43 protein-coding genes, 3 tRNA genes and 2 pseudogenes (2 of these 48 only partly in view) are annotated in these 57671 nt (G+C 40.0%); 27 read left to right on the top strand and 21 right to left on the bottom strand.

The genetic code is table 11. The features are described from left to right. The 3 genes in view from Bovatus_RS03815 to Bovatus_RS03805 are tightly spaced (at most 28 nt apart) and all read left to right on the top strand, a layout consistent with a single transcriptional unit that may run on beyond the window. Positions 1 to 2350, top strand: the 3' portion of a protein-coding gene (locus Bovatus_RS03815) for an ABC transporter permease (RefSeq protein WP_004295923.1). It extends 47 nt beyond the left edge of the window; only the last 2350 of its 2397 coding nucleotides appear in the window; its start codon lies off the left edge, out of view; its stop codon occupies positions 2348 to 2350. Positions 2351 to 2378: 28 nt separating this feature from the next. After that, complete coding sequence (locus Bovatus_RS03810) at positions 2379 to 3053, top strand: ABC transporter ATP-binding protein (RefSeq protein WP_004295924.1); 675 nt, start codon at positions 2379 to 2381, stop codon at positions 3051 to 3053. 27 nt (positions 3054 to 3080) lie between these two features. Then, entirely contained in the window at positions 3081 to 5402 is a 2322-nt protein-coding gene (locus Bovatus_RS03805) for an ABC transporter permease (protein ID WP_004295925.1), read from the top strand. 81 nt (positions 5403 to 5483) lie between these two features. Here Bovatus_RS03805 and spt read toward each other — a convergent pair whose 3' ends face one another. Beyond that, a complete protein-coding gene (spt, locus tag Bovatus_RS03800) occupies positions 5484 to 6668 on the bottom strand; it encodes a serine palmitoyltransferase (protein ID WP_004295926.1) in 1185 nt (394 codons plus the stop codon). Positions 6669 to 6888: 220 nt separating this feature from the next. On the opposite strand from spt, the gene Bovatus_RS03795 reads away from it, so the two are divergent. The 3 genes from Bovatus_RS03795 to Bovatus_RS03785 all read left to right on the top strand — a co-directional run bounded on the left by Bovatus_RS03795 (position 6889) and on the right by Bovatus_RS03785 (position 10172). Beyond that, positions 6889 to 7914, top strand: a complete 1026-nt coding sequence (locus Bovatus_RS03795) for a diacylglycerol/lipid kinase family protein (RefSeq protein WP_004295927.1) — start codon at positions 6889 to 6891, stop codon at positions 7912 to 7914. A 108-nt stretch (positions 7915 to 8022) separates the two neighbouring features. Then, positions 8023 to 9786, top strand: coding sequence for an aspartate--tRNA ligase (aspS, locus tag Bovatus_RS03790; RefSeq protein ID WP_004318227.1), 1764 nt, complete (start codon positions 8023 to 8025; stop codon positions 9784 to 9786). Continuing rightward, on the top strand, positions 9783 to 10172 hold the full coding sequence (locus Bovatus_RS03785; RefSeq protein WP_004295929.1) for a GtrA family protein: 390 nt from the start codon (positions 9783 to 9785) through the stop codon (positions 10170 to 10172). Before aspS ends, Bovatus_RS03785 begins: the two co-directional genes overlap by 4 nt. Before the next feature lie 121 nt (positions 10173 to 10293). Here the strand turns inward: Bovatus_RS03785 and Bovatus_RS03780 are convergent, their stop codons facing one another. The 3 genes from Bovatus_RS03780 to Bovatus_RS03770 form a co-directional block, all read right to left on the bottom strand. Continuing rightward, positions 10294 to 11178, bottom strand: coding sequence for a carbon-nitrogen hydrolase (locus Bovatus_RS03780; RefSeq protein ID WP_004295930.1), 885 nt, complete (start codon positions 11176 to 11178; stop codon positions 10294 to 10296). A gap of 67 nt (positions 11179 to 11245) precedes the next feature. Next, positions 11246 to 12367 carry an agmatine deiminase family protein gene (locus tag Bovatus_RS03775; protein WP_004295931.1) on the bottom strand — a complete coding sequence of 374 codons (1122 nt, stop codon included), beginning with the start codon at positions 12365 to 12367 and terminating at the stop codon, positions 11246 to 11248. 83 nt (positions 12368 to 12450) lie between these two features. After that, entirely contained in the window at positions 12451 to 12993 is a 543-nt protein-coding gene (locus Bovatus_RS03770) for a ferredoxin domain-containing protein (RefSeq protein ID WP_004295932.1), read from the bottom strand. Positions 12994 to 13173: 180 nt separating this feature from the next. Between Bovatus_RS03770 and Bovatus_RS03765 the strand changes: the two genes are divergently transcribed. Genes Bovatus_RS03765 through Bovatus_RS03750 form a run of 4 tightly spaced genes read left to right on the top strand, consistent with a single transcriptional unit; the run spans position 13174 to position 16522 of the window. Next, positions 13174 to 14730, top strand: a complete 1557-nt coding sequence (locus tag Bovatus_RS03765) for an ATP-binding protein (protein WP_004295933.1) — start codon at positions 13174 to 13176, stop codon at positions 14728 to 14730. 36 nt (positions 14731 to 14766) lie between these two features. Beyond that, on the top strand, positions 14767 to 15387 hold the full coding sequence (locus Bovatus_RS03760; protein ID WP_004308918.1) for an ABC transporter ATP-binding protein: 621 nt from the start codon (positions 14767 to 14769) through the stop codon (positions 15385 to 15387). A gap of 47 nt (positions 15388 to 15434) precedes the next feature. Beyond that, complete coding sequence (locus Bovatus_RS03755) at positions 15435 to 16229, top strand: ABC transporter permease (RefSeq protein WP_004295936.1); 795 nt, start codon at positions 15435 to 15437, stop codon at positions 16227 to 16229. After that, entirely contained in the window at positions 16226 to 16522 is a 297-nt protein-coding gene (locus Bovatus_RS03750) for a hypothetical protein (RefSeq protein WP_004295937.1), read from the top strand. The genes Bovatus_RS03755 and Bovatus_RS03750 overlap by 4 nt, the downstream gene beginning before the upstream one ends. 19 nt (positions 16523 to 16541) lie before the next feature. On the opposite strand, the gene Bovatus_RS03745 is transcribed toward Bovatus_RS03750, so the two are convergent. Beyond that, on the bottom strand, positions 16542 to 16955 hold the full coding sequence (locus tag Bovatus_RS03745) for a DUF4891 domain-containing protein (RefSeq protein ID WP_004295938.1): 414 nt from the start codon (positions 16953 to 16955) through the stop codon (positions 16542 to 16544). A 231-nt stretch (positions 16956 to 17186) separates the two neighbouring features. Beyond that, a pseudogene (locus Bovatus_RS03740) lies at positions 17187 to 17691 on the bottom strand (RNA polymerase sigma factor). Between the two features lie 278 nt (positions 17692 to 17969). On the opposite strand from Bovatus_RS03740, the gene Bovatus_RS03735 reads away from it, so the two are divergent. The 5 genes from Bovatus_RS03735 to Bovatus_RS03715 all read left to right on the top strand — a co-directional run bounded on the left by Bovatus_RS03735 (position 17970) and on the right by Bovatus_RS03715 (position 25916). Then, complete coding sequence (locus Bovatus_RS03735; RefSeq protein WP_004295941.1) at positions 17970 to 19064, top strand: Nif3-like dinuclear metal center hexameric protein; 1095 nt, start codon at positions 17970 to 17972, stop codon at positions 19062 to 19064. A gap of 5 nt (positions 19065 to 19069) precedes the next feature. Next, positions 19070 to 19900 (top strand): zinc ribbon domain-containing protein, encoded by an 831-nt coding sequence (locus tag Bovatus_RS03730; protein WP_004295942.1) that lies wholly within the window; start codon positions 19070 to 19072, stop codon positions 19898 to 19900. A 161-nt stretch (positions 19901 to 20061) separates the two neighbouring features. After that, complete coding sequence (locus Bovatus_RS03725; protein ID WP_004295943.1) at positions 20062 to 21459, top strand: efflux transporter outer membrane subunit; 1398 nt, start codon at positions 20062 to 20064, stop codon at positions 21457 to 21459. 33 nt (positions 21460 to 21492) lie between these two features. After that, positions 21493 to 22626, top strand: coding sequence for an efflux RND transporter periplasmic adaptor subunit (locus Bovatus_RS03720; protein WP_004295944.1), 1134 nt, complete (start codon positions 21493 to 21495; stop codon positions 22624 to 22626). A gap of 140 nt (positions 22627 to 22766) precedes the next feature. Then, complete coding sequence (locus Bovatus_RS03715; RefSeq protein ID WP_004295945.1) at positions 22767 to 25916, top strand: efflux RND transporter permease subunit; 3150 nt, start codon at positions 22767 to 22769, stop codon at positions 25914 to 25916. Between the two features lie 172 nt (positions 25917 to 26088). Here the strand turns inward: Bovatus_RS03715 and Bovatus_RS03710 are convergent, their stop codons facing one another. After that, positions 26089 to 26538 (bottom strand): type I restriction enzyme HsdR N-terminal domain-containing protein, encoded by a 450-nt coding sequence (locus Bovatus_RS03710; protein WP_004295946.1) that lies wholly within the window; start codon positions 26536 to 26538, stop codon positions 26089 to 26091. 63 nt (positions 26539 to 26601) lie between these two features. Here Bovatus_RS03710 and Bovatus_RS03705 point away from each other — a divergent pair, with 63 nt between their 5' ends. The 5 genes from Bovatus_RS03705 to Bovatus_RS03685 all read left to right on the top strand — a co-directional run bounded on the left by Bovatus_RS03705 (position 26602) and on the right by Bovatus_RS03685 (position 31853). Next, positions 26602 to 27378, top strand: coding sequence for an AMP nucleosidase (locus tag Bovatus_RS03705; protein WP_004295947.1), 777 nt, complete (start codon positions 26602 to 26604; stop codon positions 27376 to 27378). 23 nt (positions 27379 to 27401) lie between these two features. Continuing rightward, on the top strand, positions 27402 to 28421 hold the full coding sequence (gene holA, locus Bovatus_RS03700; RefSeq protein WP_004295948.1) for a DNA polymerase III subunit delta: 1020 nt from the start codon (positions 27402 to 27404) through the stop codon (positions 28419 to 28421). 1209 nt (positions 28422 to 29630) lie between these two features. Next, a complete protein-coding gene (locus Bovatus_RS03695) occupies positions 29631 to 30101 on the top strand; it encodes a helix-turn-helix domain-containing protein (protein ID WP_004295950.1) in 471 nt (156 codons plus the stop codon). 76 nt (positions 30102 to 30177) lie between these two features. Then, entirely contained in the window at positions 30178 to 30954 is a 777-nt protein-coding gene (locus tag Bovatus_RS03690; RefSeq protein WP_004295951.1) for a dihydroorotate dehydrogenase electron transfer subunit, read from the top strand. Further along, a complete protein-coding gene (locus Bovatus_RS03685; RefSeq protein ID WP_004295952.1) occupies positions 30942 to 31853 on the top strand; it encodes a dihydroorotate dehydrogenase in 912 nt (303 codons plus the stop codon). Before Bovatus_RS03690 ends, Bovatus_RS03685 begins: the two co-directional genes overlap by 13 nt. A gap of 216 nt (positions 31854 to 32069) precedes the next feature. Here Bovatus_RS03685 and trmD read toward each other — a convergent pair whose 3' ends face one another. Continuing rightward, positions 32070 to 32747, bottom strand: a complete 678-nt coding sequence (gene trmD, locus Bovatus_RS03680; RefSeq protein ID WP_004295953.1) for a tRNA (guanosine(37)-N1)-methyltransferase TrmD — start codon at positions 32745 to 32747, stop codon at positions 32070 to 32072. A gap of 75 nt (positions 32748 to 32822) precedes the next feature. Here trmD and ligA point away from each other — a divergent pair, with 75 nt between their 5' ends. From ligA to tnpC, 5 genes and pseudogenes are all read left to right on the top strand, one after another. Then, a complete protein-coding gene (gene ligA, locus Bovatus_RS03675; RefSeq protein WP_004295954.1) occupies positions 32823 to 34823 on the top strand; it encodes an NAD-dependent DNA ligase LigA in 2001 nt (666 codons plus the stop codon). A 59-nt stretch (positions 34824 to 34882) separates the two neighbouring features. Beyond that, complete coding sequence (dapA, locus tag Bovatus_RS03670; RefSeq protein WP_004295955.1) at positions 34883 to 35776, top strand: 4-hydroxy-tetrahydrodipicolinate synthase; 894 nt, start codon at positions 34883 to 34885, stop codon at positions 35774 to 35776. Positions 35777 to 36162: 386 nt separating this feature from the next. Continuing rightward, the gene (locus Bovatus_RS03665; RefSeq protein ID WP_004295957.1) at positions 36163 to 36567 is read left to right on the top strand and encodes a hypothetical protein; all 405 of its coding nucleotides are present in this window, start codon (positions 36163 to 36165) and stop codon (positions 36565 to 36567) included. Next, positions 36555 to 36905 carry an IS66 family insertion sequence element accessory protein TnpB gene (tnpB, locus tag Bovatus_RS03660; protein ID WP_004295958.1) on the top strand — a complete coding sequence of 117 codons (351 nt, stop codon included), beginning with the start codon at positions 36555 to 36557 and terminating at the stop codon, positions 36903 to 36905. The genes Bovatus_RS03665 and tnpB overlap by 13 nt, the downstream gene beginning before the upstream one ends. An 86-nt stretch (positions 36906 to 36991) precedes the next feature. Beyond that, a pseudogene (gene tnpC, locus Bovatus_RS03655) lies at positions 36992 to 38556 on the top strand (IS66 family transposase). Between the two features lie 296 nt (positions 38557 to 38852). Here the strand turns inward: tnpC and Bovatus_RS03650 are convergent. The 6 genes from Bovatus_RS03650 to Bovatus_RS03625 form a co-directional block, all read right to left on the bottom strand. Continuing rightward, a tRNA-Arg gene (locus tag Bovatus_RS03650) sits at positions 38853 to 38926 on the bottom strand. A gap of 29 nt (positions 38927 to 38955) precedes the next feature. Then, a tRNA-Arg gene (locus Bovatus_RS03645) sits at positions 38956 to 39029 on the bottom strand. Between the two features lie 20 nt (positions 39030 to 39049). Further along, positions 39050 to 39123: transfer RNA gene (locus tag Bovatus_RS03640), tRNA-Arg, on the bottom strand. A gap of 79 nt (positions 39124 to 39202) precedes the next feature. Beyond that, a complete protein-coding gene (locus tag Bovatus_RS03635; RefSeq protein ID WP_004295962.1) occupies positions 39203 to 41500 on the bottom strand; it encodes a patatin-like phospholipase family protein in 2298 nt (765 codons plus the stop codon). 171 nt (positions 41501 to 41671) lie between these two features. Next, positions 41672 to 43717, bottom strand: coding sequence for a molecular chaperone HtpG (gene htpG / locus Bovatus_RS03630; protein ID WP_004295963.1), 2046 nt, complete (start codon positions 43715 to 43717; stop codon positions 41672 to 41674). A 134-nt stretch (positions 43718 to 43851) separates the two neighbouring features. Next, entirely contained in the window at positions 43852 to 46380 is a 2529-nt protein-coding gene (locus Bovatus_RS03625; protein ID WP_004295964.1) for an ATP-dependent Clp protease ATP-binding subunit, read from the bottom strand. A 357-nt stretch (positions 46381 to 46737) separates the two neighbouring features. Between Bovatus_RS03625 and gyrA the strand changes: the two genes are divergently transcribed. Beyond that, positions 46738 to 49314, top strand: a complete 2577-nt coding sequence (gene gyrA / locus Bovatus_RS03620) for a DNA gyrase subunit A (RefSeq protein ID WP_004295965.1) — start codon at positions 46738 to 46740, stop codon at positions 49312 to 49314. Between the two features lie 32 nt (positions 49315 to 49346). Beyond that, the gene (locus tag Bovatus_RS03615) at positions 49347 to 50561 is read left to right on the top strand and encodes a tetratricopeptide repeat protein (protein ID WP_004295966.1); all 1215 of its coding nucleotides are present in this window, start codon (positions 49347 to 49349) and stop codon (positions 50559 to 50561) included. Between the two features lie 241 nt (positions 50562 to 50802). Here Bovatus_RS03615 and Bovatus_RS03610 read toward each other — a convergent pair whose 3' ends face one another. The 7 genes from Bovatus_RS03610 to Bovatus_RS03580 all read right to left on the bottom strand — a co-directional run. Next, a complete protein-coding gene (locus Bovatus_RS03610) occupies positions 50803 to 51924 on the bottom strand; it encodes a universal stress protein (RefSeq protein WP_004295968.1) in 1122 nt (373 codons plus the stop codon). Between the two features lie 77 nt (positions 51925 to 52001). Next, positions 52002 to 52292 carry a hypothetical protein gene (locus Bovatus_RS03605; RefSeq protein WP_004295969.1) on the bottom strand — a complete coding sequence of 97 codons (291 nt, stop codon included), beginning with the start codon at positions 52290 to 52292 and terminating at the stop codon, positions 52002 to 52004. A 128-nt stretch (positions 52293 to 52420) separates the two neighbouring features. Continuing rightward, a complete protein-coding gene (locus tag Bovatus_RS03600; protein ID WP_004295970.1) occupies positions 52421 to 53254 on the bottom strand; it encodes a tetratricopeptide repeat protein in 834 nt (277 codons plus the stop codon). An 18-nt stretch (positions 53255 to 53272) separates the two neighbouring features. Further along, complete coding sequence (locus tag Bovatus_RS03595) at positions 53273 to 55102, bottom strand: BatD family protein (RefSeq protein ID WP_004295971.1); 1830 nt, start codon at positions 55100 to 55102, stop codon at positions 53273 to 53275. 31 nt (positions 55103 to 55133) lie between these two features. Further along, on the bottom strand, positions 55134 to 55856 hold the full coding sequence (locus tag Bovatus_RS03590) for a tetratricopeptide repeat protein (protein ID WP_004295972.1): 723 nt from the start codon (positions 55854 to 55856) through the stop codon (positions 55134 to 55136). A gap of 8 nt (positions 55857 to 55864) precedes the next feature. Then, the gene (locus Bovatus_RS03585; RefSeq protein ID WP_004295973.1) at positions 55865 to 56893 is read right to left on the bottom strand and encodes a VWA domain-containing protein; all 1029 of its coding nucleotides are present in this window, start codon (positions 56891 to 56893) and stop codon (positions 55865 to 55867) included. A 45-nt stretch (positions 56894 to 56938) separates the two neighbouring features. Further along, positions 56939 to 57671, bottom strand: the 3' portion of a protein-coding gene (locus Bovatus_RS03580; protein ID WP_004295974.1) for a vWA domain-containing protein. 251 nt of this gene lie beyond the right edge of the window; 733 of the gene's 984 nt are visible here — the last part of the coding sequence; its start codon lies beyond the right edge, outside the window; the stop codon is at positions 56939 to 56941.

Genomic DNA, 57671 nt, shown 5'->3' with positions numbered 1-57671 from the left:
CAAGGCACAGAATATAATTTCCACCATCGGATTGGCAGTAGGACTACTGTGTTTTAGTATATGTATGTATTGCAGTCGTTTTGTAGAATCTACCAATCATTGCTTTGACAATTATTCCCGCATAGCCGAGTTAAATCTCTATAATGAACAGACTGGTGACTATTTTTCCGGCACACAAGTAGCATTATCCGAAGAACTCCGTACTTGGGCTATGGGTGAAGTGGAAGCGATCTCTTGTATGGCATATCCCCGTGAACGCTCTTTTCAGGTTGAACTGTCTCCGGATAAATCATTGCCATACGATCTTGAAATTATAGAAGTCGATACCCTATACAATAAAGTCTTTACTCCGCAAATGGTAGTTGGTAACTGGCGGACAGCAAGCCGGATGCCCAACGCGGTTATTATAAGCCGGTCCACTGCCATAAAGATATTTGGTCAGGTGGAGACTGCCATTGGCAAACACCTGACTCTTACAAGACGGCTTTATACTTCTCCGGACAGTACACCAAAGACAGGAGGTATTGTGTACACAATCCAAGCAGTGATGGAAGATCTTCCACTGAACAATGATTTTAATTTTATGTGTCATACCGATGCATTGGTTATCAACGACAGTGAGGGACTTTTTCAGAGTCCGAAACGTCGCGATATAACGGGAGCCCGGACATACGTTTTGTTATCTCCGCAGGTTGGCATTACTGGTTTGGAAAAACAATTTTCCAAGCGCGACTATACTTATAGCCTATATAACGAGACTTATACCGTTGTTGCCCGTTATATAGGAGACCGGTCGCAGGAGAAAGGTATTTATATTCTGGGATGGGTCACCGGAATTGTCGGCATATTGATATTGTTGGTTGGATTGATTAATTTCTTTCATTTTCTCATCGGCTCTTTCCTGAATCGCACTAAGGAATACGCCATAATGAAAATGCTTGGTTCTGATTGGAAACGGCTGTTCTGCCTGTTATTAACACAGTCACTGATGATTGTATTTGCATCCTCATTTTTGGTGATATGGGGTATCGAACTAATTGGAGATAGAATGGATTTCTCTTTGCCAGGCCTCACAATGACTTTCCCTCCTGAAACACTATTAAAGCATATTCTGCAATACATTGTTTTTCTTGCATTGCTTTGCATGGCAGTCTGTCTGCTGGTATCCGTCCGTATTCGCAGGTCTTCCATACAGACAGGTATCTATGGAGGTCAAAAACGTCGCGGGAAACAGTGGGGACGTAACTTTATGCTCGGCGTCCAGTTCTTTATTTGCTGGATATTCGTAACGCTGACTGTCAGCCTGTTTTTGCAATCAGGAAAGGTGACTGAAACCTTATTTCATACGTTAAGTCAGGAAGATAAAGAAGCGATTCTTAGTATTCCGCTGGACTATCCATTTCTGGAGAATAAAGAAAAACAGGAAATGGTGGAACGTTTCAGGCAGCATGCCGGTGTGAAAGATATTTTGTTATCTGATATATCTTATACTCATGGAATATCCGGAAACTTGTTAATGACGGAGAAAGGAAATGATAACTCTTGGATTGATATTAATGTAATGTGTGTACCATTGAATTTCTTCACCTTTATGAATATTCCGATAACGGAGGGCAGGACGATCCGGACAAAAAAGGATCTCGTAATGGATGAAGTCTGGCAGAAAAGACAAAAGAAAGATATCATCGGAATGAACTTTTACGACCAGACCAGTGATTTCACCGTTTGTGGAGTATGTGCCCCCTTTCAAACAGATGTACATAACCATAATGGCGGATATGCTTTCACACTTTATGATTCTTCTGAATACATAGGTCACTGCTATGTGAAATGTTACCCTGAACAGCAAAAAGAAGTCATGAAATGGATGGAAACCATCCGTCGTGAAGTGCTGCCGGAGAATATTTCTTCCCAAGTACGTACATTTCAGGATGATTTGTACGAAGTGCAGGCAGTGGAATATATTCTGAAAGATATCATCTCGTTTTTTGCAATTGTAAGCATCATCATTACCCTGTTGGGAGTGTATTCCAGCATTACGCTCGATACAGAACGCCGCCAGAAAGAGGTTGCCATTCGCAAAGTGAACGGAGCCGGAATACGTTCCATCATCTGGCTGTTTGCACGTTTGTACCTGATTTTGCTGATGGTGACTGCCGCCATCACCTTTCCGCTCATTTACGTGGTATTGCAACTGTGGAAACAAATGTACACCGTATTTTTTAATGATGGAATATTATATTGGGGAAGCATATTTTGGGGAGTAACCTTATTGACAGTAATTACCATTATCTTTAAAATACTGCGGATTGCACGTCTCAATCCCGCAGAAGTAATCAAAAACGAATAAAATTAATAATTCTAAAAACAATACAGTTATGATTAAGACCATTGACTTACAGAAGATTTTCAAAACGGAAGAAGTAGAAACTTGGGCGTTGAATAACGTCAGTATCGAAGTGAAACAAGGTGAATTTGTAGCCATCATGGGTCCCTCCGGCTGTGGCAAGTCAACATTGCTCAACATTTTGGGGCTACTTGATAACCCGACAGGAGGAGAGTATTATCTGAACGGAACGGAAGTCTCCCGGTATACCGAGTCGCAACGTACCAGTCTTCGCAAAGGCGTGATAGGCTTCGTATTTCAGAGCTTTAACCTGATAGACGAGTTGAACGTATACGAAAATATCGAACTTCCTTTGCTTTATATGGGTATTTCCGCTGCCGAACGGAAAAAGAGGGTAGAGTCAGCTATGGAGAGAATGGCCATTACTCATCGTAGTAAACACTTTCCGCAACAACTTTCCGGTGGTCAGCAGCAACGTGTTGCCATTGCCCGTGCCGTCGTGGCCAACCCTAAACTGATTTTGGCCGATGAGCCAACCGGTAACCTGGACTCCAAAAACGGTAAAGAAGTGATGGGGCTATTGAGCGAACTGAATAAAGAGGGAACCACCATTGTCATGGTGACCCACTCACAACACGATGCCGGTTATGCCGACCGTATCATAAACCTGTTTGATGGACAGGTGGTGACCGAAGTTAGTATGTAAGCACAAGCTATCAATAAAAAGTATATCATGATAAAACATTATCTGAAAGTAGCCTTTCGTAATCTGATAAAGTATAAAACACAAAGTCTTGTTAGTATTATCGGATTAGCAGTCGGCTTTACCTGTTTTGCGCTGTCGGTATTATGGATACGTTATGAAATGACGTATGATAATTTTCATGAGGGAGCCGATCGCATTTATCTGGCAGGCAGTAGCTTTCGTCTTTATGGAGACGGATTTACCTATAATTCATCTAGTTTTCTAGCTGATTATTTGGCAAAGAATTGTCCGGAGATAGAGAAAGTATGTCGTATATTTTATGACTGGAATGAAAAAAAGATTAAGAATGAGGATGTTGAGTTTGTGGTACGACGTATAGAGGTAGATTCAAATTTCATTTCAATGTTTAATATTAAAGTATTGGATGGAGATAACCATCTACAGCTAAAAAAGGATGAAATTGCTATAACAGAAAATACGGCAAAGCGAATATTTGGGAAAGAATCTCCGATAGGTAAACACTTGATTTTAGAGGAAAGTAACGAAGAAAAAATAATCGTTGCAGTTGTAAAGTCATGGGAAGGACACTCTTTGTTTTCATTTGATATATTATTGCCATTTCATGATACAAACCCCAATTGGGGGAACCAACGATGCCAAACGCTTTTTCGTATTTATCCCAACTGTGATATAGAAGCATTGAAACAGAGGTTGTCAGAATATGAAGTACAACAAGATGGTCATAAATATCCAAATTCTACGCTTATTGCTCCATTATCCACATTGCGGAGTAGTCATCCGAGGGAAGATGTGAATGTGAAGTTGAATCATATTCGTCTTTTTGCATGTATTAGCGGTTTGGTTATAATTTGTGGAATATGTAATTATTTAACAATGTTGATAACTCGTATCCGGATGCGTAAACGTGAGTTAGCGTTGAGGAAAGTCAATGGTTCATCAAATGGTGGGTTACTCACTTTACTTCTTACAGAACTTGTCTTGTTACTAATTTTATCTTCAGGAATAGGGTTGGTATTGATAGAACTCATCCTGCCGACTTTTAAACGTTTGTCACAAATCTATGAGGGTGCTTCATTTTTTTATATCGAAGTATTTGTTTATATACTATCATTGATTGCCGTGACAGTTGGTTTTGCATCTCTGCTTATACGATACATTAGCAAGCGAACTCTACTTAGTAATATAAACAAAAAATCTAATCTTCATCTCTCCGGTTGGTTTTATAAGAGTAGCATTTTATTTCAGTTGTTTATTGGTATAGCCTTTGTTTTTTGTACTTTGGTGATGATGAAGCAACTTAACTTCTTGTTGAATACCAAAGAACTTGGAATAGAACGGCATAATGTGGGAGCTGTTGTTTATTGCTCTGAAAATGTTCCTTTTAAAGAAATATTAGAACAGATGCCCGATGTTACAAAGTATTTGAGTGGCTTTCAGACACCTATTCCCAAAATGTATTTTTCAACATTCAGGATAAAGGAGTGGGAAGGAAAGACAACTGATAGTGAGCAATATATAGATCTAGAAGATGAGACGATCAATCAAGAATATGCCGATTTCTTTGGAGTTGAGGTGCTGGAGGGAAGCATGCTGGATGAAAAGGATGGAAAAAATATGGTTGTTATAAATGAAGCTGCTGTGAAAGCTTTCGGATGGACACAACCGGTTGGAAAGAAAATTGATAAATTAGGAAGGCATTATATAGTGAAAGGGGTTATTAAAAATATTTCATATAATGCCCCAATACACCCGGTAGCCCCTGCTATGTTTTTTTTGCCGGATAATACAGGCAGAGGAGGTATTATATTCAAAGTGAAAGAAGGGACTTGGAACGTTGTTTCTGAAAAGATAAAAGCGGAAGTGAATAAAGTTAATCCAAATGCAGAATTGATGTTGTCTAATATGGAAGAGGTTTATGACACTTATATGAAATCAGAGAGAACTTTGTGTCAATTGTTGAGCATAGTTTCTTTTATATGTATAGCGATTGCCGTATTCGGCATATTTTCATTGGTGACTTTATCCTGCCAGCAACGGCGTAAAGAAATAGCTATACGCAAGGTAAATGGAGCCAATATAGGAATAATCCTGAATCTATTCTTTAGAGAATATTTACTTTTACTTGTGTTTTCATCGTTCTTTGCTTTTCCGTTGGGATATGTCATGATGAAACATTGGCTAGAAAATTATATAAAGCAAACACCGATAGAATGGTGGCTCTATGCAGTCATATTCATAGGAATGGGATTTGTCATTTTCCTAAGCATCATCTGGCGTGTATGGAAAGCCGCCCAGCAAAATCCGGCGGAAGTACTTAAGGGTGAATAAGATAAAATAAAAGTCCGGCACATTGATTTGTGTCAGACTTTTCTTTTATTCACCCGATAAGAGTGATATATTTCTCGTAGATTATAAAAGATCCAATGCTTTAAATGCCTTAACTAGCTTTTCTACAGCACGGTCAATTTGATCTTTTGTATGAGTAGCCATCAATGCCACACGTACCAAAGTGTCTTGCGGTGCACATGCCGGAGGAATAACCGGATTGATAAATACCCCCTCGTCGAAAGCCAATTTAGTGACCATGAATGTTTTTTCCGTGTCACGTACATAAAGAGGAATGATAGGTGATTCTGTTGCACCGATTTCAAATCCTGCTTCACGGAAACGCTTCAATGCATAGTTGGTAGCTTCCCACAGCGCTTCAAGTCTTTCCGGTTCATCCTGGATGATGTGGAGAGCTTCAAGAGCAGATGCAGTAGCAGCCGGAGTGTTGGACGCACTAAATATATAAGTACGTGCGTTGTGGCGTAACCAGTTGATGATAGAAGAATCAGCAGCAATGAATCCACCGATAGAAGCCAATGATTTGCTGAAAGTACCCATAATCAAGTCAACTTCGTGAGTCAGACCGAAATGGTCGCAAACACCACGTCCTTGTTTTCCAAATACACCCAAGCCATGAGCTTCGTCTACCATGATAGTAGCGTTGTATTTATGTTTCAAGCGTACGATTTCGGGCAAGTTTGCCAGGTCGCCTTCCATAGAGAACACACCGTCTACTATGATGAGCTTCACTGAATCCGGGTTGCACTTTTGAAGTTGCTTTTCCAGATCCGCCATATCGTTATGCTTATATTTTAATTGTTGAGAGAAGGAGAGACGACGGCCATCTACGATAGATGCGTGGTCGCGGTCATCGCAAATGATATAATCATTGCGGTCTGTCAAAGCAGGGATAACTCCGGAATTCACCGTAAAACCGGTTGAGAAGCAGAGCGCTTCATCTTTGCCTACAAAGGCAGCCAGTTCTTTCTCCAACTGAACGTGCAGGTCAAGCGTACCATTCAAGAAGCGCGAGCCTGCGCAACCGGAACCATATTTATGCATGGCTTTGATACCTGCTTCAATCACTCTTTCATCTCCCGTAAGGCCAGTGTATGCATTGGAACCGAACATCAACACTTCGTGTCCGCCCATTTCTACCTCTGTACCCTGCTTTCCTTCTATCTCACGGAAATATGGGTAAACGCCCTGTGCCATAAACTTTTGTGGCAGGTCGTACTTAGCTAACTTCTCTTGTAATAATCCCATGAATTATAATTTATTATACTCATACTCAGATCGTTCGCTGACGATCTTACATCCTTTTATCTTAACAAGTGTTTAAAAACAGGGGGCAAAGATAACAAAATTTGCTTTTATCTGTTCTTTTTAAGAGAAAAAAGTTGCTCTCGTATGATTAGAAACCTCTAATAGATTAAAATTTAAGATATTTATATTACTTTTGTCGTCTACAATCGACAAGAATAGCATGAACGAAAGAATGAAAAAAATAAAATTCGTCGTCAATCCTATTTCGGGAACACAAAGTAAAGAATTGATTCTTAACTTGCTGGACGAAAAAATAGACAAGGCGAGATACTCTTGGGAAGTAGTGTATACGGAAAGAGCCGGTCATGCAGTAGAAATAGCTGCCAAAGCTGCCGAAGAGAAAACAGATATAGTAGTGGCTATTGGTGGGGATGGAACAATCAATGAAATAGCTCGTTCGTTGGTGCATACTGATACCGCGCTGGGAATTATTCCCTGCGGATCGGGCAATGGACTGGCGAGGCATCTGCATATACCGATGGAACCGAAGAGAGCATTGGAAGTGCTGAACGAAGGTTGCATGGATGTGATAGATTATGGTAAGATTAACGGTACGGATTTTTTCTGCACTTGCGGAGTGGGATTCGACGCGTTTGTCAGTCTGAAGTTTGCGCATGCCGGTAAACGGGGGCTATTGACTTATCTGGAGAAAACCCTGCAGGAAAGTCTTAAATATGAGCCGGAAACGTACGAACTGGAAACGGAAAACGGAGTTTCCAAGTATAAAGCCTTCCTGATTGCCTGCGGAAACGCGTCGCAATATGGAAACAATGCTTATATCGCACCGCAAGCCACTCTGACAGATGGTTTGCTGGATGTGACTATTCTCGAACCGTTCACCGTATTGGACGTTCCTTCATTGGCCTTTCAATTATTCAATAAAACAATCGATCAGAATAGCCGTATCAAGACTTTCCGCTGCAAGCAGTTGTGCATCCGCCGGACTACTCCGGGTGTCGTGCATTTTGATGGTGACCCCATGGAAACGGATGCCAATGTAAATATTCAGCTGATTCAAAGAGGATTGCGCGTGGTAGTGCCACGAGCACCGGAAAAGGATGCAGCCAATGTGCTCCAAAGAGCGCAGGAATATATGAATGGCATCAAATTGATGAATGAAGCCATCGTTGACAATATAACAGATAGAAACAAGAAAATATTGAAAAAGCTGACAAAGAAAGTCTGATAAAATAACGGATTACTGACACCGAATTACAAATTATTGCGTACTTTTGCGCAGTTTTGGTTCGATCAAAATAAAAACGCGAGTGATAATCGTTTAAATAAAAAATATATGTTTAGAACGCACACATGTGGAGAGCTTAGAATCTCTGATGTAAACAAGCAAGTCACGCTGTCCGGATGGGTACAGCGCAGCCGTAAGATGGGAGGGATGACTTTCATTGACCTTCGCGACCGTTACGGAATTACCCAATTGGTTTTTAATGAAGAAATTAATGCTGAACTCTGTGAACGTGCTAATAAATTGGGACGTGAGTTCGTCATTCAAGTGACAGGAACGGTTAATGAACGTTTCAGCAAGAATGCAAACATTCCTACCGGAGACATTGAAATCATTGTTTCCGAACTGAACGTACTAAATACTGCCATGATTCCTCCGTTCACTATCGAAGATAACACGGATGGGGGTGATGATATCCGCATGAAATACCGTTATCTGGATTTACGCCGTAACGCTGTACGTTCCAATTTGGAACTGCGTCATAAAATGACAATTGAAGTTCGCAAATATCTGGATAGTCTGGGTTTCATCGAAGTGGAAACGCCCGTTTTGATCGGTTCTACTCCTGAAGGCGCACGCGACTTCGTGGTGCCGTCACGTATGAATCCGGGACAGTTCTATGCACTTCCGCAGTCTCCGCAGACCTTGAAACAGTTGTTGATGGTTTCCGGTTTCGACCGTTATTTCCAGATTGCGAAATGTTTCCGCGACGAGGACTTACGTGCCGACCGTCAACCGGAATTTACACAGATCGACTGTGAAATGAGCTTCGTTGAGCAAGAAGATATTATCTCTACTTTCGAAGGAATGGCTAAACATTTGTTTAAGACTCTTCGTGGTGTGGAACTGAATGAACCATTCCAACGTATGTCTTGGGCGGACGCCATGAAATATTATGGTAGCGATAAACCGGATTTGCGTTTCGGCATGAAATTCGTGGAACTGATGGATATCATGAAAGGTCACGGATTCTCTGTATTCGATAATGCGGCTTATGTGGGCGGTATCTGCGCCGAAGGTGCTGCGACTTATACCCGCAAGCAACTGGATGCATTGACCGAATTTGTAAAGAAACCGCAGATTGGTGCGAAAGGAATGGTTTATGCCCGTGTGGAAGCCGACGGAACGGTGAAATCGAGTGTAGATAAATTCTATACGCAGGAGGTGCTCCAGCAAATGAAAGAAGCATTCGGAGCTAAACCGGGTGATTTGATTCTGATTCTGTCTGGCGACGATGTAATGAAAACACGTAAACAACTTTGCGAGCTTCGTCTGGAAATGGGTGCTCAACTGGGATTGCGTGATAAGAATAAGTTTGTTTGCCTTTGGGTGATTGACTTCCCGATGTTCGAATGGAGCGAAGAGGAAGGCCGTCTGATGGCTATGCATCATCCGTTTACTCATCCGAAAGAGGAAGACATTCCGATGTTGGACACTGATCCGGCAGCTGTACGTGCAGATGCATACGATATGGTAATCAACGGTGTGGAAGTTGGCGGCGGATCTATCCGTATCCACGATGCGAAATTGCAGGCGAAGATGTTCGAGATTCTTGGATTCACTCCGGAGAAGGCAGAGGCACAGTTTGGCTTCCTGATGAATGCCTTTAAGTATGGTGCGCCTCCTCACGGTGGTTTGGCATACGGACTCGACCGTTGGGTGTCTTTGTTTGCAGGATTGGATTCTATACGTGACTGTATTGCGTTCCCGAAAAATAATTCCGGACGTGATGTGATGTTGGACGCACCCTCTGCAATCGACCAGAGCCAGCTTGATGAACTGAATTTGATCGTAGATTTGAAAGAGGGCGAGTGAAAGAATCTGTACGCATATTCCGTTTTATAGTCATCGGTACAATGAACGCTTTGATTATGGCGTTGGTTGTATGGTTAATGATGAAAGAAATGTCATTTGACGGCGACTATATGGTGGCTAATATAACAGCGTATCTGATAGCTCAAATCCATAACTTTATCTGGTGCAAATACTGGATATTCCCCGTAGAAAATAAAAAGAATAGTATCTGGAAACAGATACTACTCTTTTGCTCTGCTTTTGCCGTGGCTTACACCGCACAGTTTTTATTTCTTGTGTTATTGGTAGAAGGATTGGACGTGAATGAATATCTGGCTCAATTCTTGGGATTGTTTATTTATGGAGGGGCTAATTTCCTAGCCAACAAAAAAATAACGTTTCAATGAGATAGTTATTTATGATGATATATTGAAAGGGTACAGAGTTCTAAATTTAGATTTGAACTCTGTGCCCTTCTTTTTTCTTTATTAGATAAACCTCCTGCAATGAAGGTATGTGGGTAAGCCTTTAATCCAGAAAGCGTTTGGTAAGTCCATCATATTCGTCAATCCGACGATCACGAAGGAAAGGCCACCAACGGCGAACGTTTTCCGAACGTTCCATATCTATTTCCACTACTATGTTTTCCGGGTGATCGTTTCCGGCTTGTGTCAGAAATTCCCCTTGTGGTCCTGCTACAAAACTGTTTCCCCAGAATAAGATACCGTTTGTCTGTCCGGAAGGATCAGGTTCGTGTCCTACACGGTTGACGGAGATAACAGGAAGTCCATTGGCAACGGCATGAGCGCGTTGTGAAATAATCCAGGCATTGAGTTGGCGGGCTTTTTCATCGTCCGTGTCGCTGCTTTCCCAGCCAATGGCGGTAGGATAAATTAAAAGTTCCGCACCTTTTAGTGCCATCAGGCGGGCAGCTTCCGGATACCATTGATCCCAGCATACTAATACGCCCAGTTTTCCTAAAGATGTTTGAATCGGTTCAAAACCAATGTCTCCCGGAGTGAAATAGAACTTTTCGTAGTAAGCCGGATCATCGGGAATATGCATTTTTCGGTATTTTCCTGCAATGCTTCCGTCGCGGTCGAATACGACAGCGGTATTATGATAAAGTCCGGGAGCACGTTTCTCAAAAAGAGAGGTGACAAGGACTACTTTATTAGCTGCTGCCAACTCGGAATAAAAGCCTGTGGAAGGCCCGGGAATTGGTTCGGCAAGATCAAACAGGTTAGTGTTTTCTGTCTGGCAGAAATAAAGTGAATTGTGCAACTCCTGGAGCACAATCAGTTGTGCGCCGTGAGCGGCACAAGCCTCGATACTCTTTGCGAGGTTCATCAGATTGGCTTTTATATCTGCGGTATTGGATTGTTGGATGATTCCGACTTTTATCTTTCTCATGATGAATAATTAGTGGGTTGATTCATTCATTATTTTATAATTCCTTTATAGCTCCTTTGTAATTCTTTTATGACTCCTTTATAACACCCAGCGGATATTGCATGGTGACACAGTGTAGGGAACCGTGCTGTTTAATCAGGGCACGGCAGTCTATTCCAATTATTTGATGGTTTGGAAAGGCTTGCTGCAATACTTCTCCTGCTTTTTTGTCATTCACCGGCTGATTGTATGTCGGGTAGAGAATAACGTCGTTCATAATCAGGAAATTGGCGTAAGTTGCAGGCAGGCGTTCGCCGTCTTCTTCTATCTTGTCTGCCATGGGTAAGGCCAATAGGCGATAGGGCTCTCCTGCTAAGGTGCGGAATGTTTTCAGCTGTTCTTCCATTGCGAGCAGTGCTTCGTAATGTTCGTCTTCTTTGTTTTCGCATTTCACGTAAGCGATGGTGTCGGTAGAACAGAAGCGTGCCAAAGTGTCGATGTGGCTGTCAGTATCATCACCGGCCAGATAACCGTGGTCTAACCAAAGCACCTTTTGCAGGTGGAAGGTTGATTTCAGGTATTCTTCTATCTCTACCTGGTTCAGTCGTCCGTTTCGTTGGGGAGAGAGCAGACATTTGGAAGTGGTAAGCAATGTACCCATTCCGTCGCTTTCGATAGAACCTCCTTCGAGTACGAAGTCGAGGTGGTCTATATACTGGCCTTTCAAGGCTCCGGCTTCTACGGCATGTTTAGTAATTTGATTATCCAGTTCGGAAGCAAATTTCAGTCCCCAGCCGTTGAAGGTGAAGTCGAGCAGGGAAGGGGTGCCGGTATCTATCATTGTTATGGCTCCGTGGTCGCGGGCCCATGTGTCATTGGTGGCACATTCCAGAAAGCGGACGTTATTCATATTGACAGTAGCAGCTATCTGCTTTTTCACTTCTTCCGGTTCGGGAGTGACGATCAATAATAATTCACGCTTCGCTATTTCTCTGGCAATATTGATAAAACACTCTTGCACTTCCGCCAGCATGTAGGCCCAATCTGTACCGGCATGTGGCCATGTTAACTGTATACCGCTCTGCATGTGCCATTCGGCAGGCAAATGAGATGCTCTCATTTCTACCTGTACGGTCATGTTTTTGCCGAAGTTCAACTGCAAATCTTTCTCCGAGCCGCTTGGGCTGGGGAGTCCAACCATGATTCCCATTAGACTATATATATTTAGTTATTTATAAAATCAGTTTATTGTCTGCATCTAAAGTCAGTTTGTTTTCTGCATCGATGTGACTGTTATGCATTGGTTTCCTGTTTCGGCTTCCGGTCAAAGAACGGATTCTTGGAGGATGCGCTAACGGGGATTGCCATTACCATCTTGCAGTCTTTCAGCCAGTTCAGGCGTTGTGCTGCCAATCCGGCGGAGAACATGACGCGTGTGTCTACGCGTAAATCGGCTGCCGTGGCGCACGCGGAACCTATTGCGATACCTACATCTATGCTGTTCAATGCGCAGGGAACTCCATCAGTACGTCCGGCACAGGTGGCAAATCCGCAATGGCCGCAGTTCAAGCCCTGTGTCTGCTCGCGTGTTCCTATCAGTACAACACATTCGGCACTTAGGATGTTGTCGGCATCACGAAGGAAGAATTTCATTCCGTGTTCTTCTACCATAGCTATCATAGTGTCCGATAATTGTTTAATCTCTTCATCAGTGATTAGGGCCACTTCAATAATATCGATTCCTTTTCCTTTCGGAGCAGTGCGCGCAGCCGTCATCATCTGACGTGCTACCTGCAATATATGCTCGTGACGAGCGTCTCTTTCGTTCAGTATCATAACTTTCTTGAATTAATTAGTAAGGCAAAGATAAATGAAAATTGGCAAAATTACACTAGATGATGAAATAAATAGGGGCTATCATTTGAGTCTGATATGAAAAAACTTTCGTATCGGACTTTGTGTTATTGGGCGGAAAAGGCTATCTTTGTATCTGTCAACTTATAAAGTTATGAGTATATGAGTAATAAAATTTATCCTATCGGCATACAGAACTTCGAGAAAATCCGTAAAGGAGGTTATTGCTATATAGATAAGACTGCTTGGATATATCAAATGGTGAAAACTGGCAGTTATTATTTTCTTAGTCGTCCACGTCGTTTTGGGAAAAGTTTGTTACTATCTACTTTGGAAGCCTATTTTCAGGGGAAAAAAGGACTTTTCGAAGGATTGGCGATAGAGAAACTGGAAAAAGATTGGATCAAATATCCCATTCTGCATTTAGATCTGAATGCGGAGAAATATACGAATCCTGAAGCACTCGACCAGGTTTTAGAGAGTGCTTTACGGGGGTGGGAAGCTCTTTATGGTGCACAGGATTATGAGAAAACATTCGCTTCCCGCTTTCAAGGTATTATTCAGCGTGCTTGTGAGAAAGAGGGCCAGAGTGTCGTTATTCTTGTGGATGAATACGATAAGCCTATGTTACAGGCGATTGGTAATGATGAACTCCAGAAGAGTTTCCGTGATACATTGAAGGCTTTCTATGGAGCCTTAAAAAGCAAGGATGGCTGCATTAAATTTGGTATGCTTACGGGAGTTACAAAATTCGGAAAGGTAAGTGTATTCAGCGATCTGAATAATCTGGAGGATATTTCTATGCGTCAGCAGTATATAGAAATCTGCGGAATCAGTGATCGTGAGTTGCATGAGAACTTTGAAACTGAATTGCATGAATTTGCCGATGCGCAAGGTTTGACGTATGATGAAATTTGCACAGAAATGCGTGAAAGATATGATGGTTATCATTTCACTCATGATTCTATAGGTATGTATAATCCGTTCAGTGTGCTTAATACCCTTAAATATAATGTGTTTGGCAACTACTGGTTTGAAACGGGCACACCTACTTATCTGGTCGAATTACTAAAAAAACATCATTACGATCTTCACCGGATGGCTCATGAAGAAACCAGCGCTGACGTACTGAATAGTATTGATTCAACTTCTGACAATCCTATCCCTGTGATTTATCAGAGCGGTTATCTTACCATAAAAGGCTACGATCGTGAATTTGAAACTTATCGCCTGGGATTTCCCAATCGTGAAGTGGAGGAAGGTTTTGTGAAATATCTCATGCCTTTTTATGCCAATATAAATGCCGTAGAATCATCTTTTGAGATTCAGAAGTTTGTCCGCGAAGTCCGTTCGGGAGATTATGATTCTTTTTTCCGTCGTCTTCAGAGTTTCTTTGCAGACACTCCTTATGAATTGGTTCGCGATTTGGAATTGCATTATCAGAATGTCCTCTTTATCGTGTTCAAATTAGTTGGTTTTTATGTAAAAGCAGAATATCACACGAGCCAGGGACGTATCGATCTTGTTTTGCAGACTGATAAATTTATCTATGTCATGGAATTCAAGCTGGAGGGTACGGCTGAAGAAGCCTTGCAACAGATCAATGAAAAGCATTATGCTAAACCTTTCGAAAGTGATGGGCGAACACTTTTTAAGATTGGAGTGAATTTTAGTGCTGAAACACGAAACATTGAGAAGTGGGTGACGGAACTTCAATAAATATAATTTTGGCAGGATTTTCAAGAGAACAAATAGATGTTACATATTAATAATGCCTGTATTGCTTTTGGTACGGAAGTGCTTTTCTCCGGTTTCAGTATGAAGTTGGAAAGGGGAGAAACGGCTTGCATTGTCGGTCAATCCGGTTGTGGAAAGACTTCGTTGCTGAATGCGGTAATGGGGTTTGTGCCTTTGAAAGAAGGATCTATACAGGTAGGGGAAACATTGCTTGATATATCGACTATCGATAGTGTCCGCAGACAGATTGCATGGATTCCTCAAGAATTGGCACTACCTTTTGAATGGGTCAAAGAGATGGTGGCTCTCCCGTTCGGACTGAAAGTGAATCGTTCTGTTCCTTTTTCGGAAGAAAGACTTTTCACTTGTTTCGATGAATTGGGGCTGGAACACGAATTATATACAAAGAGGGTGAATGAAGTATCGGGTGGTCAACGCCAACGTATTATGTTGGCTGTGGCTGCAATGCTCAACAAACCTCTCATTATCATAGATGAACCGACTTCTGCTTTGGATGCCGGATCGACCGGTAAAGTCCTGTCTTTTTTCCGGCGACAGGCGGAAAGGGGAACGGCTGTGTTAGCCGTATCACATGATAAGGACTTTGCTTCGGGTTGTCATTATTTAATAGAACTGTAATTAATTGAACTGTAACGCAAATCGGATAGAATTGTTAAGAATATATTGTGGGAACGATTGATATATCATATTATAATCTCTTTATAGGGCTGCTATTGCTTGCCATTCCGTTTTTTTACCTTTGGAAATTTAAAACGGGATTGCTAAAACCTGCCGTGATTGGTACATTACGGATGATTATCCAGCTGTTCTTTATCGGCGTGTATCTGAAATATCTCTTTTTATGGAACAATCCCTGGATTAATTTTCTTTGGGTGATAATTATGGTATTCGTGGCCGGGCAGACCGCATTGGTACGTACCCAGTTGAAACGTAGTGTTTTATTAATCCCTATTACGGTAGGATTTCTTTGTAGTGTTGTATTGGTAGGCATCTATTTTATCGGTATTGTTCTCCAACTGGATAATATATTTAGCGCCCAATACTTTATTCCAATATTCGGAATTCTGATGGGTAATATGCTGTCGAGCAATGTAATAGCTTTGAATACTTATTATAGTGGATTGAAACGTGAACAGCAACTATATCGGTATTTATTGGGAAACGGAGCAACAAGGCAGGAAGCGCAGGCTCCATTTATCCGGCAGGCCATCATTAAATCGTTTAGTCCCCTGATTGCGAACATTGCCGTGATGGGATTGGTGGCTCTTCCGGGCACGATGATCGGACAAATTCTAGGAGGAAGCAGCCCGAATGTCGCTATCAAGTATCAGATGATGATTATGGTGATTACTTTCACAGCATCTATGCTATCGCTAATGATTACTATTTCATTGGCTTCGCGTCGATCTTTTGATGCATACGGAAAACTGCTGGAGGTAACAAAAGAACCTAGGAAATGACTGTTATTGACCAGATATTCTATAAAGTAGCTGAAATAGCTATTCCACACTTCTTTATAACAGTGGAGTTTTCAGCATCCGGCACAGAAATGCCGGAACATATCGAGGCTTTCCTGCAGGAAAAATACGAAGCAATTCTTCGTGGAGCCAGTGGACGTAAATTTATCTATAAGGAAGGAGAGTGGCGGCTTATTTTCACTTTCTTCCCTACGGACAGAGTCATAGACGAACGGTATGCACTGAAAAACAAGATACAAATGATAAATAAGGTGCAAATGAAAAGCAAAAGCTAACCGGTTATTAGCGTGTTTATTATTTGCCTTTCAACATTCCCCATAAGCAGCGAAGCTGCACAAATTGTTCTCCGGGCTGCACATATCCGCCTTCAAACATCTTTTCCGACACTTGAAATTTGAAAAGATGATGGCGTATGTACGTCTCTACAGCCGGGGATTGTTTTTTGGCGAATGACAGCAAATTGACCTTTCCATCTTCACGAATGAGAACTTTTGCTTTGATTGTGCGAAAACCGTACTCTTTGCAGTGTTTGGTTTCTACTTTATCAATCCAGAAGATAGCGGTAGCTTTGACCGTATCTACCGTACAATCTTCGATATTGTCAATCTTTGCAGCCTCGGCTACGGACATTTCGGTACTATCACTTTTCTTGGGCTGGCAAGAAACCATCATAACTAGTAGCAACAGTAAAGTCAAATTTGTTTTCATCGTATTCTTTATTTAGATGGAGTAAAAGTACAGAATTTCAATAAATAACAGAAGTTTTAGGCGAAAATTTATAATTAGTTTTTATTCCGGAACCGGTTTTATCCGTATTTATCCGATGAAAACAGGCAAAAGGCAACAAGAATATAAACTCTTTTTGCCTTTTGCCTATTGATAAAACTGAAAAATGAAATTAACTGTTTAATCTAAAATTTATATGGATATAGTTATGGTTTAGCGGAAGTCTTTCAGTTCTTCCTGTAATTTCTGACGGGTAAAGAAGATCCGACTTTTTACGGTACCCAACGGAAGATTCAGTTTTTCTGCTATTTCGCGGTATTTGAATCCGGAAACGTGCATGGCAAACGGAACCCTGTATTCTTTCGGAAGAGCATTGACTACACGGTGCATCTCTTTCAGGTCGTATGTTCTTTCAGTACTTTCAAACCCTGCATCTTGCGGCAAATATAAGATGATAAAGGTTATCGGTCTTGTCGACAAATGTCTGGTCGCGAACTACCTTACGATAATTATTGATAAAGATATTGCGCATGATGGTGTACATCCATCCTTTGAAATTTGTATCGGGTGTATATTTATCTTCATTATCTAATGCTTTCAATGAGGTTTCCTGCAGCAAATCGTTTGCTTCTTCGCGGTCTGTTGTCAGTTTGTATGCGAAACGTAGTAATTCTTCCTGAACTCCTACCAAATCTTTTCTGAAGCTTAAACTTTTCATATGTGTTGTTTTTAAAATGTGAGTATTCGTTGTAAAAATTTTGATGATGCAAGTTTAAGATATTTTGTCGACCTTGGTAGGGGAGAATCAGACGTAATTTAGGGGGATTTCTATCAACAGATAGTTTTTAGGTCCTTTTTGATAGTTTCTGGGTGGTATTTTATATCTTTTGCGGTGGTCTCAAAAAATGGATAACGATAAATTCTCTAAAAAACGATCACTTAGTATGTTAATTCCTATTTTATTTATTATCTTTGCAATCAAATTTTCTACCAATAATGAAAATTAAGGAAATAGTAAGCGCCCTTGAACGATTCGCGCCTCTGCCATTGCAAGACGGATTTGATAATGCCGGCCTGCAAATCGGATTGACAGAAGCGGAAGCAACAGGGGCTTTGTTGTGTCTTGACGTTACCGAAGCTGTGTTGGATGAAGCTATCGCGCTGGGGTACAATCTCGTTATATCGCACCATCCGCTCATTTTCAAAGGCTATAAATCTATCACGGGCAAAGATTACGTGGAACGCTGCATACTGAAAGCAATAAAGAATGATATTGTGATCTATTCAGCACATACTAATCTTGATAATGCACAAGGTGGAGTCAATTATAAGATAGCAGAGAAAATAGGGTTGAAGAATCTGAAAGTGCTTGAACCGAAAGAGAACAGTTTGATTAAGCTGGTGACTTTCGTGCCGGATGCACAAGCCGATAGTGTGCGCGAAGTATTGTTTGCAGCCGGATGCGGAAATATAGGTAACTATGATTCATGCAGTTACAGTCTGAAAGGAGAGGGAACCTTCCGAGCAAAAGAGGGGACGCATCCTTTCTGTGGAACAATCGGTGAACTGCATCATGAAAATGAAGTAAGGATTGAAACCATTCTTCCTATATATAAGAAAGCGGAAGTTGTAAAAGCGTTATTGTCTGTACATCCTTATGAGGAACCGGCATTCGACTTGTATCCGTTGCAGAATAACTGGTCGCAGGCAGGTTCGGGAATTGTAGGTGAATTGGATGAATCGGAAACGGAACTCGAGTTTCTGAAACGCATCAAGAAAATCTTCGAAGTGGGTTGTGTACGTCATAACAAACTGACAGGGAGAGAAATACAGAAGGTCGCCTTGTGTGGTGGTGCCGGAGCTTTTCTGCTTCCACAGGCAATTCGGACGGGTGCGGATGTCTTTATTACGGGAGAAATCAAATATCATGATTATTTCGGCCACGAGGGTGATATTCTGATGGCAGAGATTGGTCATTACGAAAGCGAACAATATACAAAAGAAATTTTTTATTCCATAATCCGGGATTTATTTCCTAATTTTGCACTCCAATTGAGTAAAATAAATACGAATCCCATAAAATATTTATAAGTAAAATGGCTAGAGAAGCAAAAAAAGATCCGAATGAGTTGACGGTAGAACAGAAACTGAAGACACTGTTCCAACTGCAAACGATGTTGTCTAAGATTGATGAAATCAAGACATTGAGAGGTGAACTTCCGTTGGAAGTGCAAGACCTTGAAGATGAAATTGCTGGTTTGAGTACCCGTATCGACAAGATCAAAGCTGAAGTGGATGAACTGAAATCTGCTATTGCCGGCAAGAGAGTAGAAATTGAAACAGCAAAGGCTTCAGTAGAAAAATATAAGTCACAACAAGACAATGTTCGCAATAACCGTGAATATGATTTCTTGACGAAAGAAATCGAATTCCAGACATTGGAAATCGAACTTTGCGAAAAGAGAATTAAGGAATATTCTGCTGATAAAGAAGAAAAAGAGGCTGAAGTAACGAAGAACGATCAGATTCTTAACGAAAGACTGAAAGACCTTGAGCAGAAGAAGAGCGAACTGGACGAAATTATCTCTGAAACCAAACAGGAAGAAGAGAAATTGAGAGACAAAGCTAAAGATTTGGAAACTAAGATTGAACCACGTCTATTGCAGTCTTTCAAACGTATCCGTAAGAACTCTCGCAACGGATTGGGTATTGTATACGTACAGCGTGACGCTTGTGGTGGTTGCTTTAACAAGATTCCGCCCCAGAGACAACTGGATATCCGTTCTCGTAAGAAAGTAATCGTTTGTGAATATTGCGGACGTATTATGATTGACCCGGAATTGGCTGGCGTACAAATCGAACACAAGGTGGAAGAAGCTCCGGTAGCTACTACCAAAAGAGCTATCAGAAGAAAAACTGCTGAATAAGAAGAGCTGTGAAGTAAGTAAAGTTACTTTTTTGATATATAATAAGCCCTGCAGCAATGCAGGGCTTTTTTTGTTTTAACAAGTGCTCGTATAAAAAAGAATCGATAAACAAACTTACCCTTTAGTTGTTATCTTTTCATTTCATAAAAACCTGAACTGATATGAATATACGAGTGTGGGGCACATCGCTCCTTATGTTTCTTTCAACTGTGACCGCGGTTGGACAGACCGCAAACCGTTATTTGAAAGCTCCGCTTCCTCAAGATTGGGAAGAGAGCGGGGAAGTATTTCAACAGATACTTCCAGTGGATGACCATTGGTGGAAGTCATTCCAAGACACCAAACTGGACTCTTTGATAGCTCTGGCAGTAGATCGTAATTACTCCGTTGCCATGGCAATCAACCGTATAGCTGCCGCTCGTGCCAATCTTTGGATAGAACGCAGTAACTTTTTTCCTTCCATCGGATTGAATGCAGGATGGACCCGTCAGGAAACCAGTGGAAATACAAGTTCACTGCCCCAAACAACCGATCATTATTATGATGCTTCGCTAAGCATGAGCTGGGAGCTTGATATTTTTGGCAGTATCCGGAAACGGGTAAAAGCGCAGAAAGAGAATTTTGCCGCCAGCAAGGAAGAATACACAGGAGTCATGGTCTCATTAGCTGCAGAAGTAGCCTCGGCTTATATCAATCTAAGGGAGTTGCAACAAGAGCTTGAAGTGGTGAAGAAAAACAGTGCTTCGCAGGAAGAAGTCCTGAAAATCACGGAAGTACGCTATAATACCGGGCTGGTTGCTAAACTCGATGTGGCACAGGCCAAGTCTGTATTATATAGCACAAAAGCCTCCATTCCCCAGTTGGAAGCGGGTATCAATCAGTATATCACAACATTGGCTGTCTTATTGGGAATGTATCCCCAGGACATTCGTCCTGTTCTTGAATCCAGTGGCACATTGCCCGATTATATGGAACCTATCGGAGTGGGAATGCCTGTCGATTTATTACTGCGACGGCCTGATGTACGAAGTGCGGAATTGAGCGTAAATGCGCAGGCAGCATTGCTCGGAGCTTCGAAAGCGGATTGGTTGCCGAAAGTTTTCTTGAAAGGTTCATTTGGATATGCCGCCCGTGACCTGAAGGATCTCACCAAAAGTAAAAGTATGACTTATGAAATTGCTCCGTCATTGAACTGGACTATTTTCAATGGAGGACAGCTGGTGAATGCAACCCGGCTGGCAAAAGCGCAACTAGATGAAGCGATCAACCAGTTTAATCAAACGGTTTTAACTGCCGTACAGGAAACGGACAATGCTATGAATTCCTACCGGAATTCAATCAAACAGATTGTAGCCCTGCGGGAAGTACGCAATCAAGGAATTGAGACATTGAAACTTTCACTGGAACTTTATAAACAGGGACTTTCGCCTTTCCAAAACGTACTTGATGCACAACGTTCTCTGTTATCTTATGAGAATCAGCTGGTACAGGCACAAGGAAGTTCGCTTTTGCAACTGATAGCCCTCTACAAGGCTTTAGGGGGTGGTTGGAGAGAATAAAAATCAATCTATAAAATATATAACCTAACAGATATGAAAAAACTGATGTATATCTTTCTTGCACTGCCTATATTGACGGGTTGCAAGGAGAAGAAAAGTACAGGAGCAATGGGAGGTGTGCCAACTCCGGAAATTAGTGTGACCAAACCCATAGTGGAGAATATTACTTTGACGAAAGATTATCCGGGTTATCTGACAACAGAAAAGACGGTGAATCTTGTAGCCAGGGTGAACGGAACCTTGCAGTCTACCTCTTATGTCGCAGGTGGACGGGTGAAACAGGGGCAACTGTTGTTTGTCATCGAACCAACCTTATATAAAGATCAGGTGGAGCAAGCAGAAGCAGAACTGAAAACTGCCCAGGCGCAATTGGAATATGCTCGTAATAATTATAGCCGTATGAAAGAGGCTGTAAAGAGTGATGCGGTCAGTCAGATACAGGTACTTCAGGCTGAATCTTCTGTGAAAGAGGGTATTGCTGCTGTCAGCAACGCGGAAGCTGCTTTGAGCACCGCCTGTACAAACTTGGGATATTGTTATGTCCGTGCACCGTTTGACGGCACCATCAGTAAGGCGACTGTAGATATAGGAAGTTATGTAGGCGGTTCGTTGCAACCAGTCACATTGGCTACTATTTATAAGGATAATCAGATGTATGCTTACTTTAATGTTGCTGATAATCAATGGTTGGCAATGACGATGGATACCCAGCAGTTACCGACTGATCTTCCTAAAAAAATAATGGTTCAACTGGGAAAGGGGGGAACTGAAAGTTATCCGGCTACGCTCGATTATCTTTCACCAAATGTAGATGTGAATACAGGAACACTGATGGTTCGTGCCAATTTTGATAATCCGAAAGGGATATTGAAGAGCGGATTATATGTAAGCATAACTTTACCTTATGGAGAAGCTAAAAATGCCGTGTTGGTGAAAGAGGGTTCTATCGGAACTGACCAGTTAGGCAAATACTTATATGTTGTAAATGATTCAAATATAGTTCATTACCGGCATATTGAAATAGGGCAGTTGGTCGACGGCACTTTACGGCAGGTATTGGGTGGACTTTCCCCGCAGGAACAGTATGTCACAGAGGCTTTGATGAAAGTCAGAGACGGAATGAAAGTAAAGCCGCTTCCTGATTCCCTTCCCAAAAGAGGGAAATAAGGTCTTTTGGATAACTGATTGATTAACAAACGAAATCAATAAAGGTGATGTACTTAAAACCGATTAATTAACAAAAGTAACTTTCTGCTCCCTCTCCTTGGGAGAAGGTTGTGGAGAGACTGCTTTTAAACCTATACATTATGTTTTCTAAGTTTTTTATCAACCGACCGATATTTGCTACTGTCCTTGCCCTGCTTATTGTAGTAGCCGGTCTGGTCACACTCAATATATTACCTGTGGCGCAATTTCCGGAGATCACACCGCCAACGGTGCAGGTCTCTGCGGTTTATCCCGGGGCAAATGCTGAAACTGTTGCTCAAACAGTGGGTATTCCTATCGAACAGCAGGTGAATGGTGTAGACGGCATGCTTTATATGTCTTCCAATTCTTCATCTTCGGGAGCATATTCTCTGACTATTACATTCGCTGTTGGTACGAACATCGATATGGCAACTGTGCAGGTACAAAATAGGGTAAGTATCGCACAATCATCGCTGCCGGAACCGGTGGTGGTGCAAGGGGTCACTGTGCAGAAACAATCTTCAAACATTGTGATGTTTTTGACAATGACTTCGCAGGACTCTGTGTACAACAGCCTGTATCTGACTAATTATGCCAAATTGAATTTAGTGGACCAGCTGACACGTGTGCCCGGAGTGGGTGCTGTGAATGTGATGGGAGCAGGGGACTATTCGATGCGCATCTGGCTCGATCCGGAGGCTATGCGTATACGGAATATTTCACCGCAGCAAGTCTATCAATCGATCCAGTCGCAGAATGTGGAAGTATCTGCCGGATATATCGGTCAGCCTATCGGACAGGATAATAATAATGCTTTTCAGTATACGTTGAATGTTCAGGGACGATTGAAATCTCCGGAACAGTTCGGGAATATTATTATCCGCCGTGAGCAGGACGGGGCGATGCTTCGTCTGAAAGATATTGCACGCATTGATTTGGGGTCTGCTTCATACAGTGTAGTGTCGCGATTGAATGGAAAACCTACGGCTGCTATTGCTATTTACCAGCAACCGGGGTCCAATTCGCTGGATGTTTCAAAAGGAGTGAAAGCTAAGATGGAAGAACTTGCAGAAAGTTTCCCGTCAGGAGTGGCCTATAATGTCACTTTGGATACGACTGATGTTATCCATGCTTCCATTGATGAAGTGATGGTTACTTTCTTTGAAACAACTTTGTTGGTGATACTCGTTATTTTCTTGTTCCTGCAGAATTGGCGGGCAGTGATTATTCCTTGTATTACTATCCCGGTATCGTTGATCGGTACATTTGCCGTAATGGCGGTATTTGGTTTCTCTATCAACACATTAACATTGTTCGGACTGATTTTAGCAGTTGCTATTGTGGTGGATGATGCGATAGTGGTGGTGGAGAACGCTTCGAGATTATTGGAAACTGGGCAGTACTCACCTCGTGAAGCCGTGACAAAAGCGATGGGAGAGATCACGGGCCCGATTGTCGGGGTGGTTCTCGTATTGCTTGCCGTGTTTATTCCGACGATGATGATTAGTGGAATTTCCGGTCAGCTGTATAAGCAGTTTGCACTGACTATTGCCGCTTCTACCGTATTGAGCGGTTTTAATTCGTTGACATTGACTCCTGCACTTTGCGCACTGTTTCTTGAAAAGAGTAAGCCTTCTAACTTCTTTATATATAAAGGTTTCAATAAGGCTTATGACAAGACGCAAGGGGTATATGACAAAATTGTCAAATGGTTGCTTCAACGTCCGGGAATGGCTCTCGCTTCTTATGGCGCTTTGACTGTTATTGCTCTATTGCTTTTTATGCATTGGCCGTCAACTTTTATCCCGGACGAGGATGACGGATATTTTATTGCTGTTGTTCAACTTCCGCCTGCCGCCAGCCTTGAGCGTACGCAAGCAGTGGGAGAAAAGATAAACGGTATTCTGGATTCTTATCCGGAAGTAAAGAATTATATTGGTATTTCCGGCTTTTCTATCATGGGTGGTGGCGAACAGAGTAACTCGGCAACTTATTTTGTGGTACTGAAAAACTGGAGTGAGAGGAAAGGGAAAGAGCATACGGCTGCTGCCATAGTCAACCGTTTTAATGGTGAAGCGTATATGACTATTCAGGCTGCGGAAGTGTTTGCCATGGTTCCTCCGGCTATTCCGGGGTTGGGTGCATCCGGTGGTTTACAGCTTCAGTTGGAAGACCGGCGTAATCTGGGGCCGACGGAAATGCAGCAGGCCATCAATGCCTTGCTTGCTTCTTATCACTCGAAACCGGCTTTAGCATCTGTATCCAGTCAGTATCAGGCAAATGTTCCTCAATATTTCTTGAATATCGACCGTGACAAAGTCCAGTTCATGGGAATTGCCTTGAACGATGTTTTCTCTACATTGGGCTATTATATGGGAGCGGCTTATGTGAATGATTTTGTTGAATTCGGCCGTATTTACCAGGTGAAGATTGAGGCACGCGATCAAGCACAGCGGGTAATTGATGATGTCTTGAAGCTAAGCGTGCCGAATTCGGCAGGAGAGATGGTGCCTTTTTCTTCTTTCACCAAAGTGGAGGAACAGTTAGGCCAAGACCAGATTAACCGCTATAATATGTACTCGACTGCTTCTCTGACTTGTAATGTTGCTCCGGGAAGTAGTACCGGGCAGGCTATTCAAGAAGTGGAAGCATTGTTTAAGGAACAGCTGGGAGATGAGTTTGGGTATGAATGGACTTCCGTTGCCTATCAGGAAACCCAGGCTGGGAATACGACTACCATTGTTCTGATAATGGCGTTAATTGTTGCTTTTCTGGTACTTGCTGCACAGTATGAAAGTTGGACCAGCCCGGTAGCAGCCGTCATCGGATTGCCGGTAGCCTTATTAGGTGCCATGATTGGCTGTCTGATTATGGGAACTCCAGTCAGTATTTATACGCAAATCGGTATAATCCTGTTGGTTGCGCTTTCTGCAAAGAACGGAATTTTGATTGTGGAATTTGCCCGTGATTTCCGTGCCGAGGGTAATTCAATTAGGGAAGCTGCCTTTGAAGCGGGGCATGTCCGCTTGCGTCCGATCCTGATGACTTCTTTTGCTTTTGTATTAGGAGTGATGCCCTTGTTATTCGCCACCGGTGCAGGTGCACAAAGTCGTATAGCATTGGGTGCCGCTGTGGTATTTGGTATGGCCATGAACACTTTATTGGCTACCATTTATATTCCTAATTTCTACGAATTCATGCAGAAATTGCAAGAGCGATTCAGCAAAAAGAAAGGAAATGAGGATAGTGAGAAAGATGTTGCCGTATAGAAGTAAAAGGCTGTTTGAAGACTACCTGAAAGGGGAGTTGGTATAGTGACGCCATCTGTTTGGGATGGTGTCACCATAGTAAGCAAATAGCGTCACTATCTTGAACGGATAGTGACGCTATTTTATTCTTGCAGATAAGTATGTTTTTTAAGGCGAATGAAGCGGATCATTTTTATAAAGATTTGTAATCTGGAATATCCTGGAGGAACGTATAACTCTGGTTTTCATAATCCATCCGGCAGCAATAATGTTGCATTCCGTTGCTGACAATCAGATAATCTACTTTCAGTACCATATTATACCGGGTGATTTGGTCGAAAACAGCCTGTGTAATTTCGATATGTGGTGCTTTATATTCCACAATCATCCGGGCTGATAAATCCCTCCGATAAAGTACGGTGTCGCATCGTTTGGTAGTACCGTTTAACTTTACCATTACTTCATTGGCCAGAAGGGCAGTCGGATATCCTTTGTGTGCAATAAGAAAGTGAACAAAGTGTTGCCGTACCCATTCTTCAGGGGTAAGGGCGACATATCGTTTACGAATTACGTCGAAAATTACATTTTTTCCGTTTCGTACGTTTATTTTAGTGTCGAATACTGGTAGGTTTAACGATAACATTTATTATTTTTGTAAGTTAAATAATGGTTCCCATTATTGGGAGCACAAATTTAATAGATAATTATGAAAACAAAAGAAGAAATCGTAGCTAATTGGCTGCCCCGTTACACAAAACGTAACCTGGAGGATTTTGGAGAGTATATTCTGTTGACTAACTTCAACAAGTACGTCGAGATTTTCGCAAATCAGTTTAATGTTCCCATCTTAGGAAGGGATGCAAATATGATTTCTGCTTCTGCCGAAGGCATCACTATGATTAACTTTGGTATGGGAAGTCCTAACGCTGCCATCATCATGGACTTGCTGGGAGCTATTCAACCCAAAGCTTGTTTGTTTTTGGGAAAATGTGGTGGCATCGACAAGAAAAACCAGCTTGGCGATTTGATTCTCCCTATTGCAGCTATCCGTGGAGAGGGAACTTCTAACGATTATTTTCCTCCCGAAGTTCCTGCATTACCTGCATTTATGTTGCAGCGTGCCGTTTCTTCATCTATCCGTGACAAAGGCCGTGACTATTGGACCGGTACCGTATATACCACCAACCGCCGTATCTGGGAACATGATGATGCATTCAAAGAATATCTGAAAAAGACCCGGGCTATGGCAGTTGATATGGAAACTGCAACTTTGTTCAGTTGTGGCTTTGCCAATCACATTCCTACCGGCGCATTATTATTAGTGTCCGATCAACCAATGACCCCCGACGGAGTAAAAACAGATAGAAGTGATAATTTGGTTACCAGAAATTATGTAGAAGAGCATGTTGAAATTGGTATTGCTTCTTTGCGTATGATTATTGATGAAAAGAAAACTGTTAAACACTTGAAATTCGACTGGTAATCCGGTCTTTCTGAAAATTATATATGGCAAAACAAGAACTGACCTGTGATGACATCCTCAAGGAATTGAGAGCAAAGCAGTATCGCCCTATCTATTACCTGATGGGAGAAGAGTCGTATTATATCGATTTAATTGCAGATTACATAACGGATAATGTGTTGAGTGAGACGGAAAAAGAATTCAACCTGACTGTTGTGTATGGGGCTGATGTGGATGTGGCAACGATTATAAATGCTGCAAAGCGTTATCCTATGATGTCAGAACACCAAGTAGTAGTAGTTAAGGAAGCACAGGCGGTACGTAATATGGAAGAGTTGTCGTATTATCTTCAAAAGCCTTTGCTTTCCACCATTTTAGTGATATGCCATAAGCATGGAACGTTGGATCGTAGAAAGAAGCTGGCTGCCGAGGTGGACAAAGTTGGTGTGCTGTTTGAATCTAAAAAAATAAAGGATGCACAACTCCCCGGTTTTATAGCTTCATATATGAAACGGAAAGGAGTTGATATGGAACCTAAAGCAACTGCTATGCTTGCTGATTTTGTAGGTTCAGATTTGAGTCGTCTGACCGGAGAACTTGAAAAGTTGATTATCACTTTACCTGTCGGGCAAAAACGCGTAACTCCTGAACAGATAGAAAAAAACATAGGCATAAGCAAAGATTATAATAACTTTGAATTGCGCAGTGCTTTAGTGGAAAAGGATATATTGAAAGCAAATAAGATAATAAAATATTTTGAGGAAAATCCGAAAACTAACCCAATCCAAATGACGCTGTCTTTATTATTCAGCTTTTACTCCAATCTAATGTTGGCTTATTATGCACCGGATAAATCAGAGCAAGGGATCGCAAATATGCTAGGACTAAGAACTCCCTGGCAGGCCCGGGATTATATGGCAGCAATGCGAAAATATAGCGGAGTAAAGACGATGCAGATTGTTGGAGAAATACGATATGCTGATGCAAAATCCAAAGGAGTCCAAAATAGTTCTATGACAGATGGAGATATTCTTCGTGAATTAGTGTTCAAAATTTTGCATTAAGTAGGATTAAGAATTACCTATATAATCAGACATATACTTTTACCGTAGATAGAAACGGGAAGTATATGTCTTTTTTGTATTCCCGCAATTACTTCCATTATAAAAAAGACTTTCACAATGCCAGTGATTATTTTACAAATAGATTTACTCCTTTTGTAGTTTTATAGAGTTACCCATTTAACGAACTACACAAAGTATATTGTTAGAATTTTGTATTGATCTACCTTCAAGGAAATTTTTTCTTTTAAATAGGAGCTTTAATTTTTAAACGAGAAAAGTTTACTTATTCTTGAGTTTATCAAAAAAGCATTTTGGATTTTAAAGGTATCGTTTATAGTGAGAATGGAGATTTTTTTCTTTTCTCTAAAATCATCCATTAGTGTCATTTTGATAATCCAGAGTATATTTGATTACTATAAGCCTATTTTTTCTAGTTTAATAGAAAAATGGAATCTGAATTATAGGGGTAAGTCTTTGTTTTTCATTTGTTTATGCTAAAAATGAGCTTCCTAGAATCGAAAAAAAATAAATAAGTGGAGATCGGTACGGAAATATTGCAAGGATTTTCTTTTTAGAGAAGATTGTAAAGGATGATTAGAAAAAAATAGCAATATACATTGGTAAAGTATAAGTTGATCCCTTCCTTTTATTGCTTTTGCAACTATCAATATTTACTTTTGTGTATTTATGTGGTTACAAATGTGTCGTATACTTATGTAAATGAATTCCAAATGTAATCAAAAGATGGTGTTTACAATAATATATTTATGCATTTACAAAAATAACACCCTATATACAAATGTAGTTTTTCAGGCATTAACAAATACTTTTATCCCTATTATCTTATTATAAATCAAGATTATATAGTTTGTTATATCAATTAGTGCTATAAGAGCCTTCTATATGTGGTATGTATATTTGTGAATGTCTCTATTTGAGTTTCATTTGTGCTATATATATGGTTGTATATCTGTGTTTTATGATATATAATTAAACTAAAGCTATATGATTATAATAACTCGTTTTATTCTATATACAAGCATAATATTCGATTTGTATAATATAATACACTTTTGTAATATTAATATTTTTATATTTGTAATTTGCTTTTGTGAATCTAATTATTTACCTTTGTATAATCAATGAGATAGTGCGTATTTTTGTGAAATAGGTACATAACACATACAATTGTAATAAAAAGAAGGTAGTATGGAAATAAAAGACAGAATCAGAATGATAATGGAAAGAGAAAAAGTTCCTCCTAGAGTTTTTGCTGAAACAATTGGAGTGCAACAATCTACTCTCTCTCATATTTTAAATGATCGGAATAAACCCAGCTTAGAGGTCGTTATGAAGGTTCATCAAAAGTATGACTATGTAAATCTTGAATGGTTGCTTTATGGTAAGGGCGAAATGATGGTGTCTGAAGAAGGAACTTCCTTTTCTTCTTCTAATCACGATTATCTGCCTTCTTTATTCGACGAGAATCCCGTAAATCCGTCCAAAGAACCGACTCTTCCGGAAAATCGCAAGGAAACGCCGTTAAGAAACGCCGAAAATGCCCCCAAAGAGATTGTAAAACAAGAGATTAGGTATATAGAAAAGCCTGCCAGGAAAATCACGGAAATAAGAATATTTTTCGATGATAATACCTATGAGACGTTTCGACCTGAAAAATGAAGAGTAAAATCGGTGGTTTGAGCAATTTCCTGTATCTTTGCACCCGGAATACGAATTTATACTTTTATATCCATACATGAAGAAATTTATTTTAGATCTGACAGTGACCGAGAATATCAGATTGAATGCAAACTATGTATTGCTAAAATTGACCTCTCAGTCATTACTGCCCGAAATGTTACCTGGGCAGTTTGCCGAACTCCGGGTGGACGGTTCGCCTACTACATTCTTACGGCGTCCCATTTCTATTAATTTTGTAGATAAACAGCGAAATGAGGTCTGGTTTCTGATCCAGCTGGTTGGTGATGGAACAAGACGTTTGGCAGAGGTTAATCCCGGTGAAACAATAAATGTAGTGCTTCCACTGGGAAATGCATATACAATGCCTCTGGAGGCTTCTGATAAGCTCTTATTAGTTGGTGGAGGTGTCGGAACAGCCCCTATGCTTTATTTAGGTGAGCAGTTGGCTAAAAAAGGCCATAAACCTACGTTCCTGTTAGGTGCCCGTAGCGACAAAGATCTGTTGCAGCTGGAAGAGTTTGCCAAATATGGAGAGGTATATACCACCACGGAAGATGGTAGCCATGGAGAAAAAGGATATGTTACCCAACATTCTATATTAAATAAGGTACGATTTGAGCAGATTTACACTTGTGGTCCCAAACCGATGATGGTGGCTGTGGCAAAATATGCCAAAAGTAATCAGATAGAATGTGAAGTATCTTTGGAAAATACAATGGCTTGTGGTATCGGAGCATGCTTATGTTGTGTGGAAAATACGACAGAAGGTCATTTGTGTGTATGTAAAGAAGGTCCTGTTTTTAATATAAATAAACTACTATGGCAGATTTAAGTGTAAACATTGGTGAATTACAAATGAAAAACCCGGTGATGACAGCATCTGGTACATTTGGATATGGTGAAGAGTTCTCCGACTTCATTGATATAGCGCGAATAGGTGGTATTATTGTAAAAGGAACTACTCTTCACAAACGTGAAGGAAACCCTTATCCGCGTATGGCAGAGACTCCTTCTGGGATGTTAAACGCTGTAGGACTGCAAAATAAGGGTGTTGATTACTTTGTGGAGCATATATATCCCCGTATAAAAGACATCCAAACGAATATGATTGTAAACGTTTCGGGATCTGCCATCGAAGATTATGTAAAAACAGCTGAAATCATTAATGAACTTGACAAAATTCCTGCTATAGAGCTAAACATCTCTTGCCCTAATGTAAAGCAAGGTGGTATGGCTTTTGGTGTGTCAGCAAAAGGGGCGTCAGAAGTAGTAAAAGCAGTGCGTTCAGCTTACAAAAAGACACTTATCGTAAAACTCTCCCCGAACGTTACGGACATCACTGAAATAGCTCGTGCAGCAGAAGAAAGTGGTGCGGATAGCGTGTCATTAATCAATACATTGCTGGGTATGGCGATTGATGCGGAACGTAAACGCCCTATTTTGTCAACTATAACAGGCGGAATGTCGGGAGCAGCCGTAAAACCTATCGCATTACGTATGGTATGGCAAGTTGCCAAGGCGGTAAATATTCCTGTCATTGGATTGGGAGGTATTATGGACTGGAAAGATGCTGTTGAATTCATGCTTGCAGGTGCGACGGCCATCCAAATTGGTACGGCAAATTTCATAGATCCTGCTGTGACTATTAAAGTGGAAGATGGTATAAATAATTACCTGGAAAGACACGGATGTAAGTCTGTAAAGGAAATAATTGGTGCGCTTGAGGTATAATTGAAAACATACAATAACCCTTCGCATTAAGTCTGCAAGAAAAATGCTATTTCTCTTTTAAATAAAGAAAGGATAAACAGGCAGGTAGTGGCAGATGAAAAAGAAGTTCGTGTTTAGAGGAATTGTCTACGGACAGAATCTTTAGATTGAAGATAAAATAAAAACGACGGTGAGGATTTACGTAATCTTCACCGTCGTTTTTATTTACACTTTATTTTACTCCCCTAATAGGTCGGGACGAAGTTTTCTGGTGCGTTCCAGGGACTGTTGCAGTTCCCATTCTTTGATCTTTGCTTCATGCCCGGATAATAGAATATCGGGAACTTTCCAGCCTTTATAATCAGCAGGTCGTGTATATACAGGTGCTGCCAGCAAATTATCCTGGAAAGAATCGGAAAGTGCGGATTGTTCATCGGAGATGACTCCGGGAATGATACGTACGATAGCATCTGCCATCACTGCTGCCGCTAGTTCTCCTCCTGTTAATACATAATCGCCGATACTGATTTCTTTAGTAATCAGATGTTCGCGAATACGGTAATCGATGCCTTTAAAGTGTCCGCAAAGAATAATGAGATTCTGTGCCAGAGAGAGAGTGTTGGCCATCGGTTGGTTGAATTGTTCTCCGTCAGGGGTCGTGAAGATAACTTCATCGTAGTCACGTTCTGCCTTTAGAGCATTGATGCAGCGTTCGATAGGTTCTATTTTCATCACCATTCCGGCAAATCCTCCAAAAGGATAATCATCGACACGACGATATTTATCTTCGGTGTAATCACGTAAATTGTGAATGTGTATTTCTGCAAGTCCTTTATCTTGAGCTCGTTTCATGATAGAACAATTGAAGAAACCTTCAATCATTTCGGGTAAAACTGTTATAATATCAATGCGCATAATCTTTTAATTTTTCGCAAAAGTACAAATATTCAAAGATAAACATGTATTTTTGCCTTAAACAATCGAAGAAATATGGATATAAAAGAAAAAATAGAGGAATTGCGTGCCGAACTTCATCGGCATAATTATAATTATTATGTGTTGAATGCTCCTGAAATCTCGGATAAAGAGTTTGACGATAAGATGCGTGAACTTCAGGATCTGGAACAAGCACATCCGGAATATAAAGATGAAAATTCACCCACTATGCGCGTGGGGAGCGACTTGAACAAGAATTTTACGCAAGTGGCTCATAAATATCCTATGCTGTCATTGGCAAATACATATTCGGAAGCGGAAGTGACGGACTTCTACGATCGTGTCCGTAAAGCGCTAAATGAGGATTTCGAGATTTGTTGTGAAATGAAATATGACGGTACTTCTATTTCGTTGACCTATGAAAATGGGAAGTTGGTTCGTGCCGTTACCCGTGGAGATGGAGAAAAAGGCGATGATGTGACGGATAATGTGAAAACAATCCGTTCTATCCCGCTTGTATTACATGGTGATAATTATCCTGATTCTTTTGAGATACGTGGGGAAATTCTTATGCCATGGGAAGTGTTTGAAGAGTTGAATCGGGAAAAAGAGGCACGTGAAGAACCGCTTTTTGCCAATCCAAGAAATGCGGCGTCCGGTACATTGAAGTTGCAAAATTCTTCTATTGTAGCTTCTCGCAAGCTGGATGCTTATTTATATTATTTATTGGGAGATAATCTGCCTTGTGACGGACATTATGAAAATCTTCAGGAAGCGGCAAAATGGGGCTTTAAAATCTCTGATTTGACGCGTAAGTGCCAGACATTGGAGGAGGTCTTTGAATTTATCAACTATTGGGATGTAGAACGTAAAAATCTACCGGTTGCCACAGACGGGATTGTTTTAAAGGTGAACAGTTTGAGACAACAGAAAAATTTGGGTTTTACGGCTAAGTCTCCTCGATGGGCTATTGCCTATAAATTCCAGGCAGAACGTGCATTGACCCGATTGAATAAGGTGACCTATCAGGTAGGAAGAACCGGAGCAGTCACTCCGGTAGCTAATCTGGACCCTGTACAGCTTTCGGGAACTGTCGTAAAACGTGCATCCTTACATAATGCGGATATCATCGAAGGACTTGATTTGCATATCGGAGACATGGTTTATGTGGAAAAAGGTGGTGAAATTATTCCTAAGATTACGGGAGTAGATAAAGATGCACGTAGTTTTATGCTTGGGGAGAAGGTTCGATTCATCGTCAATTGTCCCGAATGTGGTAGTAAATTAGTCAGGTATGAAGGGGAAGCCGCTCATTATTGCCCCAATGAAACAGCGTGTCCTCCTCAAATCAAAGGCAAAATCGAGCATTTTATTAGTCGAAAGGCTATGAATATTGATGGATTGGGACCGGAAACCGTGGATATGTTCTATCGTTTGGGATTAATTAAAAATACGGCCGACTTATATAAACTCACAGCTGATGATATCAAAGGTTTGGATCGTATGGGAGAAAAATCGGCGGAGAACCTTATAACGGGGATTGCACAAAGCAAAACCGTTCCTTTCGAGCGTGTTATTTTTGCTTTGGGAATTCGTTTTGTTGGTGAGACTGTGGCCAAAAAGATAGCAAAATCGTTTGAGAATATAGATGATCTGCAACAGGCAGATCTTGAAAAATTAGTAAGTATCGATGAAATCGGAGAAAAAATAGCCCAGAGTATACTTGCATATTTTGCGAATGAGTCTAATCGTGAGTTGGTTGCCAAGCTAAAAGAGGCCGGACTGCAGCTTTATCGCACCGAAGAAGATTTAAGCGGATATACGGATAAGTTAGCGGGACAGTCTATCGTTATCAGCGGTGTGTTTGTTCATCATTCACGCGACGAATATAAAGAGCTTATCGAGAAAAACGGAGGGAAAAATGTAGGAAGCATTTCTGCGAAAACAAGTTTTATACTGGCTGGGGACAATATGGGACCTGCAAAGCTTGAAAAAGCAAAAAAACTTGGAATAACCATATTAAGCGAAGACGAATTTCTGAAACTTATATCGTAAGATAAGAAAAATATTCGTACTTTTGCGGCTAAATAAATTAGAGATTATAATTAAAACTCATGATACAGACTAAATTGAAAGGAATGGGGGTAGCACTGATTACTCCTTTCAAAGAGGATGAGAGCGTTGACTATGACGCGTTGATGCGTATGGTGGACTATCTATTACAGAATAATGCGGATTTCTTGTGTGTGCTGGGGACTACAGCTGAAACACCGACTCTGACCGAGGAAGAAAAGAAAATTATAAAAAAGATGGTAATTGACCGCGTTAACGGAAGAATTCCTATTCTGTTGGGTGTAGGTGGTAATAATACTCGTGCTATTGTAGAAACATTGAAAAATGATGATTTCACAGGAGTTGATGCCATATTGTCTGTTGTGCCGTATTATAATAAACCTTCTCAAGAAGGTATTTATCAGCATTATAAAGCGATTGCAGAAGCTACGGAGCTCCCCATCGTATTGTATAATGTTCCGGGACGTACGGGGGTAAATATGACTGCCGAAACTACTTTGCGGATTGCCCGTGATTTTAAGAATGTAGTTGCCATTAAAGAAGCATCCGGCAATATTACGCAAATGGATGATATTATTAAAAATAAACCGGAAAATTTCAATGTAATCTCCGGAGATGATGGTATAACCTTTCCGCTTATTACATTGGGAGCCGTTGGTGTGATTTCAGTAATTGGTAATGCTTTTCCTCGTGAATTTAGCCGTATGACGCGCCTGGCGCTTCAAGGAGACTTTGCCAATGCATTAACCATCCATCATCGATTCACGGAATTATTCAATTTGTTGTTTGTTGATGGAAATCCAGCAGGAGTAAAATCAATGTTGAATGCCATGGGTATGATTGAGAATAAACTTCGGTTGCCACTAGTTCCTACTCGCATTACTACATTTGAGGCAATACGCAAGGTTTTGAATGAGTTGAATATTAAATGTTGATGCCTTCTTCAGCGAGGAATTCATAATAAACATCTAAGTGTTTAAAATAAATATCCCAATGATTGAATTCAGTCATTGGGATATTTATTTTAAACCAGCCAATGATTTATTTAAGACAGCCGCTGTCTATTGTGAAAGGGTTATATTTCTTATTAATTACGTTTTTCGATACAGGTTTTTCACCTTCCTAAAGCATAGCTTTAGGGAACGGATAGCTACGCTTTAGCCTATCTAAAGCATAGCTATTTGAGGGCTTGATAAGAAATTCTAATAGCCATTGTGACATATTTCATTTCCAAACAGGTGAAAAGTAAGCGTCTCCGCGATTCTATCTTGTCGCCCTTTTTTCATTCTTATATTTTTGCTATGTATAAAAATGAAGCATTATGGATTTAGCAGAAAATCGATTTGGAAAAACTTGGAAACATTTCCTTGAAGTATTGAAAGTAGACTACAATTGTTCTTTAGCCGATGTTTGCCGCGATCAGCATACCACTTTTGGTGGTATGAGTTCCTGGATGTCCAGACGGGGCTATAGCGTTAAACAAGCCAAGGCAGATGTGGTCCGTGATTATTATGGCGGCGTTGAACCCTCCCAACCGACAACTTTCTCTCCTTCATTCACTCAAATAGCACCCGCCATGTTGTCGGAAGAAGAGTTTAGTCTTGCCGGGATCACAATCACCTTTAACAGTGGAACCACCATTTCGGTCAAACGGGCCACACCCGGTGGTGTGATTAAAATGTTGCGCGATTACGAAAGAACGGAGGGAGATCTATGTATTCTCTAACATCAGCCAATCGCTACTATCTGTACCAGGGCTTTGTTCGTATGAACCTTGGCATTGACGGTTTATTCAAAATTATACGATTGGAAATGAAGGACTTGTCTCCCGTTTCCGGAGATATCTTTTTATTCTTTGGTAAAAACCGACAAAGTGTAAAAATACTGCGTTGGGATGGCGATGGCTTTCTTCTGTACTACAAGCGCCTCGAAGGTGGAAGTTTTGAGTTACCGACATTTAACCCCAATACAGGCAATTACGAGATTTCTTATCAGGTTTTGTCTTTTATCTTAAATGGAGTGTCATTAAAGTCTGTACGGTTGAGAAAGCGTTTTAGGATCTAATTCAACATTCTGATTATTAGTTATTTGTGCTAAAGATATCATCCGGTTTATTTGGCCAATTCGTTGATTTTTTATATCTTTATGCCATGAAAAAGGATGAGATCATAGAGTTATTGAAGGAACAAATCAAGGGATTACGAGATGACAACAACAGACTCTTGGACCAAATAGATGCTTTGATAAAGGAGGTTTCTTCCCTTAAAGAGGCACTCCTTCAAAAAGGCGAATCTCTTAGCAAGCAACAGCGCCTTACTAAGGGACTCGCCAAACTTGTATCCAACACATCCGAACAGCAACAGGCTCCCCAATCTGCCATATTCGAAGAAGAGCGGCAGAAGATAGAAGCGGAAAAAGCAGATAAGCGTAAAGCAAGAAAGAACAATGGGGCCAAACGTGACATGCATTATGAGATGGAGGAAGAAGAACATGTCGTTTATCCCGATGATCCCGATTTTGACATCAATAAGGCCCGGTTGTTTACCACTGTTCCCAGAATATGCGTCCGCTATGAATGTGTACCCATGCGCTTCATCAAGCATGTCTACAAGATACATACCTATACGCAAGAAGGTCGCCTGTTTGAGGGAAAAACACCGGCTTCGGCCTTCTTGAATTCCAGCTATGACGGTTCATTTATTGCCGGATTGATGGAATTACGTTATATACAATCGCTACCTGTTGAAAGAATCATCAACTACTTCGAGAGTCATGGCTTTACGCTGAAGAAACCTACGGCTCATAAGTTGATAGAGAAAGCCTCAAACCTCTTCGAAAATCTTTATAAGTGCATCCGGCAGACAGCTTTGAGCGATCCTTATAAGGCAGCCGATGAAACCTATTACAAAATACTCGTCCCGGAAAAGAACAGCAAGGGAAAAGGAGTCAGGAAGGGATACCTTTGGGTGGTTGTCGGCATAAACACCAGGATGATATACTTGCTCTATGATGACGGCTCCCGGTCTGAAAGAGTTATTCTTAACGAATTAGGCAGTTGCAAAGGTATCATACAAAGCGATGGTTACTCACCTTACCGGAAGCTCGAAAGCGATGCTTATCCCAATATCACACGCATCCCGTGCTTGCAACATATAAAACGGAAATTTATAGATTGCGGTGAGAAGGACCCGGATGCAAAAAGGATCGTGGAGCTGATAAACGCACTTTATCAAAACGAGCATAAGCATAAAGTTGGGGTTGAGGGATGGACGGTAGAACAGAATCTTATGCATCGAAAAAAGTATGCGCCGGACATACTCGGAGAAATAAAAGATGTGCTTGATGAAATAGAAGAACGGGGGATTTGTTACCTAAGAGCGAACTGCAGGAAGCCATTACCTATCTTCGCAATGAGTGGAATGCAGTGGTGGACATCTTTAATTATGGTGACACTTATCTGGACAACAATATGGTTGAACGGATGAACCGGTACATATCCTTATCAAGAAAAAACTCATTGTTCTTCGGCAGCCATAAGGGGGCCGAACGAGGCGCCATACTCTATACGATAGCACTCACTTGTAGGATGCATAAAGTGAATCTATTTGAGTATCTCACGGATGTGATAAACAGAACAGCCGAATGGCAACCGAACACACCAATTGAAAAATACAGGGAACTGCTTCCTGACAGATGGGAAAAGGCTAATGACTAAAAAGGGATCATTAGCCTTTTTATTTTAATACACTATATAGAATCGCGGAGACGCTTACGAGACGCTTACGGTGAAAAAGGCTGTGTAAGAGTTGCCCTTCACCCGTAAACGACTTATTTATAGGGAGCCCGGAAGAAAGGTGAAGGTGAAGAGGGAATTGAAAATAAAAGATATGAGGGGATGTATCGCTTGTTTATAATGACTGACTTTTGAATCTTTTTAGTTTAGTTATAGCTAATTTCTTCGATGAAATGGGAGAAAATAAAAATCCTCCGCATCAAATGCAGAGGATTTTGTGATCGCGACAGGATTCAAACCTGTAACCGGCTGATCCGTAGTCAGCTACTCTATTCAGTTGAGCTACGCGACCTCAAATAATATAACTTGTAAATTTTTCAGTGACCGCGACAGGATTCAAACCTGTAACCGGCTGATCCGTAGTCAGCTACTCTATTCAGTTGAGCTACGCGGCCATTCTGTTAATTCAAAAAAGTGATCGCGACAGGATTCAAACCTGTAACCGGCTGATCCGTAGTCAGCTACTCTATTCAGTTGAGCTACGCGACCGTTATTTTGTTTTAACGGGTGCAAAGATACGGACTTTTCCCGAATTAGCAAGCTTTTCACCGACTTTTTTTGTAGAAAATTATTCTATGAACCGATAATTGAATAGTTGTAAACCTATACTTAGTCCGACATTCCACTCCCTTTTCGGTGAGCTATAATGATTTACATATGCAGAGATATCTCCAAAAGGCAATTGACATACAACAGAAATTTCTCCTAAATATTCAAACTTGGAGAAAGCTTTTCCGTAATATGCTTTATTCAACGAGTTTTTTTCGATTGGATAAATAGGCATAAAACCATAAAATTCTCCCCGAAGATGGAACATCTGGCTTAAACGGTAAATAGGCCGAATGCCGGCTCCGACAAATTGATTGGCACGAAAGGCTTCGTTGTAAGTCAATTTGCTATGTAATGTAGGAGAAAACTCTCCAGCTTGCATCATTGTGGCCGTATAGTTCTCGGAGAAGTTTTTGGAGGCATACAGGGCTTTCAAATACCATCCTAAAACCCAATGTTCACTCATATTATGATATTTCTCTTTCATATAAGATAATTGCAGCCAGGAGTGATGATCTTTGTTGTTACTGGTCGTACTTCCTTCGCCCGGATAGAATCGTTCTTTTCCAACGAAAATCTGGGCTACAAGGGCTTCTCTGTATCCACGTGTAGGATATTGTTTGGAATTAAGAGTACTTCCATTAAAACTAATTGATCCACCAAATAAATCATAGCGGCTTTTATCAAATTTGTCATTTCCGAAGTCAATGACACTTTTTTGAAAATATTTATCCTCTATTCTTGCAATTCCTACTCCAAACTCTGCTCGCTTGCTCGAAAGGAAAGGTAATCCAACCTGTAATTTCAAGAAACGTTCGTCTTTCTGGTTAAAGGCCGGTTTGTTATTTCGCGAAAAAAGTTTGTCCTTCTTAAAATAGTCGAAAGTACTGATCGAACCTATAAGACGATACGAGGTAGGAATGGCAGTGGCAAAGTCTATTTTTGCCATAAATTGCACGTTGTTATATACCTTTCCAAGTTGCCCGTCAAGAATAAACTCTTTGGCATAGTAGTTTAAGTCCTGATAACTAAGTCCCAGGTAGATCTGATTCGAATTGGAGGTGGATATGTTACCTCCCAGCCGTACAGCAAAGTTGTTTTCCAGTTTGACTTTTAAATGCAGATCATAGGTGTCATCTTCCGGATTATAAATTGCATGCGGTATGATTTCTGAAATCATTTTATCTGATAGCAATCGAAAATAACCTTGCTTTAAATCTTCATAGGTGAATTCTTTGTTATCCGACTTATGAAATTCTTTCTTCATATATGCCTGTTGTTGTGGATTAGCTCCATCAATGATGATATTTTTAAAACGTAGTTCCGGGAAATTACTACGGTATACCATTCTCCTTAAACGAATATTGTCCAGATTCACACGCCGATGGATACGGCTTTTGATAGAATCCATCATGCTGATGGTTCGATTATATCCTATATCATGTAATTCGTCGATGCGTTGAAAATCCATCAGATTGACGTTGTCATATTTGAACGTCATTAAAATCCCCATAGAGTCCGGAATAGAATAGTCGGTTTTCTGCATCACCATATTCTCAATTTGACTCATGAGGTCATTTTCCTTGGGTTTAGTGGGATTGGTGGATACAACGCTTCCTATAATGACATCCGGATGAAAATCATCTCTCATGACGTCCGTGGGAAAGTTATTATAGATACCTCCATCGTAGGCCAGTACATTGTCTATTTCAATGGGTTTAAACATGAAAGGGAAGCTCATGGAAGCTCTGACGGCATCTCCTAAATCTCCTTCCTTCATGACTAACTGTTTTTTATTGTACACATCGGACGCAATGCAACGGAAAGGAACAAAAAGTTTATCAAAATCTCCCTTACAAGCGGCCGTAGCACGTGCATATAGGTCAACAAACACGAGATTCATTTGAATCGGGTTGACAACACTGGTAGGCAGGAATTGAGGTTTTAAACTCTTCAGTGAATCTTTGAATGAAAAACGAATATTGAAAAATTCGGGAGTGGGAAGATTCTTTTTGAAATGATATACGTATTTCTCTTCCACTTCTCCGGAATACCATCGTTTAAAGTCCTCCGATTTGAGCAGTTCTACCATGTCGTCAGGAGAGTATCCCATGGCATACAAGGAGCCGATAATGGCTCCCATGGAAGTACCAGCAATGTAGTCAATAGGGATGTTGTTTTCTTCCAATGCGCGAATGATGCCGATGTGCGTCATTCCTTTGGCGCCACCACCGCTTAATACAAGTCCTACTTTTTGGGCATGGATAGCCGGGATAATCAGCCATAAAGTAATGAACACTAAAAAAATCTTTCTCATAACCCAAATCAAACAATTGAATTTTTTGTCTATTAAGTGTTCAAATATATACAATACTTTTCAATTAATCGATATTTTGCCGATCGTTTTAAATTGAAAAAGAGCATTACAACGTGTATTTAACGTTGAATGCTCTTTCTTGAAGTATGTGTAATGTTTAAAGGGGCGATATTAAATCAGCTCAATGCTACGTTTTACGAAGTTATTCAAAGCTTCACCTCTTAACATATTGTTTTGAAGTAAGGCCAGATCGATAAGCTGGCGGATAACTTTGTTATTGCTTGCATAGCCGATAAAGATAGCTTCTTTCTTGCTTTTCAGATCATCCCACTTCTTGTCGAGATCGTTTAATTCATCTTTTTCAGCTGTTGGGATGTCTTCTTCCTTTTTATCCTTCTGTTTGTCTTTCAACTCATTACGTTGTTTGTTGACGTTATCCATTTCGGAGAGTATCGGAGCTACTTCTGCTTGACAGGCATTCTCTTCTTCATTCAATACTTGTTTTATCAACTTGTGGTCTGAATTCAGGATCAGATTGAACATGTCAGGCATTTCGCCGTAGAAGCTCATTCCGGCTTGAATATTTGCCATTTCTTTCATACGACGCATATATTCGCTTTGAGTAATCATGACCGGAGCCGAATTTTCTCCCAACGCTTGCGTCATCACATTGAATTCAACCTTATCCATTTTAGGCAATTGGCTCTTGAAGGCTGTTGTGATTGCATCTTGTTTGCTGGCTTCCAGAGTTTCACCTTTCTTGTCTTCTTTTACAATCAGATTGTCAACAACATCACTGTCTACACGGGTGAAACGGGATTTCTCAAGCTTTTGCTCCAACATACTTACCATAGCTACATCTAACTGGCCATCCATGAGCAAGACATTATAGCCTTTATTGGTTGCAGCCTCAATATAGCTGTATTGTTCGTCCTTGTTATTTGCATACAGATAGATTAGATTTCCATCTTTGTCTGTCTGGTTATCTTTAATAAGGGTCTGATATTCCTCGAATGTGTAATGTTTGTCATTTATATCGGTGAAAAGGGCGAATTTTTGCGCTTTATCATAGAAATCCTCTTGTGTGAGCATTCCATAATTGATAAATATTTTCAAGTCGTTCCACTTTTCTTCAAACTGCTTACGATCATTCTTGAATATAGACTGTAAACGGTCGGAAACTTTCTTGGTGATATAAGTTGAAATCTTCTTCACGTTTGAGTCGCTTTGCAAGTATGAACGGGAAACGTTCAACGGAATATCCGGAGAATCTATTACTCCATGTAACAAAGTCAGGAAGTCCGGCACAATGCCTTCAACAGAGTCTGTTACATATACTTGATTGCAATATAACTGAATCTTGTTCTTATTTAATTCAATATTGCTCTTTACCTTCGGGAAGTAGAGGATACCAGTCAGATGGAATGGATAATCCACATTCAGGTGAATCCAGAAGAGTGGTTCATCAGACATCGGATATAGCTTGCTATAGAATGATTTGTAATCTTCATCCGAAAGTTCGCTAGGTTTGCGTGTCCACAAAGGAGTGGTGTCATTGATTATATTATCTTCAGCCGTTTCTACCTGTTTGCCGTCTTTCCATTCTTTCTTTTTTCCAAATGCAATAGGAACAGGAAGGAAGCTGCAATATTTCTTCAGAAGTTCGGAGATACGTGCTTCTTCGAGGAATTCTTTGCAGTCGTCATCAATGTATAAGATGATATCTGATCCACGGTCGGCTTTTTCTATTTCTTCAATAGTGAATTCAGGGCTGCCATCACAAGTCCATTTTACGGCTTTTGCATCGTCTCTGTATGATTTAGTGATAATCTCCACTTTCTTTGCAACCATAAAGGCAGAGTAGAAGCCAAGTCCGAAATGTCCGATAATGGCATTTGCATCGTTCTTATACTTCTCCAGGAAGTCATTAGCTCCAGAGAAAGCTATTTGATTGATGTACTTCTCTATTTCTTCTGCAGTCAAACCGATACCACGGTCAGAAATGGTAATAGTATCTTTGCCTAATTCAACGTGAACAGTTAAGTCACCCAGTTCACCTTTGAATTCGCCAATAGAAGCAAGCGTATTCAGCTTCTGAGTGGCATCTACCGCATTGGATACTAACTCGCGCAGAAAAATCTCATGGTCACTGTACAAAAACTTTTTAATGATAGGGAAAATGTTTTCTGTTGTAACCCCAATATTACCTTTTTGCATAATACGTATATTTTTTTAGTTTATCTATTGATTAATTTTAATTGATATTTGTCCATACAGAGACAAAAAAAATGCCAGACCCGAAGGTCTGACATTATGGCATATTAAATTATTTTCTTATTCAGGAAATAACTCTATTCCGGAGAAACAACTTTCATCTCCAATTCGCCTTTTTCTTCATTAAGGGTTACTTGAATAGTATCTCCCTCTTTTAAAGACGAGGAAATGATGAGCTCGGATAAACCATCCTCCAGATAGGTTTGAATTGCGCGCTTCAAAGGACGGGCGCCATATTGTATGTCATATCCCTTGCTAGCGATGAATTCTTTCGCCTTATCTTCAATAACAAGCTTGTAACCAATAGATTCTATTCTATCGTACAATCCTTTTAGCTCTATGTCTATAATCTTTGTTATCGCTTCCAGAGAAAGTTGATCAAACGTGATAATCTCATCTACACGATTGATGAATTCAGGCGCGAATGATTTATTTAGAGCTTTTTGTATAACACTTCGCGAGAATTCTTTATCATCCAGGCGGCTTTGTGTCGCAAAACCAACACCACGTCCAAATTCTTTCAGCTGGCGGGTTCCGATATTGGAAGTCATGATAATAACGGTATTTTTGAAATCTACCATTCTGCCATAACTGTCAGTCAGACGACCCTCATCCATTACCTGAAGCAGGATATTGAATACATCCGGATGTGCTTTTTCTATTTCATCAAGCAATACAATAGAGTATGGTTTACGGCGCACTTTTTCTGTCAGCTGGCCACCTTCTTCATATCCTACGTATCCCGGAGGTGCCCCAACCAAGCGTGAAACAGTGAACTTTTCCATATATTCACTCATATCGATACGAATCAGTGCATCGGCAGAACCGAACATATACTTGGCCAACTCTTTTGCTAGGTGAGTTTTACCAACTCCTGTCGGACCTAAGAACATAAACGTGCCAATGGGCTTATTAGGATCTTTGAGTCCTACACGGCTTCGCAAAATGGCTTTGACCAGCTTTTCTATCGCTGTGTCTTGTGCGATGACTTTAGCTTGCAAATCTTCTTTCATACCTGCTAGCTTGATGCCTTCGGCCTGTGCCATTCGTTGTACTGGAATGCCTGACATCATTGAGATAACATTGGCAATTTCTTCTGCATCAACAGTTTGCCTGTTTTCTTTTAGATTGGCTTCCCATTCTTTTTTCATCTCATCCAATTGGATAGAAAGTTCTTTCTCCTTATCACGGAAGCTGGCTGCAAGTTCAAAATTCTGCGATTTTACGGCTTCATTTTTCTTGTTTTTAGCTTCTTCGATCAGCTTTTCCTGTTCTTCTATCTCTTTGGGTACATTGACATTAGTAAGATGTACACGTGAGCCGGCTTCATCTAAAGCATCAATGGCTTTATCAGGGAAATTACGATCTGTGATATAGCGGTCTGTCAGCTTGACACATGCTTCCAATGCTTCATCTGTATAATACACATTGTGATGATCTTCATACTTATCCTTGATATTACGCAAAATCTGCAGAGTTTCGGCAGCAGTAGTCGGTTCTACGATTACTTTTTGGAAACGACGTTCCAATGCGCCATCTTTCTCAATATTCTTACGATATTCATCAAGAGTGGTGGCACCGATACATTGTATTTCTCCTCTTGCCAATGCTGGCTTTAGCATATTGGCGGCATCCATAGAGCCTGCTGCAGAGCCTGCGCCTACAATCGTGTGAATTTCATCAATGAATAATATAACATTCGGATTCTTCTGCAATTCATTGAGAATGGAACGGATACGTTCTTCAAATTGTCCACGGTACTTTGTTCCTGCCACAACAGCAGTCATGTCAAGAGCAACGACTCGTTTATCAAACAGGATACGCGAAACCTTTTTCTGAATGATTCTCAATGCAAGACCTTCAACAATCGCTGATTTTCCTACACCGGGTTCACCAATCAGAATTGGGTTATTCTTTTTGCGTCGACTTAATATCTGCGCTAAACGTTCGATTTCTCTTTCTCTGCCCACAACAGGATCCAACCGTCCTTCTTCTGCCGCTTTTGTCATGTCAGTACCGAAATTGTCAAGTACCGGCGTATCATTAGACGGCTTCTTGGAAGCGGTTTGTGCCTGTTGGCGTTCATCCGAACCACCTCTGCCGGAACGAGGAGAAGACATTTCTTCGTCATCCTCATCGTCTTCCGAAAAGCCCATGCCGGAATTGACATCCGGCTGCAATGTAGCTTGCTCCAGTACTTTCACGTAGTTTATATCGTTTGCTTCAAGTACGGAAGCCGCCATATTGTTTTTTTCTCTTAAAATAGCCAATAATACATGTTCTGTATCAGCGATGTTACTTTTCATTCCACGAGCTTCTAAAATACACATTTTTAATATCTTTGCCGCATCATTAGATAACGGCACCTCTGCATCAGGCAATAACATTTCATCAGCTTCTGCCTTCAGCTGAGCTTCAATCTGTTGCTTTATAGCAGCCAGATTGGTGTTGAGTTTAGACAATATCTCGATAGCTTTTCCTTCACCGTCACGGAGTATTCCCAGAAGCAGGTGTTCGGGACCTATATACCTACTTCTCAACCGGTTCGCTTCTTCCTTACTATAGACGATAATGTCGGAAACTCTTTGTGAGAATTGATTATTCATACTTTTTTCCTTTTCTTCTAAGGGTTATTCACTGGCAAATATACGCATTTAATCAAGTTTGTATTGCAATATTTGCTTTATTTCTTATATCTACAAATGGCGTGCCATAAAAACAGTGTATTTGTATTATATATATAAGGTATAACAAATAATAGGCTCTTTTTTACCGATGTTATTTATCTTTCCATATTATATTTATCGTTTTTATCTTTTTATTTTTGTATTTTAAAGTTTGGCGGGTTATCGTCTCGGTCATGATAAAACTTTCTTTCTAAAAACTTTCGTATATCGGGGAAAAGTAGTACTTTAGCGTGGTTTTTCACAAACCGTAGAATGTATAATTAATAATCATTTTAAATGCTTGAACAAGACAGAATTATAAAGATTAACATCGAGGAGGAAATGAAGTCATCGTACATTGACTACTCCATGTCGGTCATCGTTTCGCGTGCCCTTCCGGATGTTAGAGATGGATTTAAGCCTGTTCACCGTAGAATTTTATACGGAATGATGGAATTAGGCAATACTTCAGACAAACCTTATAAAAAGTCAGCGAGAATCGTGGGTGAGGTACTTGGTAAGTATCATCCTCATGGGGATTCTTCTGTTTATTTTGCAATGGTACGTATGGCGCAGGAATGGGCAATGCGTTATCCTTTGGTAGATGGACAGGGAAACTTTGGTTCTGTGGATGGTGATAGCCCTGCTGCTATGCGTTATACAGAAGCTCGTCTCAATAAGTTGGGTGAAGCAATGATGGATGACCTGTATAAGGAAACCGTTGATTTTGAGCCAAACTTTGATAATACGCTGGTGGAACCTAAGGTGATGCCGACGCGTATCCCGAACCTTCTGGTGAACGGAGCATCCGGTATTGCTGTTGGTATGGCTACCAATATGCCTCCTCATAATCTTTCGGAAGTGATTGAAGCATGTGATGCATATATTGATAATCCGGAAATTACGGTAGAGGAACTGATGGAATTTGTTAAAGCACCGGATTTCCCTACTGGCGGATATATATATGGTGTGAGTGGTGTACGCGAAGCATATTTGACAGGTCGCGGACGTGTAATTATGCGTGCGAAAGCTGAAATTGAAAGCGGACAAACACATGACAAGATCGTAATAACAGAGATTCCTTATAATGTAAATAAGGCCGAACTGATTAAATATATTGCTGATCTTGTAAATGATAAGAAGATAGAAGGTATCTCAAATGCCAACGATGAGTCTGACCGTGATGGTATGCGTATTGTTATTGACATAAAACGTGATGCAAATGCAAGTGTAGTGTTGAATAAACTCTATAAAATGACAGCTTTGCAGACCTCTTTTGGTGTTAACAATGTGGCTTTGGTTCATGGACGTCCAAAAACGTTGAATCTAAGAGATTTAATTAAATATTTCATAGAGCATAGACACGAAGTTGTTATTCGTCGTACTCAGTTCGATCTTCGTAAGGCGAAAGAGCGTGCGCACATTCTTGAAGGTTTGATTATTGCTTCAGATAATATTGATGAAGTAATTCGTATCATTCGTGCTGCAAAAACTCCGAATGACGCAATAACAGGCTTGATTGAGCGATTTAACCTGACAGAAATTCAGGCTCGTGCAATTGTAGAAATGCGTTTGCGTCAGTTAACCGGTCTGATGCAGGATCAGCTTCATGCGGAATACGAAGAAATAATGAAGCAGATAGCTTATTTGGAAAGTATTCTGGCTGATGATGAAGTATGTCGTCGGGTAATGAAAGAGGAATTGTTAGAAGTCAAAGCGAAATATGGAGATGTACGTCGCTCTGAAATTGTTTATTCTTCAGAAGAATTTAATCCGGAAGACTTCTATGCAGATGATCAGATGATTATTACAATTTCTCATATGGGTTATATTAAACGTACACCGTTGACCGAATTCCGTGCACAAAATCGTGGTGGAGTAGGTTCGAAAGGTACGGAAACCCGTGATGAAGACTTTGTAGAGCATATTTATCCTGCTACCATGCACAATACCATGATGTTCTTTACACAAAAGGGTAAGTGTTATTGGCTGAAAGTATATGAAATACCTGAAGGAACGAAGAATTCTAAGGGCCGTGCTATTCAGAACTTGTTGAATATTGATTCGGATGATAATGTAACTGCATACTTGCGTGTGAAGAGTTTAGAGGATTCCGAGTTTATCAATAGCCACTATGTATTATTCTGTACTAAGAAAGGTGTAATAAAGAAGACATTGCTTGAACAGTATTCTCGTCCTCGTCAGAATGGTGTAAATGCTATAACTATCCGCGAAGATGATAGCGTAATTGAAGTTCGTATGACGAATGGAAATAATGAAATCATCATTGCAAACCGCAATGGTCGTGCAATTCGTTTCCATGAGGCAGCAGTTCGTGTAATGGGACGTACAGCAACAGGTGTACGTGGTATTACGTTGGATAATGATGGTCAGGATGAAGTAGTAGGAATGATTTGTATCAAAGATTTGGAAACAGAATCTGTAATGGTAGTTTCCGAACAAGGATATGGTAAACGTTCTGAAATTGAAGACTATCGTAAAACGAACCGTGGAGGTAAGGGTGTGAAGACCATGAATATTACCGAAAAGACAGGTAAGTTGGTAACAATCAAGTCGGTAACCGATGAAAATGACTTGATGATTATCAATAAGTCTGGTATCACTATTCGTTTGAAGGTAGCGGATGTTCGTATAATGGGCCGTGCTACTCAAGGCGTTCGTCTGATAAATCTTGAAAAACGTAACGACCAGATTGGTTCGGTATGTAAGGTTATGACAGAAAGTCTTGAAGATGAAATTCCGGCAGAAGAGGCAGAGGGTACAATCGTGAGTGATCCGAATGCTGATGTTCCTGATATTGATGATGCAGCGGACGTAAATGAAAACGAAAGCAATAACGAAATTGAGGAATAGACATAATATTAATAATTAATCAAACAACAATCATGAAAAGAGTATTATTTTCTATGGTTTTATTGATGGCTGTTAGCTTCTCATTCGCTCAGATGAAGAATGTGAAAGAAGCAAAGAGTATGGCTAATGACGTAAAACCTAATTTTAAGCAGGCTGAACAGCTTATTAAGGAGGCTATGAAGAATCCTGAAACGAAGGATCTTGCTGACACATGGGACGTTGCTGGATTTATTCAGAGACGTATCAACGAGGAGCAAATGAAAAATGCTTTTTTGAAGAAACCGTATGATACATTGAAAGTATACAATAGTATTCTGAAAATGTATGAGTACTATAATAAGTGTGATGAATTAGCGGAAATACCTAATGAAAAGGGAAAAGTTAAAAACAAATATCGGAAGGCTAATGCTTCCAGTATGTTGGCTGAACGTCCTAATTTGATTAATGGTGGTATTCAGTATTTCAACCTGGACAAGAATAAAGAGGCTTTGAAGTTCTTTGCAACCTATGTAGAGTCAGCTTCTTATCCGATGTTAGCTGATAAAGAATTGGCTAAAAACGATACTCTTCTTCCGCAAATTGCTTATTATGCAACATTAGCTGCTGATAGAGTAGGCGATAAAGATGCGATCATTAAATATGCTCCTATGGCTTTATCCGATAAAGATGGAGGTAAATTTGCAATGCAATTGATGGCTGATGCTTATAAAGCTAAAGGTGATACTGCTGCATGGATTAAGTCTTTGGAAGAGGGTATCCTTAAGTTCCCTGGAAATGATTATTTCTTCGCTAATTTGGTTGATTATTATAATAGCTCTAATCAAGCTTCTAAAGCTATGGAGTTTGCTGATAGAATGTTAGCTAATGATCCGAATAACAAGTTGTATTTGTATGTAAAAGCATATCTTTATCATAATATGAAAGAATATGATAATGCAATCGAATACTACAAAAAAGCTATTGCTGCTGATCCGGAATATGCAGAAGCATACTCTAATGTAGGTTTGGTATATTTGATGAAAGCACAGGATTATGCTGATAAAGCAACAACAGATATCAATGATCCTAAGTACGCTGAAGCACAAGCTGTGGTTAAGAAATTCTACGAAGAAGCTAAACCATTCTATGAAAAAGCCAGAGCCTTAAAACCCGATCAACAAGATTTATGGTTGCAAGGTCTTTACAGAGTTTACTATAACTTGAATATGGGACCTGAATTCGAAGAAATCGATAAGATGATGAAGTAAGATCGTTTTCTGAAAAAATATAAGAAGGCTATTAGAAATAGTAGTCTTCTTTTTTTTATTCAATAGTTTAAAGTAGTAATTGAAAAATCTTATATTTGATATGGACTTGAGTGGAACAGGTAAATTTCTTCATTTAAATAAAAATAGAAAAAGGAGTAAGGTCATTATATTACTCCTTTTTCTATTAAACATAATACTTATTATTCCCTAATCTTGGATGCTCATTTTTTGCCTGATTTGATCAGCTGTTAATAACAAGCAATGGTGTATCTGAATGGAAAATCATTTTTCTGGCAATACTTGGATTAAATAATCGAGCAAATATATTCCTTTTGTAAGAAGTCAAAGTGATTATATCTATATGATTATCTTTGATATACTGATCAAGTCCTTTTAATAAATTATCATTCATCACTACGTCATAATGAATTTCAAGCCCCGGATATTGCTTGTGAAAATATTCTTTTATACCTGCTAGTTTTATTTCATTCCAGGTATCTTTAGAATCTGTAAGGTGTATCAAAGATACAGAAAAATGGAATGATTTCCAAGTATTAAAGAATGCCTCGAAAGCAATTAGATCTCTTTGATCAAAATTGGTAATAAAGGCAATCCGTTTTGCTTCACTAAACTGTTTAAATGGTGTATTTTCCGGAATAGCCAATACAGCCGTGCGACTCCTGTCAATAACTTCAGCGGTTACACTGCCAATTAAATCAATGTCTTTCTGATTTTTGCCTCGGGTACCCATAATGATGACCATAGGACGCTGTTCTTTAGCATATCTTAAGATTTCCTCCTCTGGAATACCTTCACGTAAGATGCAGCTATATTTAACGTTGGGAAATTCGCCTGATGTAACTTTTTCTTTTATCTTCTCTGATAAAGCATTGAGATCAGAATGGACTTTTTGGATAATCGTTTTTACAGATTCTTCATCTCCAATCTGGTAATTGAAAACATCCCCATAAGGCAACGACGATGCATAAATAGGCGTGAAATAGACATGCAACAGGATGACTTCTGCATTTTCTGTTTTTGCCAGGTTGAATGCAAATTCACATGCTTTCATCGAATAATTAGAGAAGTCGACGGGAATTAAAATCTTATTTGATTTATCTTTTACTTTGGGCTCCTTCTCTCCCACTATACTTTCAGACAGCCATGTAGAACTTTCTGTTATTTTCAAAGCACGTGGCAGATCGCTTTCTTTAATTCGTAAACGCACTCCTGATGAAACAACCGGTTGTATTTGATTAACGTTATGAATGTAGGTTTCTATACCTTCATTTTCCAAGACATTCTTTAAGATCTGCGCTTTGGTGTATGTCAGAATGGCCAGGGTTACTAATTTGTCTTCCATAAATGTACATTTTATAAGGTGAAAACAAATAAGAAATCCCAATTGTTTGATTCAATTGGGATTCAGTTTGTTATATTTTAAACTTGCACAGATTCGGTAGCCTGTTCTTTTTGCATACTCATATTCAATTCATCTAGGATTTTTAAAGCCCGATCAAGAACGGTCGTGTCATCCAACATTACAAGCCCACCATCTGGACCGGGCTCGAGATGTATTCCGACGCTTTTTCCCTCCTTGAAATTGTGTCCTCCGAAGAAGTTTCGCACTGTATCTACGTGCAAACCAAGTTCGTCTGCTATTCTATGCATGCTACCGCTAGGCAATGAATCTTTAATTTTACGAAGTTCATTAAACGTTATTGTTCTCATGTCTCATAAATTTAATGGTTAATACTATGTGATTTTTTTATCACGCTATAAACTTAAGCAAAAAAAAAGATAAAACAAATTATTTGCTTATCTTTTTTTCTTGAATATATAAAATCTATTAATGACCTTTATATCACCTCGATAGCAGAAGCAGGTACCCACCCGACTTTTCCATCTTCCAGTCGAATTTCTTTCCATTCTTTCATAGAGTTGTCTTTGACACTTACCTTTCTCCCTTCATGGAGAATAAACAAGCTAGTCCCACTCTCACTTGGAGTACTTCGTACTGTTACACTCGGATTCATTACTATCGCCTCACTTCGATTAACCAAATGCTCTTTTTGTTGCGAAGCAAAAAGATTAGAGCAAACAGTGACAATCAGCAAAATGATTCCTGATATGAATCCTATTTTCTTTAACATAATCTGTTTGGAGAATATAAAGAAATAGAAAGCGATAATCAATAGAATAAAGGAGACAATACCCCATGTGGCCCATGCATCTACACTCATACTATTTGTCAGAGATTTGATCCATGAAACAAAGAATACTTCAGGAACAGGTTCAACCTTGTCTATTGTTTTTGCACGTGCCACTTCAAGATTAGCACGGATGTCACCATTTCCTGGTTGTAATAGCAGAGCACGCTCATAATTTAAAACAGCTTTCGCTATCTCCCCTATTTTATAATAACTATTTCCCAGATTGTAATAGACGTCGGCAGCTTCTCCATTTTTCAGTAATGCTTCATATATCTGAATAGCTGCTGCATAATCTTCTTTTATATATGCGGAATCTCCTTCAGCTTTTGTTGCATCTTCCAGTGTATTACTGGAAAATGTGGTATGCGAAGCGTGGATAGAATCAACTCCATTCGTTTGTCTAGTATCAATGCTTAACGAATCTTGTCCGAAACAAGTAAGCGACATTGATAATAATATAAAAAATAATATCTTTTTCATGACATAATCTCTTCTGGGTTAATGTTTTATTGAATTCTCCATTTTGCTTATTACTTCTATTGAAGAAGAATAAACTTTATCCATAGCTTGATTCTCATCACCTGGAGCAAACCGTGCAAATTCACAATCATTCAATGCATTCAGGAATTCTTTGATTAGTTCCTCATTTACTCCGTGATTTCTTAGTTTCTCTTCAATATTATCTTTAGATAAACGAGATACCGGAATATTCAGTTTGTCACTTATATATCCCCACAATGCCTTTAATACCTCATCGTAGAAAGCATCTTTTTTATTTTCGGAGAGTAATTTTCCTGCAAGCTTCATACGCTTCGTTGCCACTTTATTTGCTTTCTTCGTACGCATTTTAGCAACATTTGCATTTTCAGCAGCTTGCTTACGATAAATAATAAAGAAAATAATAAAGGCAAGAGCCGGAATGATATAGAATAACCAATATGTCATTGAACCATAGAAGAAACTTCCTTTAGGTTGGAGAGTAACTTCATTCTGTTTGATATAACGGATGTCTTCACCTAATACTTTCAAGTCCTCTTTATTCGTGAAGTTAGCAATTACTTGATCCGCATTACCTGCACCTTTCTCAACATTTACTACATAATCTTCTGTTTTCAGTGTTTTGTAAGACTTGGAGCGAATATCAAAATAGCTGAAAGATACTCCCGGAATCTTATATGTTCCGGCATGTCTCGGAATTGCCAAATATTCAATAACTTTATTGCCTGTGAGTCCTTCCCGGGTTAATCTGACTTGATTGTCTACTTTGGGATCATATACTTCAAAATCATCCGGGAATTTAATTTCCGGATTAGAAATCAATTTCAGGTTACCTGTACCGGATATTACCAGTTTAATAGTAATAGCATCATTGGTTTTCAGTTCCTTACTGTTGATAGAAGAAGATATATTGAACTCTCCCACTCCACCTGAAAAATCTGCAGGTTTACCCGTAGGAAGCGGATTGACATTTATTGCTATCTTAGGAGTGGAAATATTTTTTTTAATTTCAATGACATTACTTCCTCCATTGAAGAAGGCATCAAAAGGATCATCTGATTGCACAGGTTTTCCGATAGTCATCTGGAACTGTGCCGGATCAATATATAGCTTTCCTGATTGTTGCGGGAAGAGAACAAACTGGCGATAAACCGTTGTATAGTAATTACGTCCCTGATAATGTTCGGGAGTCCATCTTGCATTGGTTGTCATTTCTATTTCTTGAGAATGGAAACCTTTAAAGTCGGGCAATTTCGCATTATTAAGTTGTAAGTTGGATTCTCTGGTGTATATTTTATAGGTCAGGACAAAAGCCTCCTGTTCATACACATTTGTTTTACTGGCACTTGCCATAATAAAAAGGTCCTGATTAGAGACACTTGTACCAGATGAGGAATGTATAGAACCACTACTACTATTATTTTGTCCGCTATTGCCACCTTGATCTTGTGGCAATACTTTAATCTTTACTGAGTTTGACACCATTTGGTCACCATCGGCAATAATGGAGGCACCGGGTATTGTGTATTCTCCGGCATTATTAGCCATTAATATGTATGTAAATGTAATACTGCTAGTAGATGTAACATTACCATTCACTATTTGAGTACTACTTTGTTGTGAACGGCTTGGACCCATCAATACATCAAAACCTTTGATTGATGGTGCCCGAAAATCTTTCACTTTTTGTGTAGTTACAATATACGACAGCCTGAATTGTTCGCCTACTACCACTGCATCAGGAGCAGAAGCAGTAAAAGACACCTTATCAGCAAACACATGAGTGCTATATGCTATCAATGCCATCAATATAATAATCAGTTTTTTCATTGCTTATGAAATTTATATCATCAACTTTATATTACCAATCTTTTTCCAAGCGACCGCCTTGCATAACTTTTTGTTGCTTCTTCACTTTATCCTGCACATCTTTTTCGTCCTGCATGACAGAGTTCAGTAATTGTTCAGCATTCTCCTTTGACATCTGATTGTCTTGTTTCTTTTCAGATTTCGGTGGTTGCTGCTGATCTTTCTTTTCATCTTGTTTCTGATCCTTCTGTTTGTCTTTATTCTGGTCCTGTTTCTGATCTTGCTTTTGCTGATCTTTGTTTTGGTCCTGATTTTGATCTTGATTCTGCTGATTTTGTTGGTCTTTCAGCATTTTCTGTGCGAGAGCCAAATTGTACCGGGTTTCATGATCGGTAGGATTATTACGCAGTGACATTTTATATGCATCTACAGCTTTGGCATAGTCTTTACCAGCCTGGAAAATTACTCCCATATTGTGATAAATATGGGCGAGTTTCATTTTATCTTTTTCTATTTTGCTGGCCGATACATATTGTTCCATGGCATCCTGAAACTTTTGCTGTTGCGAAAGGGTATTTCCCAGATTATACATGGATACCGTAGACTTGGGATTAGCTTCCAAGGCCTTCCGATAGTTCACCTCTGCATCAACAAATACGCTATCATTAAACAGACGGTTTCCCTTACGGATATAGTCGCGTTCTGCTTTCTGAGCCGATACACCAGCTGCCGCTAACAGAAATACAGCGAATAGAATATATTTACTTTTTAACATACGTATAACTATTTCTTATTAGAAAACAGGTGAATGTTCTTAAATAAAGGATTTTTGCGATCCAGAATTAAGATTTCTGCCAATAACAATAGTAGAATAACCCATGCAATAGCCTGGAATTGTTCGTTAAACTCCGTATATACTTTCGACTCTACATCAGATTTCGCCATTTTATTCACTTCTTGATTGATGGCCTTTTGGGCTGAATTAGAATTATCTACTCGTACATATATACCTTTTCCTTCTTTTGCAATTTCCTGACACATAGCTTCATTCAAACGGGTAACAATCACATTACCTTCCCGGTCGCGGCGGTAATCATTCGTTCCTTCCACCGGTATTGGAGCGCCATCAGGCATACCTACTCCCAATACACTTACCTGAATACCCTTTTCTGCCGCAGCTTTGGCAGCTTCCACTGCACCACCTTCATGATTTTCACCATCAGTAATAACAATAATGGCGCGTCCTACCCCTTCTTGCGGAGTGAAACTACGAGCTGCCAGATTGATTGCTTCCCCAATAGCTGTACCCTGTTTAGAAATCAACGAAGGACTAATGGATTCTAAGAACATCTTAGCGGAAATATAGTCACTTGTAATTGGCAGCTGTGTAAAAGCGTCACCGGCAAATACAATCATACCTACCTTATCATTATCAAGCTCATCTACTAATCTGGATATTAATCTTTTTGCTTTTTCTAAACGGCTAGGCTGTACATCCTGCGCTAACATAGAGTTTGAAATGTCCAAAGCAATAATTACCTCTACTCCCTTGCGTTTAACCGTTTCCAGTTTTGAACCGAATTGAGGGCGTGCCAGTAATACGGAGAACAAACCAATAGCAACAAAAATAATCCAGAATTTTACATCCGGACGATATTTGGATACGTCAGGCATTAACTGAGCCAACAAAGTCGGATCTCCGAAACGTCGGATATTCTTTCTCCTCTTGTAATTGGAATACAAGTAGAAAGCTGCTAAAAAAGGTAATAGCAACAATAAATATAAATATGTAGGTTCTCCAAATCGAAACATCTTCTTACTATTTTATGATTGGCAAATAACGATTGACAAACATCCTTATGGAATTTTCTTGAGTACCGAATTACGTAATAGTACTTCCAACAAGACACAGAGGAAAGCTGCTAAAGCAAACCAATGATATTCTTCGTCCCGCTTACTATACTCTTTTACATTCAGTTTCGTCTTTTCCAGTTTATCAATTTCTTCATATACTTCTTTAAGCTTCGAGTTGCTCGTAGCCCGGAAATAGTTACCATCTGTCGTTCCGGCAATCTCTGTCAATGTCTTTTCATCAATTTCTACCGGCATACTTACATATTGCACCGTATTTCCGACTGGATAAGGATAAGGAGCCATTCCATTGGTACCTACTCCGATGGTATATACACGAATACCAAAGCTTTTTGCTATTTCTGCCGCTGTCATAGGCGAAATATCTCCCTTGTTATTTGTACCATCCGTCAATAGGATAATAACTTTGGATTTCGCTTTGCTATCTTTTAAGCGGGTTACAGCATTTGCAATACCCATACCGACAGCAGTACCGTCAGTGATAAGACCACATTTGATATTATGTATCATATCCAATAATACAGCATGGTCTACAGTCAACGGACATTGGGTGAAAGTTTCTCCTGCAAATAATGTAATACCGATATTATCATTGGGACGTCCATTGATAAACTCTGCAGCTACGTCTTTAGCAGCTTCCAGTCTGTTCGGCTTCAAGTCTTCAGCCAGCATACTGGTAGAAACGTCGATAGCCAGCATAATATCAATTCCTTCTATC

Source organism: Bacteroides ovatus, from assembly GCF_001314995.1.
Taxonomy (GTDB): domain Bacteria; phylum Bacteroidota; class Bacteroidia; order Bacteroidales; family Bacteroidaceae; genus Bacteroides; species Bacteroides ovatus.
This window is presented reverse-complemented; position numbering and strand designations above follow the sequence as displayed.

Excerpts from the sequence above, each read along its gene's own strand:
- Bovatus_RS03615 (WP_004295966.1), top strand. The coding sequence starts at position 49,347 with ATGAAAAGAGTATTATTTTCTATGGTTTTATTGATGGCTGTTAGCTTC.
- Bovatus_RS03600 (WP_004295970.1), bottom strand. The coding sequence starts at position 53,254 with ATGAAAAAGATATTATTTTTTATATTATTATCAATGTCGCTTACTTGT.
- Bovatus_RS03715 (WP_004295945.1), top strand. The coding sequence starts at position 22,767 with ATGTTTTCTAAGTTTTTTATCAACCGACCGATATTTGCTACTGTCCTT.
- Bovatus_RS03765 (WP_004295933.1), top strand. The coding sequence starts at position 13,174 with ATGAGTAATAAAATTTATCCTATCGGCATACAGAACTTCGAGAAAATC.
- Bovatus_RS03710 (WP_004295946.1), bottom strand. The coding sequence starts at position 26,538 with ATGTTATCGTTAAACCTACCAGTATTCGACACTAAAATAAACGTACGA.
- Bovatus_RS03775 (WP_004295931.1), bottom strand. The coding sequence starts at position 12,367 with ATGGGAATCATGGTTGGACTCCCCAGCCCAAGCGGCTCGGAGAAAGAT.
- ligA (WP_004295954.1), top strand. The coding sequence starts at position 32,823 with ATGGATATAAAAGAAAAAATAGAGGAATTGCGTGCCGAACTTCATCGG.
- Bovatus_RS03585 (WP_004295973.1), bottom strand. The coding sequence starts at position 56,893 with ATGTTTCGATTTGGAGAACCTACATATTTATATTTATTGTTGCTATTA.
- trmD (WP_004295953.1), bottom strand. The coding sequence starts at position 32,747 with ATGCGCATTGATATTATAACAGTTTTACCCGAAATGATTGAAGGTTTC.
- Bovatus_RS03610 (WP_004295968.1), bottom strand. The coding sequence starts at position 51,924 with ATGGAAGACAAATTAGTAACCCTGGCCATTCTGACATACACCAAAGCG.
- Bovatus_RS03635 (WP_004295962.1), bottom strand. The coding sequence starts at position 41,500 with ATGAGAAAGATTTTTTTAGTGTTCATTACTTTATGGCTGATTATCCCG.
- Bovatus_RS03750 (WP_004295937.1), top strand. The coding sequence starts at position 16,226 with ATGACTGTTATTGACCAGATATTCTATAAAGTAGCTGAAATAGCTATT.
- Bovatus_RS03780 (WP_004295930.1), bottom strand. The coding sequence starts at position 11,178 with ATGAGAAAGATAAAAGTCGGAATCATCCAACAATCCAATACCGCAGAT.
- Bovatus_RS03725 (WP_004295943.1), top strand. The coding sequence starts at position 20,062 with ATGAATATACGAGTGTGGGGCACATCGCTCCTTATGTTTCTTTCAACT.
- dapA (WP_004295955.1), top strand. The coding sequence starts at position 34,883 with ATGATACAGACTAAATTGAAAGGAATGGGGGTAGCACTGATTACTCCT.
- Bovatus_RS03695 (WP_004295950.1), top strand. The coding sequence starts at position 29,631 with ATGGAAATAAAAGACAGAATCAGAATGATAATGGAAAGAGAAAAAGTT.
- holA (WP_004295948.1), top strand. The coding sequence starts at position 27,402 with ATGGCAAAACAAGAACTGACCTGTGATGACATCCTCAAGGAATTGAGA.
- aspS (WP_004318227.1), top strand. The coding sequence starts at position 8,023 with ATGTTTAGAACGCACACATGTGGAGAGCTTAGAATCTCTGATGTAAAC.
- Bovatus_RS03760 (WP_004308918.1), top strand. The coding sequence starts at position 14,767 with ATGTTACATATTAATAATGCCTGTATTGCTTTTGGTACGGAAGTGCTT.
- Bovatus_RS03770 (WP_004295932.1), bottom strand. The coding sequence starts at position 12,993 with ATGATACTGAACGAAAGAGACGCTCGTCACGAGCATATATTGCAGGTA.
- Bovatus_RS03705 (WP_004295947.1), top strand. The coding sequence starts at position 26,602 with ATGAAAACAAAAGAAGAAATCGTAGCTAATTGGCTGCCCCGTTACACA.
- Bovatus_RS03690 (WP_004295951.1), top strand. The coding sequence starts at position 30,178 with ATGAAGAAATTTATTTTAGATCTGACAGTGACCGAGAATATCAGATTG.
- Bovatus_RS03730 (WP_004295942.1), top strand. The coding sequence starts at position 19,070 with ATGGCTAGAGAAGCAAAAAAAGATCCGAATGAGTTGACGGTAGAACAG.
- Bovatus_RS03595 (WP_004295971.1), bottom strand. The coding sequence starts at position 55,102 with ATGAAAAAACTGATTATTATATTGATGGCATTGATAGCATATAGCACT.
- spt (WP_004295926.1), bottom strand. The coding sequence starts at position 6,668 with ATGGGATTATTACAAGAGAAGTTAGCTAAGTACGACCTGCCACAAAAG.
- Bovatus_RS03745 (WP_004295938.1), bottom strand. The coding sequence starts at position 16,955 with ATGAAAACAAATTTGACTTTACTGTTGCTACTAGTTATGATGGTTTCT.
- Bovatus_RS03685 (WP_004295952.1), top strand. The coding sequence starts at position 30,942 with ATGGCAGATTTAAGTGTAAACATTGGTGAATTACAAATGAAAAACCCG.
- Bovatus_RS03625 (WP_004295964.1), bottom strand. The coding sequence starts at position 46,380 with ATGAATAATCAATTCTCACAAAGAGTTTCCGACATTATCGTCTATAGT.
- gyrA (WP_004295965.1), top strand. The coding sequence starts at position 46,738 with ATGCTTGAACAAGACAGAATTATAAAGATTAACATCGAGGAGGAAATG.
- Bovatus_RS03590 (WP_004295972.1), bottom strand. The coding sequence starts at position 55,856 with ATGTTAAAAAGTAAATATATTCTATTCGCTGTATTTCTGTTAGCGGCA.
- Bovatus_RS03720 (WP_004295944.1), top strand. The coding sequence starts at position 21,493 with ATGAAAAAACTGATGTATATCTTTCTTGCACTGCCTATATTGACGGGT.
- Bovatus_RS03795 (WP_004295927.1), top strand. The coding sequence starts at position 6,889 with ATGAACGAAAGAATGAAAAAAATAAAATTCGTCGTCAATCCTATTTCG.
- Bovatus_RS03810 (WP_004295924.1), top strand. The coding sequence starts at position 2,379 with ATGATTAAGACCATTGACTTACAGAAGATTTTCAAAACGGAAGAAGTA.
- Bovatus_RS03735 (WP_004295941.1), top strand. The coding sequence starts at position 17,970 with ATGAAAATTAAGGAAATAGTAAGCGCCCTTGAACGATTCGCGCCTCTG.
- Bovatus_RS03605 (WP_004295969.1), bottom strand. The coding sequence starts at position 52,292 with ATGAGAACAATAACGTTTAATGAACTTCGTAAAATTAAAGATTCATTG.
- Bovatus_RS03665 (WP_004295957.1), top strand. The coding sequence starts at position 36,163 with ATGGATTTAGCAGAAAATCGATTTGGAAAAACTTGGAAACATTTCCTT.
- Bovatus_RS03805 (WP_004295925.1), top strand. The coding sequence starts at position 3,081 with ATGATAAAACATTATCTGAAAGTAGCCTTTCGTAATCTGATAAAGTAT.
- htpG (WP_004295963.1), bottom strand. The coding sequence starts at position 43,717 with ATGCAAAAAGGTAATATTGGGGTTACAACAGAAAACATTTTCCCTATC.
- tnpB (WP_004295958.1), top strand. The coding sequence starts at position 36,555 with ATGTATTCTCTAACATCAGCCAATCGCTACTATCTGTACCAGGGCTTT.